Below are 56,397 nucleotides of genomic sequence, written 5' to 3'. Positions count from 1 at the left end.
AACCAGTTCTCGATGCCGCTGCCGATGAAGGGCCCGAGGTAAACCTCCGCCAGCTTCTCCGAGGCGCCGATGATCAAGCCACCGACAATCGCGCCGCTGATGGAGGTGAAGCCGCCGATGATCAGCACCGGCAAGGCCTTGAGTACCACCAGCGAGAGCGAGAACTGCACACCGAGGCGAGCGCCCCAGAGCAGCCCGGCGACCAGCCCGACAAACCCCGCCACCGCCCACACCACCACCCACACTCGTTGCAAGCGGATACCCACGGCCAACGCCGCCAGTGGGTCATCGGCCACCGCCCGCAACGACAATCCGAGCCGGGTCTTGTTGAACAACCAGGACAGCAGCAACACCAGGACCGCCGCCGTCAGCGCGGAAAAAATGTCGAACTGCGACAACAACATCCCGCCCAACTCAAGCGGTTCGTCGCTGATGCCCAGTTCCAGGCCATGCACCTGGGCGCCCCACAGCGCCTGGGCGAAGCCTTCGATGACGTAGGACAGCCCGAGGGTGGCCATGAACAGCGTGATCGGCGAACGGTTGACCAGAGGGCGCAGCACCACACGCTCCACGGCCACGGCGATCAGCAGCATCGCCGCCAGGCTGATGAGGAACGCCAGCCAGAACGGCACGCCGCGTTCCAGCAGGCTGACGAAGGTCAGCGCCGAGAACAGCACCATCGCGCCCTGGGCGAAATTGAATACCCCGGAGGCCTTGTAGATCAGCACAAAACCGATGGCCACCAAGGCGTACATCACCCCCGCCAACAACCCGCCAATCAATACTTCAAAGAAAAATTCCATCGCTGTTCCTGTTCTGCGGGCGCAACTTGCCTGCCCTCCCTGGTGGGAAGGCGTCGAATATCCAGTGTCAGTGGCGAGTGCCCAGGTAGGCCGAAATGACCTCGGGGTTCAGCCGTACTTCCTCGGGCGATCCGTCGCCGATCTTGCGACCGTAATCGAGCACCACCACATGGTCGCTGATGTCCATGACCACGCCGATATCGTGCTCGATCAACACCACGGTGGTGCCCAGTTCACGATTGATGTCGACGATGAAGCGGCTCATCTGCTGCTTCTCGGCGGCGTTCATCCCGGCCATGGGTTCGTCCAGCAGCAACAGCCGAGGCTCCGCCGCCAGCGCCCGGGCCAGCTCCACCCGTTTCTGCAAGCCGTAGGGCAACGTGCCCACCAGGGTGTCGCGCCAGGGCTGCAAATGCAGGAACGCGATAACGCGCTCGGCCGCTTCGCGCTGGCGGTCATCCTCGGCCCGAGCGCGACCGATGCGCAGCGCCTGCTCGATCCAAGTGCTGCGCCGTTTGAGGTTACGTCCGGAGAGCACGTTGTCGAGCACGCTCATGCCCTTGAACAGCGCGATGTTCTGGAATGTCCGGGCGATGCCGCGTACGGCCACGTCGTGGGGGCGCATCCGGCGCCGCTCCTGTCGATCAAAACGGATGTGCCCGTCCTGGGCCTGGTACACGCCGCTGATGACATTCAGCAGCGAACTCTTGCCGGCACCGTTGGGGCCGATCAAGGCGCAGATCTCACCGGTGGCGACACGAAAGCTGATGTCCGTGACCGCTTTGACGCCTTTGAATGACAGCGAAATATGCTCCAGCTCCAGCAAATGCTCGGTGGCCGTCTCGGTCATGGTGCGTCTCCTCTCAGGCCAATTGCGACTGGAGCCCGCTCCAGCCATCGGTGGTTTGCTGCACAAGATGCGTCGGCGCTTCCCAGTGGGCCGCATCGCCCCACTGGCGAACCCTGATACCCAATGCCTGGAAAAACGCCTGGGTTTCGGGCGGCAACGCATCGCCCACCAGCAACGGCGCGCGGGTCCTGGAAAACCCCAGCACGTCGCGCAAAGGCCGACGCACCAGCCAGTCACCCAGATGCCGTTGCAGGACGTCGGGATGGGCAGCCAACGCCCAGTCCACCAGCCCACGCGACCAACTGCCCGGCGCCGGCAAACGCTCCAGCGCATAACGGTACAAACGCTCATAGGTTTCCCGCGTCCCGGCCACCAAAGTCGGGCCAAGCTCGCGACGATCGCGATCACGGGTCGCCAGGTTCTCCGGAAAGTTCAGGCGAAAACCGGCTATCAACCAGGGCGCCAGCAGATAGCGGGTTTGTCCGCCCGAGGCGAACGCCCGCGCGGCCAATGCCTCTTCCTGCCGTCCCAGGCCTTCGCGCGTCACCAACCGCTGGCCCTCCTGCAGCAGCTCGGCGTGGCTGACGCGTTGCTCTTCAATCGACTGCCCAGCCCTGCGATAAAAGACAAAGGCCGTTTGCAGCACTCGCCCCTGCGGTGCCCGTTCATTGGTTGGCTGCTCGGCAACCAGCGCGGCGTAATCAAGCGCTTGAACGAATGGCGTCGAATCGGCCAGGCCACGCTTGTCGAGATAAACCAGCACAGGTGCAGCCACCTGCGCCGCACGCAGACGCAGCATCTCCTCCAGGCCTTCGACCAGGACGAAATCCGGCTGCAGCGTGCCGAGCAGTTGCACCTGTTCGGCCGCCACCTCCAGCGGGTCGAACAGACTCGCCACGCCACCCAGCCACTGCACGGCCAAGGCCGCAAGCAGCGCCTGCGGCCGAGGTCGGCTGATGATCGTCAGGGTCGCGCCCGCTGAAAAACCGCGGATTTGCAGGGCACTCGCCAAACGGCGCACCTCGTCGACCACTTGCGCCCAGCTCCGCTCCTGCCAGACACCCAGGTACTTATGGCGCAGCGCGACATCCGCGCCATGCCGATGCGCCTGTTGCTGCAACCACTGGGGCAAGCTGGCCGGTGCCGCGTCGAGAGTGTCGGTGAACGTGCCCATGCTGCCTCCCGCGCCTAAGCGACTGCCGCCGTTTTGGCTGGCACTTTGCGTTGCTCCAGCTCACGCACCAGCGGCAGGACCTTACGGCCGAAATACTCGACTTCTTCCTGGAAGTGCAGAAAGCCGGCGAGCACCAGATCCACACCCACGGCCTTGAGCGCGACGATGCGTTCGGCGATCTGCTGCGGTGTGCCGATCAGGTTGGTCTTGAAGCCATCGTTGTACTGCACCAGGTCCTCGAAGCTGGACTTGGCCCAGTTGCCCTCGCCTTCCGGGCTGGACTTGCCGGCCTGCTTCGCCGCATCGCCAAAGGCATTGACGGCCTCGGGATCGGCCTGGTCGATGATCTGGGCAAGGACCGCCCGCGCCTCCTCTTCGGTGTCGCGAGCAATGACGAAGGCGTTTACACCGACCTTGACCTTGTGATTGTTGGCCGCGGCTTTTGCCCGGAGGTCATCGATCTGCGCCTTGACGCCTTCCACGGTATTGCCGTTGGTGAAGTACCAGTCCGATACCCGTGCGGCCATGTCCCGCGCCGCACGCGAGCTGCCGCCCTGGAAGATCTCCGGGTGCTGCTGCAGTGGTTTTGGCTTGAGGGTGTAATCGTGGAAGCGATAGAAGTCACCGCGCAAGGTGAAGTTGTCGGTGGTCCAGATGCCCTTGAGGGCGGTGATGAACTCTTCGGAACGGCGATAGCGCTCATCGTGTTCCAACCATGGTTCGCCAATGGCGGTGAACTCGCCCTTGAACCAGCCTGACACGATGTTGACCGCCACCCGGCCGCCGGTCAGGTGATCGATGGTTGCGATCTGCTTGGCCAACACCGACGGCGTCCACGGCCCCGGCAACACTGCTGCGATGACTTTCAGGCGCGTGGTGGCGGCCAGCAAGGCATGACTGAACGCCACGGACTCATGCTGGTATTCGGCGCCGTAACCGGCGGTAAAGCGCACTTGGGACAGGGCGTAGTCGAAGCCGGCCGCTTCAGCGATCTGGGCCAGCTTGCGGTTGTAGTCGATGCCCCAGTCGGTGCGTTGCTCGATTTTGCTGACCACCAGCCCACCACTGACGTTGGGCACCCAGTAGGCAAATTTGATCGTGTCCTGGCTCATTGCATGTACTCCACGGCTCGTTTTGAAAGGAAAAATGGATCAGGCGGCACTGGCGTCGCGTCGAACGCTCGGGACCAGGCTCAGCAACGCCGACTCGACGGCGCGCTCGATACGTTCCAGCACCTGTGCGCTGGAGATCTGGTATTGGGTGAAATCGGTTTCGCTGGCATAGACCCCCACCGGCAGGCTCAGGGCCTGGAAGAAGCCGAACAGGGGCCGCAGTTGGTGATCGATGATCAAGGCATGGCGATCCGAGCCGCCCGTCGCGGCCAGCAGCACCGGTACATTCTTGAGGGCTTCGTGATGGACGAAATCGAACAGGTGCTTGAACAGGCCGGTGTACGAGGCCCGATACACCGGGCTGGCGGCGATCAGCAGATCAGCCGACTCAATGGCCTGCAGATCCTCCTGCACGGCAGCCGGCAACGCCTCGCGACGCAAGACCCCGGCGAACTGTGGGCCGACCTTGGCCAGTTCGATCAGACGCAACTCGATCGGCAGTTGCTGTCCGAGCCTGTCGACCAATGCCTGGAGCAGGACCAGCGTGCGCGACGGGTGCTGCACGCTGCCTGACACCGCCACCACTTTGAATTGCTTGCTCATCGCCTACCCCATGCCTGGAGACGCCACCTCAGCGTCTGCACAAGGTGTAGAGCAGTAACCGTGCCAGTTGGATATCTCATTAATAATCAAAGCATTACGAAGTTATCCGAATCATTTCACTGTCGCTCGACGGACAAGCTGTTGATCCACTGTTGCGTGGCGAACATCCGCTGCGTCGATATCCGTGGCAGCAACTGTTGCCGGGCACACAGTTGCGCAGCAGATTGTCCTCGGCAAGGACAGCCCCTGCGCTGATGAACGCTGTACAAGCCCCGTATTTACGGGCGTCTGGGCTCGGGCACGGACTGTGCAATAGCCGCTGGCACCGGCAGGTTTCTCCCCCTGCCCACCTATTCGTCATAAGAAGGAACCTCACCATGACCGCACAGCAACAACACCTGCCACCGATCCTGTCCACCGGCACCGACTATGAGCCCTTGGCCGAACGCTTTCGGCCGATCTTTGCACGCATCCAGGCCGGCGCCCTGGAGCGTGAGCAGACGCGCAGCTTGCCTTTTGAACAGGTGAAATGGCTGAAGGAAGCAGGCTTTGGAGCCATTCGCGTACCGGTCGAATATGGCGGCGCCGGGGCTTCGTTGCCGCAGCTGTTGCAACTGCTGATCGAACTGGCCGAAGCCGATTCCAACCTGCCCCAGGCGCTGCGCGGGCACTTTGCATTTGTCGAGGACCGTCTCAACGCCCACGCCAGCAGCCCACAAGACATCTGGTTCAAGCGCTTCGTCGAGGGTGAACTGGTGGGCAATGCCTGGACGGAAGTCGGCGCCGTGAAAATCGGCGACGTCGTTACTCGGGTTTCCCGGCAAGGCGATCAATGGGTGGTCAACGGCACCAAGTACTACAGCACCGGCAGTATCTTCGCCGACTGGATCGACGTGTATGCCCAGCGCGACGACAACGGCACCGACGTGATCGCCGCCGTGCGCGTGCACCAGCCGGGCGTCAAGCAAAGCGATGACTGGGACGGTTTTGGCCAACGCACTACCGGCAGCGGGACATCGCTGTTCGAGAATGCGTTGGTCGAGGCAGAAAATCTCATCGACTTCTCTACCCGCTTCAAATACCAGACCGCGTTTTATCAATTGGTGTTGCTGGCCGTGCTCACCGGCGCCGGCCGCGCTGCGGTCCACGACATCACCGAGCAAGTACGAAAACGCACCCGGGTCTTCAGCACCGGCAATGCCAGCGAAGTGAGCCAGGATGTGCAGGTGCAACAAGTGGTCGGCAGGGCCTCGGCCCAGGTCTATGCCGCCCAAGCGACTGCCCTGCGAGCCGCGAGCGCCTCCCAACGCGCCTACGAAAGCCGCTTCAGTCAGAACGACGCGACCGAACACGCCGCCAACATCGCCGCCGAACTGGAATCGGCCCAGGCCCAGGTGGTCATCTCCGACCTGGTGCTACGCGCCACCAGCGAGCTGTTCAATGCCCTTGGTGCCTCGGCCACCAGCACCAGCAAGGCCCTCGACCGCCACTGGCGCAACGCCCGCACCGCCGCTTCGCACAATCCGCTGATCTACAAGGAGCGCATTATTGGTGATTGGGAAATCAATGGTACGGAGCCGCCGTATGTCTGGCAGATTGGTGGGGGGTCCAAGCAGCTTTGAGTAGATGGGTTGGTGTGTATATCCGTTGCTGCGGTAACGGCTGCTTATGGTTCCGCCCTTACATTGCTCCGTGGGCCCCCCGCGAGGCGGCCTGACAGCCGACCTGACTCTTGGTAAAACCGCGTTTCTCCTGTGGGAGCGGGCTTGCTCGCGAAAGCGGTGGTTCAGCTTGCGTTGATGTTGGCTGTGCCGACGTCTTCGCGAGCAAGCTCGCTCCCACAGGTTTTTGTGTCGTGTGCAGAGGCTGTGAACACCCACAGTGCTCGCTTCAAAACAGGCCGGCTTTAAGGCCGCCTCGCTTTTGATTTTGATCTGGGGCGCCCCATTAACCACGATGGCCGAACGCAGGTATTGTGGAGTGGGCATCCCGGCATGGATGCCGGGATAGCCGCGCTGGGCCATGGATGGCCCTTCGCGGCGGCCCACGGAGCAATGCCGGAGTGAGGGCATGCCGAGCCTAAGCGAGGCACCAAGTGGTGGGGCAAGAGCGTTTTGCTTACTTTTGCGCTGTTCAAAAGTGAGCCGCCGTCAGGGCGGAACCCTAAGTCGCCGTTACCGCAGAAACGGATATACACACCAACCAATCCAAAAAACGATGAACGATCTGCCCCAACGCAAACACATGAGACCAAGCACAAAAAGGATCAACTAGCTGACGACCAAAACACACCGCATAATCCATCTACCCCCATCCACCCGAAGGGTCGCTGAAGATGACAGTTATCCATAAGGCCGCTCAGATAGGATACTCAGCAGAAGCCAGCACCTATACCCAAGGGCGCCCAGACTACCCAAGCGAAATACAGGCATGGCTCAGCAGTGCACTGGAAATCAGCCCAGGATCGACAGTCATTGAGTTAGGAGCCGGTACCGGTAAATTTACTCGCCTGCTGGGCTCAATGGCGATCAATGCCATCGCCATCGAACCGGTCGAGGCGATGCGAATCGAATTTGCCAAGCATCTGCCGAACACCAGGATTCTGGAGGGAACGGCCGAATCCATTCCCCTCGAGACAGGGACAGCGCAGGCGCTCGTATGCGCCCAAGCCTTCCACTGGTTCGCGAATGAAACCGCGCTCCAAGAGATTCACCGAGTACTCAAACCGGGCGGCCGGCTCGGCCTGATCTGGAACGTGCGTGATGAGTCAGTGGACTGGGTGGCCGACATCACTAAGATCATCACCCCCTTCGAAGGCGATACCCCACGCTTTCATACAGGAAACTGGCGACGCCCCTTCAACGGACTTTACTTCTCGGAGCCCGAACTGACCTGTTTTAGTTACACCCACGCAGGCAGCCCCGAGACGGTCATCCTGGATCGCTTTCTGTCAGTGAGCTTCATCGCAGCGCTGCCTGACGCAGAGAAAAAACAGGTAGCGGATCAACTACGGGCCTTGATTCAGACCCATCCGGCGCTGCGCGGGCGCCAACACATTGAGTTCCCTTATCAGACACACGCTTATTCATGTCGCCGCCTGGATTGAATCACGACGCCATCACCCCAGCAGGAACTCGTACCTGATGCCCTCAAAACACTGGCATCATGCCTTTTTCCTTGCACTCATGGAGTGACTGTGACGAATCTTTGTGCCGCCCCTGAGTTTGCTCCCGCCGCCACTTTACCGCCCTACCGCTTCTTTCCCCGGCTCGGGATGTTTGTACTTGCGACCCTGATAGTCTTCCTGGCAGCAGTGCCCGAAGTCCTTTTCATACCCGCAGACATGCAGGCCTACCTGACGTTCACGACCACCTCGGGTATCACCGCGCTCGTTCTCCTCGCTCTCTTCGTCCTGCAGTACCGCGCCGATGCGCGTACTCAATGGCGTGGTCATTACATAGGCAAACCCCTGCGGTGGGGCGCGCTTGGCATCGTTGGCTCCTACCTGTTTTTCGGGGTTGCCATCCTCGTGCTGGGGTTGCCGCGAGAAGTGTTCATGGCCGAGCTTCTGGACGGGCTCAACCATTGGCAGGCCACGATCAAGATCGCCTCGCTGATCGTGCTGCCACCCATCGCTGAAGAGTTATTTTTCCGCCATTACATGCTGCGACTGTTTCCCTACGAGAACAGCCGTGCCTGGACATGGATCGCGATCATCGTTACGTCAGCCATCTTCGCCGGCATGCACATCCAATACGGGAACTGGATAACCGTCGCGCTGATCTTCGCCTGTGGAGGCGTATTCGCCATTGCGAGAGTGGTCAGCGGTGGCCTGCTGGTGCCGGTGCTCCTGCACGCGCTGGCCGAAATGGTTGCACTGACCACTGACAAGTCCTTCTCGCTGATGGGGCTTTACGGTTGAGTCAGGCAAAGGCGCAATGCCACGCTATGATTTCGCAAACGTCAGCACCTCAAACAAGGGCAACCATGAACGCTCACGCAGCGTGCCTCGGACTGTTTGCCCTGACACTCCCACTCCCCTGGGAGTCCCTTCAGGCCTCGACGTGGCAGATCTGCCATCTGGAGCTGCGCATCGTCGAAGTACTGAAACAACCCTACCCGCAGCTACAGGCGCAGATCGTGAAGGCCAGGCCGAAGTCCGCCTCGGTGGAGTGCCCCGCGCAAGGCTCATCGCTCACCTTTACCCCGGAAACCCCGGACTACCAAGCCACGCTGCCCCGCCGACAATGGCCCGGCAAAGGGCAGTCGGTACGGGTGGACTACCGCTACCTGGATGGCGTCTGTAAAGGCGACGGCAACTCCTATGCGTGTCGTATCAAGCACTACCCGGTGGTGGGTCGATAATCAGGCACCTGGGGAACGTGGCATTTAGCTGATGGCCTCATCGCGAGCAGGCTCGCTCCCACAAAAGGATCTTGCGCAACCCCCTGTGGGAGCGAGCTTGCTCGCGATGACGTCGGCACAGCCAACCTCAACACAACTCAAGCCAACAGCTCAGTGATCCACCGGACCTGCCGAGCAACCTCTTGCAGCTTCTCTTCCGGCACGGCTTGCCGCGCCTTGGCGAAGCTGGTGAGGGTCTTTTGCTTCTGGCGCAGCAGGCGCTGCCACTTGGCCAGGAAGATCGGGGTGCGGGCTTGCAGCTGCAGCGGGCCGAAGTACAGCTCCTCGGCGGTGTACGTCACCGGCCCAGCGCGCTCGGCGACGATGATCTCGTAGTAGAAACGGTTTTCCTGCAGCAGTTCCTCGCAGAGGATGCGGTAGTCGTGTTCCATCAGCCATTGGCGCAGCGGTTGCTCACCGCCATTGGGTTGCATGATCAGGCGCTCCTGACCGCTCAACCGCGCTTTGCCGCTGTCCAGGATGTCGCGGATCGTCTCGCCGCCCATCCCACAGAGGCTGATCGCCGTGATCCCGTCTTCCGGCTCGATCGCCGCCAGGCCATTGGCCAGGCGCACGCTGATCTGCTGTTCCAGGCCATTCTCGCCAACGGTGCGTTCGGCGGCGCTAAACGGCGTCAGCGCCACCTCGCCAGCCACCGCCATCGCAATAGCGCCACGACGCAACAAGGCCACCGGCAGGTAAGCGTGGTCCGAGCCGATATCGGCCAGGCGCGCGCCCGCTGGCATATGCGCCGCCACGCGCTCCAGGCGCATGGACAAGGTCTGTTCGTTCAACTGCAATTCCCTGGATTAATCGTAGAACGGCTCGACCGCGGTCCGGCTGCCGACAAAAAAGCTGTCCGCAACCAACCGCAGCGGCTGCAGGTCCATGTCGCTGGTTTTGTCGGCAATCAATTGCTGAAAATGTCGATACACCGCTGCGTACTCGCCTTCCTCGGAAACAGCCTGGCCCACGCCGTCGATACTCAATAGCGCACCGCCGTTGTCCAGGCGCAGGACGCCTTCGGCGCAGCGAATCTCGATGCTCCAGAGTTCGTCATGACCATGGTCGAAGTCGAACTCCGCACGAATATCGAGGTGGCGCGCGTCGGCCATCTTGATGCTGGCGGCAATCGGCGACTGGCAGTTGTCCGGCACGCGCAACTCGGCGGACTCCACGAACAGTGGCAACGCCAGCAGATGGGTCACAATCGACAAGGCATTGATACCCGGATCGAAGACGCCCAGGCCACCGGGTTGCCAGATCCACGCCTGGCCCGGGTGCCACTTGCGCACGTCTTCCTTCCAGTCGATCTGCACGCTCTGCAAGGTGCGACTCGCCAGCCAGTCACGCGCGGCTTCGATGCCCGGCGCGTAACGCGAATGCCAGGCGAACAGGCCGCTGACGCCTTGCTCGCGGACCTGCTCCACCAGCGCCATGGCTTCTCCCAGCGTGGCGCACGGCGGTTTTTCCACCAGCACGTGTTTACCTGCCGCCAGCGCCTGTTGCACCAGGGCGAATCGACCTTGTGGCGGTGTGCAAAACGCAATGGCATCGACCTGCGGACCGTTTTCGAGCAACTCGCCCAGGGACCGGAAGTTCTCCACCCCGGCGCAAGGCTGCCCTTGCGTGGCGACAGCCACCAGTTGGAACGCAGGGTTGGCGTGGATGGCTGGAACGTGTTGATCCTGGGCAATCTTGCCGTAGCCCACCAGCCCGAGACGAATCGGTTGCATCGATGACTCCTGATTTTTGTACTTGTGATCGGGCAGCAAACTAGACGCAAATCGTCCGGCGGACAATGGGGGCCGTGCAGTCTCTATACGATTGTCCTGCGCAATTGGGCAACAGCCGTGCAGCAAAGACCTCAGCTGCGCCGCGGCTCACTGGCTGCCGTCACGACGTTGGTTACCCGACCAAAGAAAGGTTCGAGTCGCTCCCGCGGCGCATCATGCTCCACCACCAGGGTGGCGACCTCTTCGCAGGAGGCCACCTGATAGTGGGCAACGCTAGAGAGCTTCTCATTGGTCACCGCCGCAATCACCTGTCCGCTTGCCGCGACCACCGCGCGCTTGAACTCCGCGTCATCCAGGCCGAATGCCGTGACGCCATTGTCCGGATCGATGGCGCAGGCGCCGAGGACACACACGTCGAAACTGAATTGGCGCAATTGCTGGACAGCCGTCAGCCCGATCACACCACCCGCGTTTGGACTCAAGCGGCCACCCAGCAGGATGACCTCGGCGCGAGGCAGCTTCATCAACTGAACCGCAATCAGCGGCGAATTGGTGGTGAGGGTCAGCTTTAATTGCGGATCAATGGCGCAGGCCACGGCCAGGTTGGTCGACCCGGCGTCGATGAAGACGTGCTGGCCCGCGCGCAGCAGTGCAGCGGCCGCTTGGCCGAGACTGCCCTTGCGCGCCGGGTCTTTGCGTACGCGTACGTCCAACGACCCTTCGACAGCGGGCAAGAGTATCGCGCCGCCATAAACGCGCTTGCACACCCCCGCCGCTGCCAATGCGCCCAGATCACGCCGTATCGAGTGCTCGGACACATTGAATTCGCTGGCCAAGTCGGCCGCGATCACCCGGCCATACCGGGCAAGACGCTGGCTGATCAATTGCTGGCGTTCGCCGGGGAACGCTTCGTGAGGAGAAGTCATGATGCTACAACCTGCATAAACGAGCGCTAATGATCACAAACGAGCAAATAGTGCCGGTTATGCAGCGAGGCGTCAAACCCGCTTGTTCAAGCGGGCTGCCAAACGTCAGAGGTCAAGCGGCCCCAGGGACATTCGTGCCCATACCCAAGGGCAGGAAAGGTTGAATCTCATCGATTTCCTCGGCACTGAGGCGCAGCTGTGCGCCGGCAATCAGTCCATCGACCTGCCCGGGACGGCGGGCACCGACGATGGCACCGGTCACCACTGGCTTGCGCAGCACCCAGGCGATGGCCACTGCCGCCGCGCTCACCCCATGTCGTTCGCCGATACCGGCCAAGACCTCGACCAGCGCCAGGTTCGCGCTCAAGCGAGGCTCCTGGAAGTCCGCGCTTCGAGCCTTGCGCCAATCGTCATCGGGCAATTGGGCGATGCGCTCGCGCGTCATGCTCCCGGAAAGCAGTCCCGATTGAAGGGTGGAATAGGCCAGGACACCCATCCCCGCGTTCTCGCAGAATGGCAGGACGTCTTCCTCGATATCTCGCATCAGGGCGGAATAAGGCGGCTGGAGTGAGACGATCTCAGTCACCGCCTGGGCCCGTTGGAGTTGCGCGACATCGAAATTGGAGACGCCGATAGCGCGAATCTTTCCCTGTTCGCGGGCGGTGGCCAGCGCCGAAAGCGCACTCTCGATTCCTTCGCTGCTGCCATCTGCAGGAAAGGCCGGCCAGTGGATCTGATAAAGGTCGATGGTTTCGACTTGCAGCCGGCGCAAGCTTGCCTCGACCTCGGCGAGCAGCGATTGAGGCGCCAGCGAGTGCGAGATCGCTTTGGTGACCGGGTCCCAGACCAGACTGCCCTTGGTGAACACCAACGGTCGCCGTGAAGCTGGCACCCGACGCAACAGTTGCCCAACCAGTTGCTCGGCATGGCCCAAACCATAAACCGCCGCGGTATCGATCCAGTTCACACCCCGCTCGACGGCATATTCAAGGGCGCCCAGGCTGTCCGCGTCGTCCTGCGCGCCCCAACTGTATTCCCAGCCGGTGCCAGCAATGGCCCAGGTTCCCAGGCCAATGGGCGAAATCAGAAAATCCGATGATCCAAGACGATTCTTTTGCATTGCGAGTTCTCCACAGATGATGTGGGCCAGTATCCGCGAGCGATCTCATGACGATAAGATGGGTAATCGCATTTGAACTACTGAACACTATTCATGAGTCAGCACCCCGATCTTTCCGAACTCGATGCCTTTGCGGCCGTCGCTCGCCACCGCAGCTTTCGCAAGGCCGCCGACGAGCGTGGCGTTTCGGCTTCGGCATTGAGTCACGCGATGCGTGCACTGGAAGCGCGCCTGGGTGTCAGGCTGCTCAATCGAACCACGCGCAGCGTTACCCCGACCGAGGCCGGCCACCAGCTATTGGCAACGCTGGCCCCGACCCTGCAACAGGTTGCCGATGCGCTGGCGCAACTGACATCAATGCAGGAAGTGCCTGCCGGCAAGCTTCGTCTCAACGTGGCGCGTCCGGCGGCGCGTGCGGTGTTTGCGAAAGTGCTCGCGCCATTCGTGGCCAGGTATCCACGTATTCAACTGGACCTGGTCACCGATGATGGCTTGACCGACATCGTGAACGGCGGGTTTGACGCTGGCGTGCGTTTTGGCGAAAGCCTGGCCGGCGACATGATCGCCGTCCCTGTCGGCCCCCCTCAATCGTTCGTGACCGTCGCTTCACCGGCTTATCTGGCCGCAAAGGGGATCGTCCAGGCTCCACGGGACTTGCTCGACCATGCCTGTATCGCCCGACGTTTTCCCAGCGGCAAACTCTACGCCTGGGAATATCAGGCAGAAGGGCAACCGATCCGTTTGTCCGTCACCGGCCCGCTCATTCTTGAAGACGATGCGCTGATGGTCCAGGCAGCAAAAGATGGCGCCGGGATTGCCTACGTCTACGAGGAGCTGGTGCGCGATGACATCCGCAATGGGCAGCTCACGGAACTGCTTGCGCAATGGAAAGCACCACCAAGCCGGTTTTTCCTCTACTACTCCAGCCGACGCCATGTGCCACCGGCCCTGAAAGCGCTCATCGCGTTCATCCGGGCGAATGATGGGCCAACCTGAAACCGGCAGGCAAAAAAAAGCCCCGCGACCGAGGACGGTGCGGGGCAAGGGAATTGGTTGGTTGCGGCCAACCAAAGGAGCACAGTGAAAAAACGTTTACGGGCCGGTCAGATGCATTCCTGTGCGGCGCGTTCAAAACTCGAAGGCAGGAGGTTGGAGGCCAGCAAATGTCGCTCGTAGATGAACACCTTGCCGCCGCTGCCAGCCTTGTAGGCTTCCAGCACGTTATCTGCCGAGACTTTGCTCGGCACCACGATGCGGTAGCTGCGCTGGGTCTGCGAGACCAGAGGGTTCAAGGCATTGCCTTGCAATTTCGGTACGACGCATTCAGCGTATTGGGCCGGGGTCTTGCTGGTCTGCAAGGTCAAGGTCGGGTCGTTCGGTGCCGAGGCACAACCGGCCAGCAACAACGGGGAAAACGCCAGGGGAAGCACAAATAAAGGGCGCATGGGTGGGGTCCTGAAAATAAAAGTACGGGGTTGCGTGTTCGATGGCGCTGATTTTCCAATGATTGCCGGCAAAGCAGAACTTGCATTTGGTAATGGTCACTATTACTCCTAGCAATAGTTGTCCGCTTAGAAAGATTGATGAGGCCTATTCATGAGAACGTTTGATCTGATTCGCGACTCGGTCTTACCCGACTTCCGTGAGCGGGTGGCTGATTACCTGATCCAATACGAAAGCGTGCTGTTGAGCAGCACCGAACCCGACCCGGAGCTCAGGCGCGCCACGGCCAATCAACTGCGCGGTTATTTGCGCGGGTTGAACACCACTCGGGTACTGGGCATGGCGGATTGGGAGGAGCTGGATCGGCGGGTGGTGGATACGTGGCTTTAGCGCCCGGCTGGATTCATTGTGGCGAGGGAGTCGCCGACGCTGCGCTGTCGCGCAGGGAACTAGAGCGACGTCCACGAGATATCTGTTTTTGATCGTTCCCACGCTCTGCGTGGGCATGCATCCCGTGACGCTCTGCGTCACCTTCCAGAAGCGGAACGCAGAGCGTCCCGCGACATCCCCACGCAGGAGCGTGGGAACGATCGATATGTATGTTCACCTACGACGCGCCTACGACAGCTCCTACATTGTCGCATTAGCCCCCTGCTGATACTCCCGAGGCGTGCAACCGAACTCGCGGCGAAACACGGTGTGCAGGTATTGCGCCGATTTGAAGCCGCAGTTCTGGGCGATGTCGGCAATCGGCGAGTTGGTGTTTTCCAATCCGTTGGCGGCGGCGGCCAGTTTGAAGCGCAGGATTTCGTCGTGGACGCTGCAGCCCCGCTCCTTGCGAAAGTGCGATTCCAGCGATGAGCGCGACACTCCCACATAGGCCGCCACCTGGGCCGTCTTGATGCCCTGGCAGGCGTATTGGCGGATGAAGAGCAGTGCCTGCATGACATAAGGGTTGCCCAACGGTTGATGCAGGCTCGACACCTGCACATTGATCGCGTCAGGCGGGACCAGGATCTGCGTGCCGGTGGACGGCATGCCGTGCAGCATTTGATGGAGCAGGCGTGCGGCGGTGCGGCCCATGGTTTCGGTGCCCTGGATCACCGAGCTCAGCGGCACCCGCGTCAGGCTGCGGGTCAGCGGGTCGTTGTCGATGCCGATCAACGCCACCTGCTCAGGCACGGCGATCCCGGCGGTCAGGCAGGCTTGCAGCAACTGCCGGGCGCGGGCGTCGCTGACGGCGATGATGCCGATGGGTTTGGGCAGGCTTTGCAACCAGGCGATCTGCTGTTCGACGGCGCTGTCCCACAGCGGTGCGCTGGTGCCCATGCCGCGATAGACCTCGGCGTGCAGGCCATCGCGCTGCACCAGCCGGCGAAAGGCTTTTTCCCGTTCCTGGGCCCAGCGATTGGCTTGTGCCTCAGGCAGGCTGAAACAGGCAAAACGCGTCAACCCGGCCTCGATCAAGTGCTCGTAGGCCAATGTCATCAACGCATCATTGTCGGTGGCGACATAGGGAATGCCCTTCGGGTAGGCGCGTTCATCCTGATAAGAGCCGCCCACCGCCACCACCGGCAGCTTGATCCCGGCCAGCGCCTCGCCGATCAGCGGATCGTCGAAGTCGGCGATGATCCCATCGCCCTGCCAGCGTTCAATGCCTTTCAAGCGACAGAGAAAATCCTCCTCGAGGAACAAGTCCCAGGACGCGCGCGTGCTGCTCAGGTAGTTGCCGATGCCGCTGATGATGCCGCGGTCGTAGATCTTGCTGCCGTTGAACAACAGTGCAATGCGGTGAACGGGCGGGACGGTTTTCATTGGTTTAACCCTGGGCCGATGCACACAGACTAGGCGCGCAAGCAGCGAACCTCAATACTCAAAATCGAACTGCTCGTTGGTGATTTTCATAATCAGCAGCCACAGGGCCGGCGTTAGTATCGAGACACCGCCAAGAATAAAAAGGAACTCGCCCATGTCGTACTTCCCCGCTGTCGACAAGATTCGCTACGAGGGCCCCGCCAGCGACTCGCCGCTTGCCTTCCGTCACTACGACGCCAACAAACTGGTGCTCGGCAAACCCATGCGCGAGCACCTGCGCATGGCGGTCTGCTACTGGCATACCTTCGTCTGGCCGGGGTCGGATGTGTTCGGTGCCGGCACATTCAAACGCCCGTGGCAGCACGCCGGGGATCCGATGGAAGTGGCCATTGGCAAAGCCGAAGCGGCCTTCGAGTTCTTCTCCAAGCTGGGCATCGACTACTACTGCTTCCACGACACCGATGTCGCCCCGGAAGGCAGCTCGCTCAAAGAGTACCGCGAACACTTCGCCCAGATGGTCGACCACCTGGAGCGCCATCAGGAAGAGACCGGGATCAAGCTGTTGTGGGGCACCGCCAACTGTTTCAGCAACCCGCGTTTTGCCGCCGGCGCCGCCAGCAACCCGGACCCGCAAGTGTTCGCCTGCGCTGCCGCCCAGGTGTTCAGCGCCATGAACGCCACCCAGCGCCTCAAAGGCTCCAACTACGTGTTGTGGGGCGGCCGTGAAGGTTACGAAACCCTGCTCAACACCGACCTGAAGCGCGAGCGCGAACAGCTGGGCCGCTTCATGCACATGGTGGTCGAGCACAAGCACAAGATCGGCTTCAAGGGCGATCTGCTGATCGAGCCCAAGCCCCAGGAACCGACCAAGCACCAGTACGATTACGACAGCGCCACGGTGTTCGGCTTCCTGCAGCAGTTCGGCCTGGAAAACGAGATCAAGGTCAACATCGAAGCCAACCACGCGACCCTGGCCGGGCACAGCTTCCATCACGAGATCGCCACGGCTGTATCCCTGGGCATCTTCGGCAGCATCGACGCCAACCGTGGCGACCCGCAGAACGGCTGGGACACCGACCAGTTCCCCAACAGCGTCGAGGAAATGACCCTGGCCACCTATGAAATCCTCAAGGCCGGGGGCTTCGGCAATGGCGGGTTCAACTTCGATTCCAAGGTCCGGCGTCAGAGCCTGGACGAGATCGATCTGTTCCACGGCCACGTCGCTGCCATGGACGTCCTCGCCCTCGCCCTGGAACGCGCGGCGGCCATGGTGCAGAACGATCAGTTGCAACAGTTCAAGGACCAGCGCTATGCCGGCTGGCAGCAACCGTTTGGCAAAGCGGTCCTGGCCGGTGACTTCAGCCTTGAATCACTGGCCGAGCATGCCTTCACCAACGAGCTGAATCCCCAAGCCGTCAGCGGTCGACAGGAGATGCTCGAGAACGTGGTCAACCGCTTTATCTACCCCTGACAACGGGCAGTGGTCGGGGCACAGGGGCTGTTACATTCGCGCGACAAATCTGTGCCCACGGCGCGCTGCAACGCTCTACAGTTCTACCCGGTATCACGCTCATCGTCAGGCAGTGTCTTTCAAACAACAATAAAAGGACGCACCACATGAATACATTCAAACGTACCCTGCTCGCCGGCGCCCTCGCCCTGCTCTCGCTTCCGGTCATGGCCGATGCGGCCCATCCGAAAATCGGTTTTTCCATCGATGACCTGCGCCTTGAACGCTGGTCGCGCGACCGTGACTACTTCGTCGCGGCGGCGGAAAAACTCGACGCCAAGGTCTTTGTCCAGTCGGCCGATGCCAACGAGCAGAAGCAGATCTCGCAGATCGAAAACCTGATCTCCCGTGGCGTCGATGTGATCGTCATCGTGCCATTCAACGCCACCGTGCTGACCAACGCCGTCGCCGAAGCCAAGAAGGCCGGGATCAAGGTTGTGTCCTACGACCGACTGATCCTCAACGCCGATATCGACGCCTACATTTCCTTCGATAACGAAAAGGTCGGCGAGATGCAGGCCAGCGGCGTGCTGAAGGCCGCGCCCAAGGGCAACTACTTCCTGCTCGGTGGCGCCCCGACGGACAACAACGCCAAGGTCCTGCGCGAAGGCCAGATGAAGGTGCTGCAACCGGCCATCGACAAGGGCGACATCAAGATCGTCGGCCAGCAGTGGGTGAAGGAATGGAACCCCACTGAAGCTTTGAGCATCGTGGAAAACGCCCTGACCCGGAACAACAACAAGATCGATGGCATCGTCGCCTCCAACGACGCCACCGCCGGCGGCGCCATCCAGGCCCTGGCCGCCCAGAAAATGGCCGGCAAGGTGCCGATCTCGGGCCAGGACGCTGACCTGGCAGCGGTCAAGCGCGTGATCGATGGCACCCAGACCATGACCGTCTACAAGCCACTGAAGCTGATCGCCTCCGAAGCCGCCAAGCTCTCGGTGCAACTGGCGCGCAACGAGAAGCCGACCTTCAGCTCGCAATACGACAATGGCAGCAAGAAAGTCGACACCATCCTGCTCACCCCCACGCCGTTGACCAAGGACAACATCGACCTGCTGGAAAAGGACGGGTTCTACACCAAGGCGCAGATCGCCGGGCAGTGATCTGACCAGGCAATCAAGCAGAAAACCTGTGGGAGCGAGCTTGCTCGCGATGACGGCAGCACATCCAACATTGATGCAAGCTGAACCACCGCTATCGCGAGCAAGCTCGCTCCCACAAGGTCACATGGCTTGACTGCCTGCCCCACTGCTGATGTGTGAGCCCTTTTTCATGAGTCCTTGCCATGTCCGACTACCTGCTGCAAATGAACGGCATCGTCAAAACCTTTGGTGGTGTCAAAGCCCTGAACGGCATCGACATCAAGGTCAGGCCGGGTGAGTGTGTCGGCCTGTGCGGTGAGAACGGCGCCGGCAAATCCACGCTGATGAAGGTGCTGTCGGCGGTCTATCCCTACGGCACATGGGAAGGCGAGATTATTTGGGACGGCCAGCCGCTCAAGGCGCAGTCCATCAGCGAAACCGAAGCCGCCGGCATCGTCATCATTCACCAGGAGCAGACCCTGGTCCCCGATCTGTCGGTGGCCGAAAACATCTTCATGGGCCACGAACTCACGCTGCCCGGCGGACGCATGAACTACCCGGCGATGATCCACCGCGCCGAAGCCCTGATGCGTGAACTCAAAGTGCCGGACATGAACGTCTCGCTGCCGGTTTCACAGTACGGCGGTGGCTACCAGCAACTGGTGGAAATCGCCAAGGCGCTGAACAAGCAGGCTCGGCTGTTGATCCTCGATGAGCCCTCCTCGGCCCTGACCCGCTCGGAAATCGAGGTGCTGCTGGACATCATCCGCGACCTCAAGGCCAAGGGCGTCGCCTGCGTCTACATCTCCCACAAGCTCGATGAAGTGGCCGCCGTGTGCGACACCATCTCGGTGATCCGCGATGGCAAACACATCGCCACCACCGCGATGGCGGACATGAGCATCCCGAAGATCATCACCCAGATGGTCGGACGGGAAATGAGCAACCTCTACCCCACCGAACCCCACGACATCGGCGAGGTGATTTTCGAGGCGCGCCACATCACCTGCTACGACGTCGACAACCCCAGGCGCAAACGGGTCGACGACATTTCGTTCGTCCTCAAGCGCGGGGAAATCCTCGGCATCGCCGGGCTGGTCGGCGCCGGCCGCACGGAACTGGTGTCAGCGCTGTTCGGCGCCTACCCCGGCCGCTACGAAGGTGAAGTCTGGCTGGGCGGCCAACCCATCGACACGCGCACGCCGCTCAAGTCGATCCGTGCCGGCCTGTGCATGGTCCCCGAAGATCGCAAGCGCCAAGGCATCATCCCCGACCTGGGCGTGGGCCAGAACATCACCCTGGCGGTGCTGGACAATTATTCGAAACTGACCCGCATCGACGCCGAAGCCGAACTGGGCAGCATCGACAAGGAAATCGCGCGCATGCACCTCAAGACCGCGAGCCCGTTCTTGCCGATCACCAGCCTCTCCGGCGGCAACCAGCAAAAAGCCGTGCTGGCGAAAATGCTCCTGACCAAACCCCGTGTACTGATTCTCGATGAGCCGACCCGCGGCGTGGACGTCGGCGCCAAGTACGAGATCTACAAGCTGATGGGCGCGCTGGCGGCCGAAGGCGTGTCGATCATCATGGTGTCCTCGGAGCTGGCCGAAGTCTTGGGGGTTTCCGACCGCGTCCTGGTGATCGGCGAAGGCCAGTTGCGCGGCGACTTCATCAACCACGAACTGACCCAGGAACAGGTGCTCGCCGCCGCGCTCAGCCATCCCGATGGCCATAACAATAATGATCGGAAGTCCGCGTAGATGAATCAGGTCAAACAGCTGTTTTCCCGCTACAAAATGCTCGCGCTGGTGATCGCCGTGGCGCTGATCTGGCTGTTCTTCAGTTGGCAGACCGACGGCGGATTCTTGACCCCGCGCAACCTCTCCAACCTGCTGCGGCAAATGTCCATCACCGGGATCCTTGCCTGCGGCATGGTGCTGGTGATCATCAGTGGCGAAATCGATTTGTCGGTGGGTTCGTTGCTTGGGCTATTGGGTGGCCTGGCGGCGATTCTCGATGTGGTCTATCACATCCCGCTGCTGGCGAACCTGAGCCTGGTGGCCCTGTGCGGCTTGGTGATCGGCTTGGGCAACGGCTACATGACCGCCTACCTGCGGATCCCGTCGTTCATTGTTGGCCTGGGTGGCATGCTTGCTTTTCGCGGCGTCCTGCTGGGGGTGACTGGCGGTACCACCATTGCCCCGGTGTCACCGGAACTGGTCTACGTTGGCCAGGGTTACTTGCCGCACACGGTCGGGACCGGGCTCGGCATCCTGTTGTTCGCCCTGACGCTGTTCCTGACCTGGAAACAGCGGCGCAACCGTGCCCTCCATGGCCTCGCGGCCCACTCCCTGGTGCGTGACGTATTGCGCGTGGTGGTGATCGGCGCGGTGCTGGCCGGGTTCGTCTATACCCTCAACAGCTACGACGGCATCCCGGTGCCGGTGCTGCTCCTGCTGATCCTGCTGGGCGTATTCAGCTATGTCACCAGCCAGACCGTGTTCGGTCGACGTGTCTATTCGGTGGGCAGCAACATGGAAGCCACGCGCCTGTCCGGCATCAACGTACAGGCCGTGAAGCTGTGGATCTTCGGCATCATGGGCGTGATGTGCGCCCTCGCCGGCGTGGTCAACACCGCACGCCTGGCCGCCGGTTCACCCTCGGCCGGCAACATGGGCGAACTCGACGCCATCGCCGCCTGCTTCATCGGCGGCACCTCCATGCGCGGCGGTTCCGGCACGGTCTACGGCGCCCTCCTCGGCGCGCTGGTGATCACCAGCCTGGACAACGGCATGTCCATGCTCGACGTCGACAGCTACTGGCAGATGATCGTCAAAGGCAGCATTCTGGTGCTGGCGGTGTGGGTGGATGTGAGTACGCGGACGGGACGGCGTTGAGCTGTACTCGTCACTTGCTGGCAGACGCCATCAGCACGCCGAAACCCAGGAAGGTGATGCCCGACAATTTGCCGACGATCCTGGCGCCCTGGCTCGACGAGAGCCAGCCCCTGGCGCCATTGGCCATCAGCGCATAACCGCAATGCACCAGCACCACAAGCACGCTATAGGACGACACCAGCAAGAAGAACTGGCTGTAGTAATCGCCCTCCGGCTTGATGAATTGAGGGAACACGGCCAGGAAGAAAAACCCGGCCTTGGGGTTGAGCAACTGGATCGACAGCGCCTCGCCGAATCGCCGCCACGGGCGCGTGGACGTGACCGTGAGTTCGGGCACGAAGCGTTGGGTGCGCCACATCTTGATGCCCAGGTACAACAAGTACAGCGCGCCGATGTATTTCAACAGCGTGAAGGCCGTCGCCGAGGCGGCCAGGATCAACCCCAAGCTGCTGGCGCAGATACCCGCCACGATAAACGCGCCCGACGCGATCCCGAAGATGCCCGGCAGCGCGCCGCGCCAGCCATGGCGCAAGGCATTGGAAATCGTCAGCACCACACCGGGGCCCGGGCTGAGCACCGTCAGGGTCGCCAGGATCAGAAAAAGTCCGTAACCGGCCATGCATCACTCCACATTGAAGGCGAATTGCTGTGGCCTTCAGGGTGGCGTGGCACCGGGACGCTGACAAACGCTTTAATTGCAGCGCATATGTGACTAAATTAGACACATGATCGCCAACCTCCCCCCGTTGAACGCCGTCCGCGCCTTCGCCGCTGCCGCTCGCCACCAGAGTTTCAGCCGCGCCGCCGAAGAACTGCACGTCAGCCACAGCGCCGTCAGCCGCCACGTAAAGCTGCTTGAAGAGCGCTTGGGTGTGTTGCTGTTCGAACGTCGAACCCGCCAGTCCTTGCTCACGCCGGCCGGCCAGGCTTTCTACGAACAGGTCAGCGAGGCGCTGACCCAGATCGCCAACGCCGCCACCGCACTGACACGCAGTGCTGCCCAGCGCAAAGTGACCATCAACGTGCGCCCCTCCTTCGCGGTGCGTTGGCTGATCCCGCGACTGCCCGACTTCATGGCGCTCCATCCAGACATCAAGCCCGACGTCGTCACCAGCACCCGGCCTCCCGATCCGTTACGGGAAACGTTCGACGTGGTCATCCGTCGCGGGCACGCCGGCTGGTCGCCCCATGTACAGCCCACGGTGTTGCTGGAAGACGACCTGCTGCTGGTCGCCGCACCGTCGTTGCTGCAAAGCGTGCCATTGGAAAACGTCCACGACCTGGCCCGGCACACCTTATTGTCGGGCAGGACGCGCAGCAGCGATTGGCAAGACTGGGCGGAACACGCAGGGATCGAGCCATTGAACAACTTGCCGACCCTGCAATTCGATCACATGCACCTCGTGCTGCAGGCCGCCGTCGATGGGCTGGGCGTGGCGTTGTGTCCGGCTTCGCTGCTGGGCAGGGATTTGTCCAACGGGCGCCTGACCTGTCCACTGCCGTCGTTGCGCCTGCCGCTAGTCCGCTATTACTACGGGGTGTCCAGGGATGCGGTGGCTGAGACGCAGGTTTTTGTTGATTGGTTGCTAACCCATTGTGGGAGCGAGCTTGCTCGCGATGGCGCCCTGTCAGCCGACATCAATGTTGACTGATCGAATGCCATCGCGAGCAAGCTCGCTCCCACAGGGGAATTGCGTTAGCCGGGAGATGCCTTATGCGCTTTGGAGCGCGGCCAACGGCGCTCCGAAAATCTCGTAGGAATTTACCTCTGTGGCGAGGGGATTTATCCCCGCTGGGCTGCGAAGCGGCCCCAAACCAGGCACCTCTTTTCGCCAGGTACTCCGCAGGTACCGGTTTTGCGACTGCTGCGCAGCCGAGCGGGAGCAAGCTCCCTCGCCACAGGTGGAGCGTGCGTCCTACAGGTCGGTTGTGGGTGCCGGGATCGACTTCTATAGTTGGGTCGTCGCTGGCTTTGGCCGGTGGCTGGGTTTCGCAGCCCTCGATGAAAAAGATCTAATACCGTCAAATGAAATTCAGGCAAACTTGCCCGCGTTCATTTTATGGCGGTTGTGCGCGGGAGACTTTCGGGTCTGCCGAGTTTTTGGATTCTTTCCTCGGTCTGCGAACCCTCGCGCAACTGCCACCCATTTGATTCGCAGCAAAAAGGTGGCATTTCTTCTTTCTTAAAAGGAATTCAACCTCATGACAACTCACTCATCCAGCCGCTTCACCCCTCTCACCCAAACCGCCACCACCCATCCCGTCCTGCTGATCGACACCCAAGCCCCACTCCCCGAACTCCACGCTTGCGCCAGCGAACGCCTGCACGCCACGCTCGATTACCTGACCTTGGTGGCGTGCAGCAGCCTGCGTGATTCGGCATCGAGCGACATCAACACCATCACCAACGTCGCCCGGATCCTGGTGCAGGATGTGGCGGATGTGTTTGGCGTGATCGAACAGCGCGGACTGGAAGGCTAGCCAGCCTCTGTGGCGAGGGAGCTTGCTCCCGCTGGGTTGCGAAGCAACCCCAAAACCAGTCACCGCAGTGCAACAGGTAAACCGCACCAGCCGGTTTTACGACTGCTGCGCAGCCGAGCGGGAGCAAGCTCCCTCGCCACAGTGCCCCCTGTCCCTGGGTCCAAACAGAGGCCACATACATCTGCGCAAGCAAGTCTTGCCAAGCTGGATTGCCTGCAGGTACTGTCAGGCCATGAATTTTTCTCAGATCGCCTCGACCACCACAACCACGACCGCCAAGGCGGGTCGTGAGGTGTCGTGAGCCAATAACACACGTATCTCAAAGGCCCGCCAGCGATGGTAAGGGCCTTTTCTTTTGCCCTTGCGTCGCTGGCCCACACGCAAGGAAAGCACCATGCACGCTCTGTTGATTCTCGATATGCAAATTGGGTTGTTTCACGGCCCGGATAAACCCTGGGCCGGCGAAGCGTTGCTGGACACGTTGAATGGCTTGCTGCTCAAGGCCAGGAGGGCTGGGGCACCGATTTTCCTGGCTCGCCACGTAGGCCCGCCTGGCTCGCCCATCGAGCCTGCAAGCCCGCTGACGCAACTGGTGCAGGCACTGCAGTTGGAGGGTGATGAAGTCATCTTCGAAAAAAACCGCCCCAACGCCTTCACCCAGACGGGCCTGGCAGAGCGGCTAAAGGCTTGCGCTGCTGAAGGCCTGGTCATCACCGGTATGAAAACCCAGTATTGTATCGACAGCACCTGCCGAGCCGCTCGGGACCTGGGGTTCGACGCGGTCCTGATCGCCGACGGTCATACCTGTTCCGACACGCCTGAATTGAAGGCAGAAATGATCGTCGCCCATCACAACGCAACCCTGGCAGGCGCCTTCTGTCGTGTCGTTCGCGCTGAGGACTGGTGCTTCTAAACCCCATCAGAAGATCGGCTCACGTCGGGCCGGTCTTATCCAACAAGCGGAGCTCACTGCATGGACCCGTTGCAACCTTCAGAATGTACCGGCATGGAGGACATCCGACGCGAAATCGATGCCCTCGACCAAGCGGTCATCACGTTGCTGGGCAAGCGCTATCAATACGTGCTTGCGGCCTCTAAATTCAAGACCTCGGCGGCCTCGGTGCAGGCACCGGAGCGTTTCAAGGCCATGCTGGCGACACGACGTGTGTGGGCCGAGGCCGAAGGCTTGAACCCGGATGCCATCGAGAAGATGTACAGCGACCTGGTGCATCACTTCATTGCCGAAGAAATGAAGCGCTGGACGGCGAATCAGTCCCACAACTGAACCGCGGTCGGCAATGGCTCCCATCCTCCGCAGGATCAGAAGCAGTCACCGATAACGGTTGTGCGCCTTTGTCCACTGTTGCCCTCGGAAAATAACCAAAAGCCCATTAAGAGATCGACCAGGGCAAAGGTAAATCAAAGCCTTGGTTGTACTGCGCTTCGCTCCGTTTCGCCAGCGTCAAGAATTCGAAATTTGACACTACAAAGCCATCACCTATCGTTCCTCCCGAGACCGCACCCAGGGACCGGGTGGCCCGGACACCCTTTGAAGGGCGGTCGTCACTGTCATTACCCTCAAGGAGCAACAACATGTCTGGAGCGACCCAAACCATTGATGTGCTCGTCAACGTTGACGCCGATTACCTGCTCGCCCACCCCAATGACGTAGGCGGTGCGATTGCCATGCTGGTGACCCGCAGCGCCATCGACAGCCACGCCAACATCTCCAGCGGCGAAGGCGAAGGCGGTAACGAGTTGTGGTTCGACGTAAAACCTGGCGACATCATTCGCTGGCGCGCCACCACGCTGTCGCGCAACTTCGACCGCATCGCATTGATCAAAAACGTCGTGATCGGCGACCCTCATCAGGGCGGTGATTACAAGGGCACCATCTCGACCCCGCAATCTTTCAATATCCCCGGCATTCCAGTGCCCTATCTGGACAACGGTGCCCCCGGAGGCATTGCCAAGACCGATGTGACCTATACCGTCTGGCAGTCCACTGCGCTGAGCCCGGGAAAGCTCTGGTACCAAATCGTCTTCGTTCTGCTGGACCGTAACCTGAACCAGATCGGCCCGAACAACACATGGGATCCCTACATCACCGTCAATAATCAATAACTGAAATGCACACAGCCCCGGTCGGTTCCCTTCGTCGTTGACGAGGGCGCCGGCCGGGGCTGTGTGCAGGTTCTACAGCATTTCCTTCCTAAGCCGCTTTTTCAAACTCCATCAATGCCTCCAACACCAACGGGTGCAGGACAGCGGCGGGATGTTTCGTTTGCCAGGCCATCAAGTCGCGATACATGGTCGGCGTCCAGAAGCTCTTGATGTGCTGGTACACGCCCCGCACCGCCACCGCGTGATCCGGCTCGCTGGCGAAGTACTGGGCGATCTGGTTGGCCATCTTGATCAGGCTGTCAGAACTCATCGACGCACCTCGGCTTTCTCGGCATGGCGACGTTCCCTGAGCAAGCGGCTTTGTTCATCACTGAAGGCCTGGTAGCGCTTCTGCCATTCCGAAGGCTGGCTGACCCGCACGATCTCGACCGCCGTCACCTTGTATTCCGGGCAGTTGGTGGCCCAGTCGGAGTTGTCGGTGGTGATCACGTTGGCGCCCGATTCAGGGAAGTGGAACGTGGTGTAGACCACGCCCGGTGCCACCCGCTCGGTCACCTTCGCGCGCAGTACCGTCTGCCCGGCACGACTGCCGATACCCACCCAGTCTTCGTCGACGATCCCGCGGTTCTCGGCGTCGGTTGGGTGAATCTCCAACCGGTCCTCCTCGTGCCAGGCCACGTTGTCGGTGCGTCGGGTCTGGGCGCCGACGTTGTACTGGCTGAGGATGCGTCCGGTGGTCAGCAGCAGCGGGTAGCGGCCGTTGACCTTCTCATCGGTGGGCACGTAGCCGGTGAGCATGAAACGGCCCTTGCCGCGCACGAACTGGTCGATGTGCATGGTCGGCGTACCGTCCGGTGCGGCATCGTTACAAGGCCATTGCAGGCTGCCGTGACGATCCAGTTCGGCGTAGCTGACACGGGTGAAAGTCGGCGTCAGGCGGGCGATTTCATCCATGATTTCCGAAGGATGGTTGTAGTGCATCTTGTAGCCCAGGGCGTCGGCCAGGGCGATGGTGGCTTCCCAGTCGGCCTTGCCGGCCAACGGGTCCATCACCTTGCGAACGCGGGAGATGCGGCGTTCGGCGTTGGTGAAGGTACCGTCCTTCTCCAGGAACGAGCTGCCCGGCAGGAACACGTGGGCGAACTTGGCCGTCTCGTTGAGGAAGATGTCCTGGACGATCACGCATTCCAAAGCGGACAGCGCGGCCGTCACATGCTGGGTGTTGGGGTCGCTCTGGGCGATGTCCTCACCTTGGCAATAAAGGGCCTTGAAGGTGCCATCCAGGGCCGCCTCGAACATGTTCGGGATACGCAGGCCCGGATCGGGTTGCAGGGTGACGTTCCACGCCTGTTCGAACTGGGCGCGTACCGCTTCGTTGGAAATATGCCGATAGCCCGGCAGTTCGTGGGGGAACGAGCCCATGTCGCAGGAGCCCTGGACGTTGTTCTGTCCACGCAGCGGGTTCACCCCGACACCTTCGCGACCGATGTTGCCGGTGGCCATGGCCAGGTTGGCGATGCCCATGACCGAGGTGCTGCCCTGGCTGTGCTCGGTGACACCGAGGCCGTAGTAGATGGCCGCGTTGCCGCCGGTGGCGTAGAGCCGTGCGGCGGCGCGGATCTGCTCGGCAGGCACGCCACACACCGGGCCCAGCACCTCGGGGGAGTTTTCCGGCAGGCTGACGAAATCGCGCCAGCGAGCGAAGTCCGCCGCCTCGCAGCGTGCCTCGACAAAAGGCTGGTCAATCAAGCCTTCGGTGGCAATCACATGGCCCAACGCGTTGAGCATTGCCACGTTGGTGCCCGGACGCAGTTGCAAGTGCAGCTCGGCACGGGCGTGAGGCGAATCCACCAGGTCGATGCGCCGTGGGTCGATGACGATCAGCCGTGCGCCCTGGCGCAGGCGGCGCTTGAGCTGGGAGCCGAACACCGGGTGCGCGTCAGTCGGGTTGGCGCCCATCACCAGGATGACGTCGGCTTTCATCACCGAGTCGAAGTTCTGGGTGCCGGCGGACTCGCCCAAGGTCTGCTTGAGGCCGTAACCGGTAGGCGAATGGCAGACGCGGGCACAGGTGTCGACGTTGTTGTTGCCGAACGCGGTGCGCACCAGTTTCTGCACCAGGTAGGTTTCTTCGTTGGTGCAGCGGCTGGAGGTGATGCCGCCGATGGAGTCGCGCCCATACTTGAGCTGGATCCGGCGCAACTCGCTGGCGGCGTAAGTGACCGCCTCGTCCCAACTGACTTCCTGCCACGGGTCGTCGATGTGCTTGCGGATCATCGGCTTGGTGATGCGGTCCGGGTGCGTGGCGTAGCCCCAGGCGAAGCGGCCCTTGACGCAGGAGTGACCGTGGTTGGCCTGGCCGTTCTTGTCCGGGACCATGCGCACCAGTTGTTCGCCTTTCATCTCGGCGCGGAACGAGCAACCCACGCCGCAGTAGGCGCAAGTGGTAATGACGCTGCGCTCCGGCTGGCCGATCTCCACGACGCTCTTGTCGATCAGGGTCGCCGTCGGGCACGCCTGCACGCAGGCGCCGCAGGAAACGCATTCGGAATCGAGGAAGTGGTCACCGCCGGCCGCCGCCACTCGAGAGTCAAAACCGCGTCCGGTGATCGTCAGGGCGAAGGTGCCCTGGATTTCCTCGCAGGCACGCACGCAGCGGTTGCAGACGATGCACTTGCTCGGGTCGTACTCGAAATACGGGTTGGAAACGTCCTTGGCTTCATCCAGGTGATTGGCGCCTTCGTAGCCATAGCGCACTTCACGCAGGCCCACCTGCCCCGCCACGGTCTGCAATTCGCAGTTGCCATTGGCCGAGCATGTCAGGCAGTCCAGCGGGTGATCGGAAATGTACAGCTCCATCACGTTGCGTCGCAGCGTGGCGAGCTTGGAGGTTTGCGTGCGAACAACCATACCTTCGGTTACCGGCGTGGTACAGGACGCGGGATAGCCGCGCATGCCGTCGATTTCCACCAGGCACATGCGGCAGGAGCCGAAGGCTTCCAGGCTGTCGGTGGCGCAGAGTTTGGGAATGGTGGTGCCGAGCAAGGCCGCGGCACGCATGACCGAGGTGCCGGAGGCGACGCTGATTTCGCGCCCGTCGATGGTCAGGCTGACCTGCACGTCGCTTTCGCGCGCCGGGGTGCCCAGGTCGATATCGCTGCAGGGATCGAAGATAGTGATCATTGGTCGGCCTCCGTGGTCGCCAGACCGAAGTCGGCGGGGAAATACTTGAGGGCACTGGCGACGGGGTAGGACGTCATCCCACCGAGGGCACAGAGCGAACCGTATTGCAGGGTGTCGCACAGGTCCTGCAACAGCAGGGCCTGTTCCTGGCGAGCACCGGCTTCGGTGCTGGCGATCAAGCGATCCACCACTTCCACCCCACGGGTGGAGCCGATCCGGCACGGCGTGCACTTGCCGCAGGATTCCTCGGCGCAGAACTGCAAGGCGAACCGGGCCATCTGGGCCATGTCCAGGCTGTCGTCGGCGACCACCACGCCACCGTGACCGAGCATCGCGCCCATGGCGGCGAACGCTTCGTAGTCCAGCGGCGTATCGAATTGCGCAGGCGGCACCCAGGCGCCCAATGGCCCGCCCACTTGCGCGGCCTTCAGGGGCCGACCGCTGGCAGTGCCGCCGCCGTAGCCTTCCACCAGTTCACGCAGGCTCAGGCCGAAGGCGCGCTCCACCAGGCCGCCGTGACGGACGTTGCCGGCCAGTTGGAACGGCATCGTGCCCAGGGAACGGCCCATGCCGAAGTCGCGATAGAACTGCGCGCCTTTCTCCAGGATGATCGGCACCGAGGCCAGGGTCACCACGTTGTGCACCAGCGTCGGCAGCCCGAACAGGCCTTGAATCGCCGGCAGTGGCGGTTTGGCACGAACCGTGCCGCGCTTGCCCTCGAGGGATTCCAGCAGTGCGGTTTCTTCGCCGCAGATATAGGCGCCGGCCCCGACACGAACCTCAATGTCGAAGGCGCAGCCGCTACCGCTCACGTTCGCGCCCAGATAGCCGGCGTCGCGAGCGATGCGCAGCGCTTCGTTCAGCGTACTGATGGCGGCCGGGTATTCCGAACGCACGTAGATGTAGCCCATCGTCGCGCCTACGGCGATGCCGGCGATGATCATGCCTTCGACCAGCAGGAAAGGGTCGCCTTCCATCAACATGCGGTCGGCGAAGGTGCCGGAGTCGCCCTCATCGGCGTTACACACCACATACTTCTGCGCCCCCACGGCATCACGCACCGTGCGCCACTTGATGCCCGCCGGAAACGCCGCGCCGCCCCGACCGCGCAGGCCGGAATCCAGCACGCTGGCGACCACGTCTGCGCCATCCATCTGGATGGACCGGGCCAGACCCAGGAAGCCGCCCCGGGCACGGTAGTCGTCCAGGGACAGCGGTTGCGTGATGCCGGCGCGCGCGAACAGCAGACGCTGCTGGCTCTTGAGATAGGGAATGTCCTCCACCGGGCCCAGGGCCAGCGGATGGCTGCCGGGATCGCCTGCCAGCGCATCCAGCAGCCCCGGCACATCGGCCGGTGTGACAGGGCCAAAGCCCAGGCGGACGCCGGCGCTTTCAAGCTCTACCAGCGGTTCCAGCCAATAGAGACCACGGGAACTGGTGCGCAACACCGTCAATGACAGCTGTCGGCGCTCAGCCTCACGGGCCAACGCATCGGCCACCTTGTCCGCACCCACGGCACGGGCCACCGAATCGCGGGGGATACAGAGCGTCAGCATGCGCCCTCCTCCATGCAGTCATTGACCAACTGACGCAGACGCTCGGGCGTGATCCGCGCATGCAACTCCCCATCCAGCTCCAGGGCCGGCGAGCAGACGCAGGCACCCAGGCAATAGACTGGCCGCAGGCTGATGCTCCCATCGGCGCTGGTGCCGTGATCGTCCAGCGCCAATTGCTCGCGCAGCTGCGCAGCCAGGGTCTCGGCGCCCATGCTCTTGCAGGACTCGGCCCGGCACAGGCGCAGGGTATGGCGCGCGGGTGGCGTGGTACGGAAGTCATGGTAGAAGCTGATGACCCCGCGCACTTCAGCCTGGCTGAGGTTGAGGGCGTGGGCGATCTCCGGGACGGCGCTGTCGGGGACATACCCGCAGCCTGCCTGGATGGCATGGAGAATAGGCAGCAAGGCACCGGGGGTGTCCTTTTCGCGCGCAAGCACGCTGTGGATCAACGGCAGGTGAAGCGTCTCATCAGGCATAAACGTACCTCGGCATCTCGAACGACACCGCCGCATAGCGGCAGCCGTCCGGAGTCTTGGCTGCGGCGTCCGGTCCACGTCACGGTCGCGTGGCACATCCGATCGCCATTCTCGCTCTCCGGCCAGGTGTCTTTGGCGCACCTGGTCCGGGGCATCCTCACAGCTTGCCACTCCCGGGGGTTGGCGATTGCACATGGACGACGAAACGTGTTCTGAAAGCGACTAGACGTGAAAAGTTGTCCTACGCCGCGGGAAGTCAAATACACAAGTGATTGTAGGCGACGCGCAGCGATCGGTGGCTATTGGCCGTTTTCCTGACTGCCAGCGTGGCGAGTGCTTTGCTGGATCACAACACAAGGTTACAAACACAATATATATGTATCGTTTTCACAGCGTAGTACCGAGAGATCATTAAGGGAGTTTAAAACCTAAAAACCGCAAGGACGCCCAATGTCCCCCAAAATACTCGCCTCATACTCTCTGTCACTCTCACTGCTTGCCACCAGTTTTAACACAACAGCAGAGGAATATTATTGGCATATTCAACCGGAAGCTTGGAATTGGCACGGACCACAGAAAAATCATCTATCCCCAGAACTAGCCTGTCGTTTTTTGCACGAAAACACTGACTACGAAATGTATGAATACGGCTCTGCCACTCCCACTTCAAAGGAAAACCAATGGACCTGTAACCTTTTCTATGGCAACGTCCCCGATGACAATCTAGCCATATCGATATACAGGTATCGCAACTCATGCGAAGGCGGGAAAACTTTTAATAAATTTACCGAACAATGCGAAGCCCAAGGGGTGGACAATAGCTGCCCTTCAAGCCTCACGGGAAATCCGATAAATTTCGCAACAGGCTATAAAATACAACTCGAAAATGACTACTCTGTTTCGAACTCACATTCAGCTTTAAATCCACTCGAATTTTCAAAGTCCTACAGAAGCGCCGATGGAGCATGGCGACATGGTTATTCATCCTGGCTAAGCTTCGAAGAGAACCTGATCACGCTTGTTCATCATAATGGAAATCTCTCCTATTTCGAAAAGGAAGGTGCGTCGTATAAGGGTAAGCCACCAGAAACAGGCAAGCTCACCCGCCTGTCCAACCGCTGGAGCTATCATGCCTCCAACAACCAGGTGCTTGAGTTTGACAGCGACGGAAGGCTCATAGCGCTTATCAAATCAGGGATCGCATTAAACATCACATACTTAAATACCGTTGCAACTGTCACTGATGGCTTTGGCAACACCTTAACGTTTACCGAGGACGTAAAGAAGCAACCTCTTACCGTCACAGCGGACAACGTAAACATTAGCTACATCTATAATGATTACAAACAACTTACTTCAATGACCAAAAACTATCCAAACCACACTGAAAACAAACAATACCTCTATCAAGACCCCAACGACAGCAGACTGCTGACCGGTATTATCGATGAACGCGGGGTGCGTTACGCCACATGGACCTATGATGAACAAGGACGCGCCATTTCAGGTGAGCACGCTGCTGGAGCTGAAAAAGTCCTGGTCAGCTACAACAGCGATGGATCGTCCACGGTCACTAACGCGTTGGGCAAGCAGACGCACTATCAATTTGAATTGATTCAAAACATCAAACGCATCAAATCCATTACAGGGTTTCCATCGACCAACTGTCCCGATAGCAACTCAAGTTTCACTTACGACACCCGCGGTCTGCTGACAACAAAAACAGACAACAACGGCAATATAACCACCTACCTCTACAACGACCGAGGCCTGGAAACCTCTCGCACGGAAGCGAGCGGCACTTCTCAAGCGAGAACGACCACCACCGAATGGCACCCGACGCTGTATTCCCTAGTGCGCATCAACGAACCGGATCGCTCCATTCACTACACCTACGACACTCAAGGGCGCCAACTCAGTAAAACAATCATTTCACGTTAATTCAGAAGGATCTGAATATGAACACATTGACATGCAAGGTTGCTCTGCTCGCCCTCGCTATGGGCGGAACCATTACCACCCTTCCTCTTTGCCAAGCTGCCGAACGTGGCTGGTCGTTCACCTACAATACCCAGGGGCAGCTGGAGTCGTCAGATGGGCCCCGAACAGATGTAAGTGACATTACCCGCTATGAATACGATACCAAAGGACACCTGGCACGCATTATCAACGCGCTCGGTCACACCACCACATTTTCCAACTTTGACACCGCCGGCAGCCCTAAGACAGTTGTCGATGCCAATGGTGTTATTACAAACCTGACCTATGCACCACAAGGCTGGCTGAGGTCGTTGAGTACCGCTACCGGCACTGTTCGCCTTGAGCACAATGCCGTGGGCGACATCACCAAGATCATTCGTGCAGACAATAGCTGGTCGACTTACACATGGGACGACGCAAGGCGGCTCATCCGATTGACCAATAACGCAGAGGAACAGATCGAATTTGATCTCGACCCGATGGGGAACCGGGCTGCAGTACGGATCAAGGACAAGACCGGTAAGCTGACCAAACAACATCAATGGGTGTATGACGAACTGGGTCGCTTGCTGCGCTCAGTGGGTGCGGCCGGCCAGACAAGCCGGACACTGTACGACCTCAACGATAATCCGATCGCGCTCACCACCCCCCGCAATCACAGCCATCAACGGGCCTTTGACTCACTGAACCGTTTGGTGACGAATACTGACCCGCTTAATGGCATCACTCAACTTGAGTACGACGTTCAAGATAACCTCACGCAAGTCCGCGACCCACGTGGTGTAACCACTCAATATCAATACGACGGCCTGGGAAACCTGACGCGAGTGAACAGCCCTGACAGCGGAGCCACTCACTACCAGCACGATGCCGCAGGCAACGTAACGCAACAGGTGGACGCGCGTGGTGTGGTCACGACTTTTACCTACGACGCGCTCAATCGCCTGACCGCCCGCCGCTATCCGACGAACCCGGCACTGGACGTTCAGTTCCACTACGATTCGATTGCCGCCGGTAACAAAGGCATCGGCCGACTGACAGCCGTGGAGGACGTCAACGGGGTGCTGAATTACACCTACGACGCCCAAGGCAACGTTACAGCCCAGCGGCAGACAGCGCCCGCAAACACAGCGACTCAGCCAGAACGAATAGGTTACGGATACGATGCAGCCAATCGATTGAGCAGGATCGATTATCCAACAGGTTTCAGCGTCGTCTACTCGCGCAACATCGCCGGAGAGATCAGCCAAGTGCAGGTCCGGCGCGGCACGGGGCAGCCGACCGCGTTCGCCAGCAACATCACGTATCAACCTTTCGGTCCGCTTAAAAACCTGACCTGGGCCAACGGGACTACGCTTCAACGTACCTACGATCTGGACTACCGACTTACCGCTCAAACCGTTGCAGGCCAGAGCAACGCCTATACCTACGACGGCCAGGGAAACATGACTCAAATGCAACGCGACTCAGTCGACAACCATGGCTACAGCTATGACCCGCTGGATCGCCTGATTGGAGAATCTACTGCTTTCAAACGGATGACTTACGTTTATGACCCCGCGGGTAACCGCACCCGAAAAGCGCTCAGCACGTTGATTGACGGCGAGTTGCGTGTCACCGCTGGCACGTCTTATCAGTATGGGGCGAGCAACAATCGGTTGACGCAGGCAGGCACCCACTCGGTAGACTTCGACGCGGCAGGCAACCTGACCGCAGACCGCGCCAATCGTCAGTTTTACTACGACGAGCAGAATCGCCTGAGCAAAGTGAAAATCAAGGGTGCTGTCAAGGCTCGGTTCCGCTACAACGCTTTCGGCCAACGAACCAAAAAAATCACCTCTCAAGGCACTACAACATTTATCTACGGGTTGAGTGGCGAACTTCTTGGCGAGCACGTATTCGATAACCAAGACAAGAAGCTGAGAAGTCAGTTTTATATCTGGCTCGACGGGGTGCCCTTGGGCGGGATCAGTGTGAGCTACGGTGCAACGGGCGCGCCTGCAAACAGCGCCGCGTTCTACCTCCATAGCGACCACCTCAACACACCGCGAATCGCAACGAACGCGGCGCGAACCAAGGTATGGGAGTGGGTTTCCGATGCATTTGGTACAAAGCAAGCCAGCGGACAACTGGAAATCAACCTGCGATTTCCCGGTCAGTACTACGATGTCGAAACTGGACTCCACTACAACTATTTTCGTGATTACGACCCGAAAACTGGACGCTATATGCAGAGCGATCCGATTGGGCTCAATGGTGGCCTTAATACCTATGGGTACGTAGAGGGGAACCCAATTTCCAAGTTCGATTTCTGGGGGCTGCAATCAGCATTCCCAAGAGTCGGCGGTATGAGTGCGGATCAACTTTCTAACTACGGGAAAGCGCAATCTACTATGAGTTCACCCACAGTTCAGGCTGCACAAGCAAGGGGAGCCTCAACATGGCAGAATCTTTATGCACCAGATTATGTCTCTGCCGAGGCAAGTGTTTATATGATGACATGCAGCGTGACTTACACCAGATATGGTGACGGATTTTGTGGCTGCGGTATTACACGCGGATACCCGAGCAGTGGGTTTGGCATAAATGCATCAGCTGGTTTTCTTCTATCCCCGCTCATGCCATCAAAACCTCAGCTGAATGACTATTTGACTGGCCATGGAGCATCGGCTAGCTATTACTACGGTTTTGGCGGTGCTTTTGCTGGAAACGCTGCCGGCGCAGCAGTAAATGTCGGAGTTTGGATTGGTGGTGGTGCGGCAACTCCTGGGGCAGTTAACAGCCAGATAAACAAATAATGAAGCACAAAGCAAACCACCTCATCCTGTCGGCCAAGGCCATTCTTGCCTTGATTATCCTATCCACTATTTTTTACTGGACTACAAGTCAAAGAGAGCAAAAAAATAGCTACGTGGGGATTTCAGTCCTTATTCGTGAAGTTGAGAAAGTACGCCCTCCTAGTGGTGCTGTACTCATAAACGAATGGAGCAATCACAAGATGAGCACAGCAATAGTTTCAAAACGATATAAGACCGCGCTGACTCAAAGCCAAATTTTCGATTATTACAAATCAGGTCTCGAGTCAACTGGATGGAGTCGTATAGATGGTAGTGGTCTCATCAGTGAGTACTGCAAGGGGGTATTGCGTGCAGGGGTTGAGTTCAACCCCGACATAGGCTTCTACACATTCTCTATAACTTGGCGGCAGCGGATTGCAGCCAAATGCGGCACTTAATTTAATGTAAAAACCAGCAACCTGCGACAAGAATGTAGCTTTGCGATGCTCATTGCATCGAAACAGCTTTGCGCTCCCCCTTCAAGCCAAACGGACTAAACGACAGACATTAAACAAATGAAAACCATTACTTCTCATACTAATTACTCGAACAGATTGAAATAGTTAAATGTTTGGATGGCGGCGGCCGTTGGAACCATGAAAAAAGCGGGTGCGAGCACAAATAAAAAATGGAATTAACATTTTAAACATGACGACTTATTTGTACGCTACTAAACGTTACGGTTTGCGCCAAGCCGTAACATTCCTTCAATAGCTAGTGTGAACTGCCCCTCCGCCAGAACAAAGTGTGGCCGTGACTGGAAAGATAATATTCCGAGCGGAGAAATCGTATGGACACATACGCAGCCAAGGGCAACAATCCTCCTGAAACCGCCCCCAAAACTGCATGACATTTCTTAACAATGGAATCTTAAGGACAGAGACTAGCTCTGAAGGTGCATACTATTAATACCATTCTTAAACTGTCGAAAACATCAGCAGCACTGATTGCTCTGGTGACTGTGGTTTTTGCTACCATTGGACTCAGATACCAAGAGCCCGTGAACATTGAACGGGCTTGCGAGGACTCTCCACCCCTGCTAATAAACAACTTCAATAGCTGCAGCTTTGTTGATCAGACTTTGAACCTCCTTGAAATAGAAGGCTACAAGCCTGTAATTCTAGAAAATTCAGAAAAAAACAGTGGTTTTTTGCGAAAAAAATTCTCTTTAAAAATATTTGAAGTACACAACTACAAAATAGATAACAGCACCGGCCCTGCGCAATTCAGCTTTATAAATGGACGACTATTTGCCATTTCCTACTTTCCGAAAGCATCAGACACGGTATTCGAAAGGCATCCAGCAAGTAAATCCGAGACGCTGACTGTAAAACACCTGACCAACCACCAAGGATTGAAATACATATCATGGTCAAACAATCACCTTGAAACCTATATCACTTGGTGGATATCGAGATTCTCATAAGGGCTAGCATGTGAATTGCTGAGCGTTACGGCTTGCCCCAAGCCGTAACGTTTTTTAGAGGTATTTTGAGCGCCCGATTTCGATTCCGAACATGCTGACCAGAATACCCACACCGAAATGAACCCCGTGAAGAAAATCCGACATGGACGACGAAACGTGTTCTGAAGCGACTTTTTGAAAGCCTTACCCGTGAATCAACGTTTGCCTGAACTAGTAGACATGCGTTGGATCCGCTTATTTGAACCGTCGCTCGCCCTTAATCGGCTTGGCGCAACGCATTGGCGACCAATGTAAACGCAGGCGAGGGTTGCCGCCGGCTGGGATAGTACAAATAGTAGCCTGAAAACGGCGGACACCAATCTTCCAGCACGCGCACCAGCCGGCCTTCTTGCAGGTACGGTTCAAACTCTTCTTCTGGCAGGTACGCAACGCCCAGCCCGGCCACTGCCGCCTGGACGATATGCGTCGACGTGTTGAAAATCAGCTGGCCGTCAACTCGCACGTTCACCTGTTTGCCTCGCCGCTCGAAATCCCAGACATAGAGCCCGCCTGATGTCTGCATGCGCTGGTTGATACAGCGATGGGTCATCAGGTCGCGCGGACTCCTGGGAATGGCGTGGGTAGCGAAATACGCTTGCGAAGCGACGGCAGCCATCCGCAACGGAGGGCCTATCGGAACGGCAACCATGTCTTTGTCGATGGTATCGCCCAGGCGCACGCCGGCATCAAAACGATCCGCCACGATGTCTCGAAAGCCGTAACACACGTCAAATTCAACGTTTACATCCGGGTAGTCGTGCAGCAACTCGGTAAGTTTGGGGAGCAAGGTCGTGCGCAAGACATGATCGCCGCAGGTGATGCGTACGGTGCCCGCGGGCTTGTCGCGCATCTCCGTCAGCATATCCAGCTCCGCTTCTATTTCATCGAAGCGATTGCCTATCGCGTGCAGCAGCCGCTCGCCCGCGATGGTCGGCGAAACGCTGCGGGTAGTCCGCGTCAGTAACCGGATCTGCAAGCGTGCTTCCAGGCCATTGATGGCCTGGCTCAGTGCAGATTGTGTGACACCCAATGCCCCGGCAGCGCGCGTGAAGCTGCCTTCGCGCGCGACCGTGACGAAAGACAGCAGGTCATTGAGATTTCTTTTGATCATGGTGAGACGCATCTAAACCAATTGATTAGCCTTGCTTATAGCCTTGTTAAGCATTCATTAGCTAGTCGCGTGACTGTCCGTCGCTCACCATGCTCCCCATGAACAGGAATGAAAACAGAACTGCGATGAGGGCAACCTGGCCTGGCTTGCTGGCTTCGATGCTCGTGCTTGGCAGCTACTCGACAATGAATGAAGCCGCATCGGCATCTTCGCTAACGGAGAACACGGGCATGTGGATGACCGTCGGGGAACAACGCTTCGCCATCACCCTGTCCGACAACACAGCTGCCCGCGCGCTTGTCGCGTTATTGCCACTGACGTTGGACATGAATGATCTCAACCGCAATGAAAAGTACGCCACCCTCCCCCGAGCACTACCTACCCAAGCGAGCAAGCCGGGAACGATCCACAACGGCGATCTGATGCTGTACGGCCCGGACACCCTGGTCGTCTTCTATACGAACTTCGATTCAACCTACGCATACACACGCTTGGGACGTGTGAACGACCCCGCAAGACTGGCTCAGGTGCTGGGCCGGCGGGGTGTGCAAGTGACGTTTTCCCAGAATTGACTACTCCGCATCGATAGGATTTCCAATGAAAAAGATCATCGTTTTATTAACCCTTCTTGTCAGTTCGCTCTCAGCAATAGGAGCCGATATGTCCAACGGCGCAGATAACTTCTATACCAGCGACGACGTGACCGTACAGAAGGTCAATTTCAAGAACCAATATCAAATGAACGTGGCAGGCAACCTGTTCATCCCGAAAAAACTCAATGGCAAGAGCAGAAGTCCGGCGATTGTCGTGGGCCACCCGATGGGCGCAGTGAAGGAACAGAGCGCTAATCTTTACGCCACGAAAATGGCCGAAAGAGGCTTCGTGACCCTTTCCCTGGACTTGTCGTTCTGGGGCGAAAGCGAGGGGCGGCCGCGCAATGCAGTCTCGCCGGATATCTACGCCGAGGACTTCAGCGCCGCGGTGGACTTTCTCAGCGCCCAGCCTTTTGTCGACAGGGAGCGCATTGGCGCAATCGGCATTTGCGGCAGCGGCAGCTTCGTGATCAGTGCAGCCAAGATTGACCCGCGCATGAAAGCCATCGCTACCGTGAGCATGTATGACATGGGCGGCGTCAATCGCAATGGATTGAAGCACTCCCAAACGCTTGAACAGCGCCGGGCTATCATCGCCCAAGCCACTCAGCAGCGTAGCGTGGAGTTCGCGGGCGGTGAAACGCTTTACACCAGCGGTACGGTGCACCAGTTGGACGACAATACTCATCCTATCCAACGTGAGTTCTATGACTTCTACCGCACCCCGCGCGGTGAGTTCACGCCATCGAGCTCGTCAAAAGACCTGACCACGCACCCAACGTTGACCAGCAACATCAAGTTCATGAACTTCTACCCGCTCAATGACATCGAGACCATCTCGCCTCATCCGATGTTGTTCATTGCTGGCGCCGATGCACACTCCAGGGAGTTCAGCGAGGAGGCTTACAAGCTCGCCGGTCAGCCCAAGGAACTTGTCATCATACCGGGAGCAGGCCATGTCGATCTTTATGATCGGGTCGACCTCATTCCGTTCGATAAGCTGACGAGCTTCTTCCAGACTAATCTGAGGTGACAAGGGGGCTGGGTTATTCCCCTCGCCCTCCGTCTCCCGCAGGTTATCCTGGGAGAACAGCCTAGTGCGTGTGATAGCAGGCGTTGTCCTTTGAGCGGTTTATCACACGCAGGGGCGGTTTGTGCTGCAAATCGCTTTGCGGATGGTTCGTTGGATTCCCAAACAAGACTGCCATCTCGCCACAAGAAACAAAAATCATCGCTATGCTACCCACAGATAGATGAGTCGGGTAACGCCCCTTCTATGCGTATATCAAGGAGGATTTGATGATGCGGGAAGCAACCACTGGACTCGAAAAACAGATTGAGATCGCGACAAAACTACTCTCTCTGTCGGCAAAAATCGGATTACTGATTGGCGGCACATGCATCGTCAGTTATTTATTGAGCAACGGTCATTTCCCACAAGGCGTATCCGTTGGAGACAGTTTGCTATTTCTGGTCACGGCGTTTTGCTTTGGGCTGGTTTGTGTTTTCTTTTCAGTCTCCGTCACGGCTGTAGGGATATTACTTTCGCCGTTGTTCATACCGGTGCTTAGAAGCTTCGTCTGGCTACATGGAAAAATCACCGACAAAAAACCCATACTGGAATTCAAACGACCCAAAATAACCTTCCTCTCGGTGTTTTTTGGAATATGCGGCGCAGTGACCATTTACTTCCTCACCCACAAAAGCCCTTTGGAACATATTCAGCTCATCCTTCTGCCTATTTTTCAGTACATCGTTTATTCAGCCTATCTGGAACAAAACAAGAAAATAAAAGCAGCGCAGCCATCGGCACCCGAAATTGTTGATCCCGAGCAGCATGACCAGGATCCGCACGCCGAAATGAAACCCTTGAAAAAAACCCGCGCCGTGATCGTCAGCGTCATCCTCCTGACGCCCCTTCTCATGGGGGGCGTGACTTCAGACTTGCTGCAAGCGGCCATGAGCTTCGCGCAAATACGTATAGAAAGGGCAACGATTCTGGTGAAACCGCCTTACGCCAACCTGTTGCCAACCCCCAAGGACTCACCGCTGGAGGACTACAAAAGATTTGAAAATGCGACGGTGATTTTCCGAGGAGTTGGCATCTCGACGCTCATTGAAATGCACTCCGAGGGAACGGCGATCCGGTTGGAGATCCCGAATGACTCGATCATTGTCGAGCGCCGTGTGAAGCCCATTGCCAAAGTCAGGAAAAATCCTGAGAAAACGGAAAGCTGATACCATCCGCACATTGACACGCTGAGCAGAACGACATGAATCGCCGCAAGAAAATAAACCAGTTATTGAAGGCTAACGCCAAGAAAGCCAGTGCCAAGCTGGCTCCCAAAAACAAGAATCAATACATCAGCAAAGCCGACCGATTGAAACTGGAAGCCGAATCCAGTGACGCCCCCATCACACCCACGCAAAGCTGATCCACATCACCGCCCCCTCTGAAGCGCTGCGCCAGAACCGCCACGCCTCGCTGCTTATCTCAAGGGATCCTGCAGGGCAACGACGGCCAATGACGCAGTCCAGACCACCGAAACCCCGTAATTGAGCCGCTGGTACAGGCCGAACAAGTGGCCGTCGGCCAATGCCGTCGCCATCAGCACAACGGTCACGATGGCCAGGACTACGCAAATCGCCGAGAACATGGCGAACCTGGGCGACGACAGCAGAGACCTGCCAAGGAAAGCCCACAGCGCTCCCGCCAGAGTGAGCGAGATGAACATCACCAGCCCCGCAAGATTGTGGCTCTGCTGCGAGACCGACGGTTGAACCGGCGCACAACCTTGGTCGCAGGAAAAATAGCCGGTCGCGAAACTTGCCAAACCATGGACGAAAATCAGTACCGCGCTAAGCAAGGCCATCCGCGATGCCTTGAACCGTCTCGCAACGCCTATTGCGAAAAGCACGAACATCACACCCAGCGGAAAATTGTTCACCCAAGCAGAGAAGCTGTGGGTTGGCGCTCCAATGGCGCCTAGTTGGCTCATGGCTTGATCCAGATGGCTGTAGCCTGGATAGGCCCGCGCAGTCAGTGTGACTCCCAAAAACAGCCAGAATGGAATCAATATTCCGCAGCCTAACAAAGCGCGATCAATGGTTTTCATGCGGTGACACTCCCTGTCGTTGTGATGTGCATTTGTGGGGTGATGTGAATCTGGCATTGATTCAAGCATTCACCCACTCACTCAAGGACAGGGCGCAGGAAACTACGCTCATAGCTCACAATGAATCGTTGTTCCGTCGCCTGGGTGATCAATTCAACACACTCCGGATCCTGTTCGGCTTTCCTTCGATAGTTTTCGTAGTCGGCCAGGCTGGGGAAGCTGAACAGGCAGTAGGCGATATTGTTGGCGCCTTCGGCGGGTAGAAAGTAGCCGTGATGCTCTCCCCCCATTCGGGTCACCACTTCAATCCATTGGCGCGAGTAGCTCTCGAAAGCTGAGATCTGGTAGGGGTCAATGACATACCTGACATGGCAAGTAATCATGGGCTCAATCCTTTGAAAATTGGAAAAGCGGATTCTACACAGGATACCTTCCAGGTTTTTCAATGGGTTGAACATCAGGGTGAGGAATTTTAAGGAAATGGGCATTCTTGATCGCTTGTTCGGCGGCCGCTTTACGCGGCCGCCACCGGAGGAAACGACTCTCAGCGACGCGGCGATCATGCGGGAGCTGCATCCCTATCGATCCGAGCTCAAGGCATTTGCTCAAGCCATACTGGCGCAAGCACACCTTCCTGACCCCGATGGAGCCCACCTAATGGTTGCTCCCCTTTATCCTTTTACCAACCGAGTGTAGGCATACCAAACTGACGCCCTCGCCACATATCTTACCTTTCGTCAAAGTTGCATGCGGAAGACTCTGGCTTCTCGTGGATTTCCATATGTCGTGGACAATCGATCAAGGAAGCGTTGGGCGGACGCGGCATCCGTTGCCTTGTACTCGCCACAGTTGGGATCGAAGATATGGTAGTCATAATTAAAAAAACCACCCGACATATAGACGCCAATAGCATGTTGACCTTTTGATTGTCCCGATTGGGTGACGAAGATGATGGCGTAGCAATGCTTGGTCTCAAAGCCCGTGGCAAGGTTGCTCCAGATGACGGTAGTGGGTTGGCTGACGTTGCTGCAGCCGAACTTTGATAGCACCTGCCGGGGAATCGTATCGCCCCGCACCTTTAACTCTGCATCTGTTTCTATGGCCGCATCGATCAACGGTTGGCGCTCCATGACATCTACTCGCTCCCTCATGATTTTTGCCACCTCGACCATCATCTCGAGCCCTTGGGTGGCGGTTCCCATCCGCGTCAGTCGAGCGAAGGAAACACGTTGCTCTTGGGCAATGGTTTGATAGGTATCCTTCTGGAAGAAGTTTCCGAAGCGTTTTTCGGCAGAGCTGTTCGGATTGCTCCATTTGTCCTTGGAGTCAGATAGCATCAGCTGACACCACTTACCCACTAAGGACACGCACAAGCCCTCGAGGTCGTGGATCCCGAGTTTCAACCGATAATCACGCTGCTTAAATAAATAGGATCTGCTAAATGGCATTTGTGCTCTCCCTGCTTTACCAATGGTGCATAGCCCACCGGAGCAAGCGTAGCAGCGAACGCGCAGGGCAAGCAGGTGCTGAAGTGGCCTTGATAGCTTCTGAACAAAGAGGCGTCATCGCTGGGTAGCGTTATCCCGCTGAACGAAGCGAGCAACGCAACAGTCGGAGCAACAGGACCCTCGGCAAAGAAACCTGGCTCATGCCCCTACGATCTGCTGCCCTCGCCACATTGCTCACTTTCGCTGCAGGCACAGCAACGGCGGCGCCTGAACCGCTGCGCCTGGAAAGCCTGAAACGCTGCGGCGACCTGCTGGAAACCCAGCACCAGGACTGGTGCCTGACCGTACGCGGGTTGGGTGAGGCAACACCGCAGTTGAACCTGGGCGCACAGGTCATACCCGCAGACACTCTCCAGCGCGAAGGGAAAAACCTGCGCGTGCGCCTGGACAGCGCCAATTACCAGAGCGGCCCGCTCTGGCTGCAGGACGGCCCGCGCGCCAGCAATGCCGCCTGGCTGACCCTGCGCAACAGTCACGTACTGGCCGCCGGGCCGGACGAAGTGGCGAACAACATGGATGGCCTGACCACCTACGTCGACCTGGTCAGTGTGCTGATCGAGGAAGACCGTGACGGCCGCCAGGAAGCCGAGCGCCTGGCCCGCAAGTACGGGGCAACGGTGGTCGGCAGCATCGCGCCGCTGAACCTGTACCAACTTCGCCTGCCGGCCAAGGACTTGGTGCAGCGTGACGCCCTGGTGCTGCGCCTGGGCAGCGAGACCAGCGTGGACGCCGTGGTGATCGAGGAGTCCTCGGCCGAAGAAACCGAGCAAGCCGCAGCCCATTCTGAAGAACCGAAGAAGCCAGCCCTGGACTCCGATGAGTGGGCCGCGAACCGCTTTCTCGACGCGGTGAACTACTATCAGCGCCGCCTCCCCGGGCGACAGCCGCCCATCCAACCGCAACCGGTGCGTATCGGCCTGATCGAGCGTGATGTGGATTTCGACACGACGGATTTCGCCGACCACCTCGGCGCCTGCTCACCGCCGCGTACCTGCGTCTACGCCCGCGATGCAGACAAACCGGACAACCATGGCACGACCGTCGCCGGCATTCTCGCCGCGCGCTGGGACGACAGCGGCAACACTGGTTTCCTCCGCGGGCTGGACAAGGCCAGCGGTGGCTTCGAGGTCATCGTCGAACGTAATTCCGATGCCGGGATCACCGCCAATATCGCCGCCTCGGTCAATCTCGTGGAGGACGGTGTACGCGTACTCAACTGGAGCTGGGGCATCCACCGCGTCGGCGCCAAAGACGTCAAAGGCGATGACGTCGATTCGCTGCTGCGCTCGGGCATCGCCATGGGCGGGTACGAGGAGTTGCTGGAGGAGTTCTTCCTCTGGCTGCGCAAGGAACATCCCGACGTGATCGTGGTGAACTCCGCTGGCAATGGCGCTTCGTTCTCGGGCAGCGATGAATACCGCCTGCCCTCCTCCTTCATCACCGAACAATTGCTGGTGGTCGGCGGGCACCAGCGCAGCGAGCACACCGGGGTCGCCGTCGACGACCCAGCCTACGCGGTCAAACGCAGTTCTTCGAACATCGACATGCGCGTCGACATCACCGCCGCCGCATGCGCGCATGCCTCGACGGCCAACGCCGGCCAGCAAGGCGCAGTGCATTGCGGCACGTCCTACGCCACGCCCATGGTCGCGGGACTGCTGGCGGCGATGCTCTCCATCAATCCGCAACTCCACCCCGAACAACTGCGCATGCTGCTACGCCGCAGCGCCATGACCATCGGCGACAACCACGACTTCGAACAGATGGACGCCGAGGACCTCACTGCGCCCATCCTGCCGTCGGAGCGCCGCTATCAGCTCAACGACAAAGACGTCGGTCGCTCGGCGCGACTGGACATGCAAAAGGCCCTGGACCTGGCCGCACAAAGCCGCGACCGCGTGCGTTGAAAGTCAAGGTCACGTCTCACTCAAGACGATGCCCGCCTTGCGCGGGCAAAACCAGCCATGCATCAGCCCCGCCTGGTAGAACTGTACCGGCGCCTCGAACCCAGCGGTCTCGATGAGACCGGCGACCTGCTGCGTCGGCAGGATAGCCACGTCTCGGGCGTAGGCGGCACGAGCTCTCACCAGCATTTCCGGCTGTACGCCTGCAGAGGACATCAGCGTCATCCAGTTGCGCAGTAGTGCCTCATAGGCAGGTGATTCGGTGTCAGCGGCGAGGTCGGCGTTTGCCAGTATTCCACCCGGCTTGAGCCGGCGGGCGATCTCGTGGAAGAACGCTATACGGGCTTGTGGCTCGAGCAAAAACTGAGACACCAGAAAGCAGGTGGCACCGTCGTGGTCAGGCTCGGCAGGCAGCGCGTCGAGGTAACCTTGGTGAAAGCTGCAACGCGAGAGGAAGCCTTCTTGTACCGCTTTCTGCCGGCAGATATCGAGCATGGCGTCCGAGGGGTCAACGGCGGTGAAATGCCAGCCGGGGTTCTGCTTGGCCAGGTGGGCCAGTTCCGCACCGGTGCCCACGCCGACACAGAGTATCCGGGCATGTTCCGGTAAGTCAGCGAACACCGCGTCGAGCAGGGTGTACAGGGCGTCACGAATGGGCGCCATTCCCGCCCATTGCTTATCGTAGCCAGCGGCCTGCTGGTCGAATAAGGCCTTGAGTTCTTCATTGCGCATGGAGAGCACCTTCCTTTGCGTCGTGATGGGATGTAACCACGATGATGTGGCGACGCTTTCAGTATCCCAGGGCTGTCAAGCCCCACCGGTTGTTCGGTAGGTGGATTGCACGAGCCCCGAAGGAAAGCTGCGGCTGGATATCAGTTTCAAAGCCACATCCCGCTCAAGCCCGCCGAACAACGGCCGCCCCGAGCCGATCAACACGGGAACGGTGGTGATCACCATATCGGTGAGCAACCCATCGCGCAGGAACGACTGCACCACCTGTCCACCATCCACATAGACGCGCTGCACGCCTTGATTCTCCAGCTCCGCCATCAAATCCTTGGGGGCCAGATTGGAGAAACGCACCTTGCCCTTCAACGCCTCAGGCACCGGCGAATCGGCTAACTGTTCGGACAGCACTATCACGGGCCGGTCGTAGAACCAGGTGTCGAAGGTCCGCACCTTTTCATAGCTCCCGCGCCCCATCACGATCACGTCCTTGTCGGCGATGAAGGCTGAATAACCGTGGTCCTCGGAGGGGTCGTCGCGCTGTAGAAGCCAGTCGATGTCACCATCGGGTCGGGAGATGAAGCCATCCAGGCTCGTGGCGATGAAGACGTGGGCGGTGGGCATTTTGGGGGTTCCTTGTTGTTTTGCTTGAGCACCAATGCAAGACCATCAACGCCGATTATGGAAATGAAAGTAGCGGCCGCATTCGCGAACGCCACCTTCATCACGTATCAGTCAGGCGTTCTTAGCGCGTGCCTCCATGGGCCTTTTCGGCGTTGAAACCATCGAAGTTATCGAAGACACCCATGAAGCCGGGAACGGTCAACGCTCGCGCCCAGTCGCGCTGGAGTTCGCAGTACATCTGCACGCGGCTGATGAGCTTCGCGCCCGCCTGTTCCATTCGGCGCAACGCCGCCTCGTGCGCGGCCAGTGACGTGCCGCCGACCGCATCGACCGGCACATAGACGTCATAACCTTCCTGAATCGCGTCGAGGACCGGGAACGTCAGGCATGCTTCGGTCCAGAGCGCAGTCATGATGAGCTTCCTGCGGCCGATCGCTTTGACCGCCTGCTTGAACTCTGTGTCTTCCCAGCTGTTGATCGAGGTGCGGTCATAGGTTGGCAGATGGCCGAGCACGTCCTGCAGCTCCTGGATCGGCGGCTTGTTGCGGCCGGTCGCGACGTTGACGGTCGAGTGAATAATCGGAAGATTGTAATTGACCGCCGCCTTGGCGACGCTCGTTATGTTGAAGACGAGCTCGTCACGGGACATCGAGCGAATCGAGGAGACCTGGATCGGCTGGTAGTCGATGATGATCAATGCCGAGTTCTCGGGGGACAGGAGTTGGTCGGTCTGCGGGTTGCGGATATTCTCGCTTGCCATTGGGCAAATCCTTTTATGGGTAATCCACGCTCGTGGGAGAAATGATTTTCCGGGAGACATGCACCAGCGGCGACGTTGCCCGGAAGCAGCATTGTGCTGTTCCCCTATTCGGTGCAGTAGTAGCATTGCGCGGCGAGCTGTGTCGCAGAAAGAGGAACGCTGAAATGGACATTGAAGAGCTGCAGACCTTCGTCGAAGTGGCTGATGCGGGGGGCATTTCACCTGCTGCGCTTCGGCTTGGCGTGTCCAAATCGATCGTCAGTCGCAGACTCGTTCGGCTTGAAACGGAACTTGGCGTCCAGCTGCTTGCACGATCCACACGCGGGGCGGCGCTCACAGAAGCCGGGGCTACGTTCCGCGACTACGCCGCCAGAGTCTGCGCCGAGATCGACATAGCCAAGGAAACGATCCTCCCCGCCGGAGCCCTTCGTGGCCGTTTGCGAGTCGCCGTACCACTCTCTTTCGGCCCGACGCATTTCGCGCCCGTGCTCGCGGAAATGGCACGACGCCACCCCCAGCTTCATATCCAGACCTGCTACAGCGATCGTTTCGTTGACCTCATCACGGAGGGTTACGATTGTGCGATACGGGTTGGCTACCTTCAGGACTCCAACTTGATCGCAAGGCGCATCGGCCCGACTTACACGCAGCTCGTCGCGAGTCCGGACTATGTGAAAGCGCATGGGTCACCTGAGTCGCCCGAGGAACTCGCCGCCCATGAGGCCCTCATGCAAGGCACCGAAGCCTGGCAATTCATGGATGGCGACAAGATCATCACGGTCCGTCCGCGGGGGCGCTTCAAGGCCGACAACGGCATCGCTCTAGTCGCCGCTGCAACTGCAGGACTCGGGATCGCGTACCTGCCCGATTGCCTTACCCACGAACACATCATTTCGGGGGCACTCGTACCGATCATGCCGCGTCATCCACCGCCCCCGGCAGGTGCCTATATCATCCGCCCGCCAGGCCAGCATCCCGCACGCAAGATACGGGTCCTCACCGAACTCCTGATCGAGTACTTCGGCGACTCTCCACACCTTGCGGCGCTGCCGCCGGTCTGAGGCATGACAGCGACCACAATGCTCGTCGTGACTCGACTCATCGAACAACCCGGTTCGTTGCATCAATGAGGTCTGCCTGGCCTCCGGCAAGCGAGGGCGCTGAAGCAGCCACCATGTCGTGTGGAAAGCCAAGGGGGATTGCGCTGGCAGCGTCCAGCTGTGCCAGTTGATCCGCCGTCAAGTGAACGTCTGCTGACGCCAGGTTATCGGCCATCTGCTCCGGCGTGCGTGGACCGATGATGGGCAGTGTTCCCTTGGCCAGCACCCAGGCGATCGCGATCTGGCCCGGTGTGTGGCCGGTTTCTTCGGCGATCGCTAACACGGCATCCACCGTCGAGGTCTTGCGCTCGCTGTTCTCGTCATGGATGACGGCCCCCAAACCCTGCGCACGACCAGTTTCCCCTTTACGGTATTTACCGGTCAGCAGACCGCCTCCCAGCGGCGACCATCCGACTGTTCCCAGATTGAATGCCGCCGCCATGGGCAGAAGTTCACGTTCGGCCGAGCGCTCGACCAGGCTGTGCTCCAATTGCACCCCCGAGATAGCCGACCAACCACGAAGCTCGGCCAAGGTGGCTGCCGTTGCCACACGCCAAGCCGGGAAGTTGGACAGTCCGCTATAGAGCACTTTGCCAGAGCGGATCAGGTCGTCCAGCCCCCGGACAATCTCGTCGATAGGCGTTACGCCATCAGGCATATGCACCCACAAAAGATCAATGTGATCCGTCTTGAGCCGCTTGAGGCTGGCTTCCACCGAGCTGAGCATGGCTTTGCGGCTATTGCCGGAGCGCAGGACGCCGGCACCGGGTGAGTCACCGAGCGAGAATTTGGTCGCCAGCACCACTTCATCGCGCTCGGTGGCCATGAAATCGCCGAGAATTGATTCCGATTGGCCAAATTGATACTGATCGGCCGTATCGATGAAATTGCCCCCCGCTGCACGGTAACCGTCGTAGATTTTACGGGCCTCGTCCAGGTCGGATCCGTAGCCCCATCCTTTACCGAAGTTGCCAGTGCCCAGCGCGAGCGAAGAAACCCGCAGGCCGGTATTTCCAAAAATGCGATAACGCATGGCGACCTCCTCATCAGGCGCGTCGCAAAGTCGACGCGCCGGTCCGGTGACGGGTTCTCAGGACCTCACGAACGCCAGAAGGTCAGCATTGAGCCTTTCCTTATGGGTATCGGTAATACCATGGGGTGCCCCCTCGTAGACGATCAGCTTACTGTCCTTGATCAGCTCGGCCGAAGCTCGGCCCGCTGCATCGATAGGCACGATCTGATCATCGTCACCGTGAATGATCAGCGTTGGCACGTCGAACTTCTTGAGGTCCTCGGTGAAGTCGGTTTCCGAGAATGCCTTGATGCTGTCGTAGGTGTTCTTGTGGCCACCCAGCATGCCTTGCATCCACCAAGCGTCGATCACCCCTTGTGACGGTTTAGCGCCTGGGCGGTTGTAGCCAAAGAACGGACCGCTGGGGATATCGATGAACAACTGCGAACGGTTGGCCAGGAGCCCGGCACGGATGTCATCGAAGACCTTGACAGGCAGCCCTCCGGGGTTGGCTTCGGTCTTGACCATCAACGGTGGCACGGCGGAAATGAGACCGGCCTTTTTCACGCGCCTGGTACCATGACGACCAATGTACCTCGCCACTTCGCCGCCCCCCGTAGAGAACCCGAACAGCGTGGCGTCCCTCACATCCAAGTGGTCGAGCAACTGCGCTAGGTCGTCGGCGTAGTGGTCCATGTCATTGCCGTCCCAGGGTTGGCTGGAGCGGCCATGGCCACGGCGGTCATGGGCGATGCAACGAAAGCCGTTGGCGGCCAAGTGATACATCTGCGATTCCCAACTGTCCGCGTCCAGTGGCCAGCCATGGCTGAACACCACAACCGGCCCCTTGCCCCAATCCTTGAAATAGATTTCCACGCCATCTTTGGTAGTGAAGGTGCTCATGGTTTTGTGCACTCCATGGTGGTTTTGAGGGGCATTGGTTTCAGACGCCTGAGCAGCCCCTTGACTGCAGCCGATGATCCCTGCGCAAAAGCGCAAGAGCTACGTAAAAACGGCAATTTGGAGATGAAGTTTCACTGATCTATGCAATCGGTGTGTTTGCCTGTTTTACGTAGTGCGGTGCAGGGATTCCAGCGACACTTCTACAACCTGAGCCGAGTTGAATGGCAAGTTGAAATGGAAAAAGCTCACGTCACGAGTAGACAATCCCCTTCCAGGACAAAACCGCAAGGCGCGTGGCAAGGTGCAAAACACCAGGCAAACGTCGCCAGGGTGCTGACGCTGCTGAAAGCCCATGAAGAGCGACCGATTCGTCTGTCGGAACTGTGTCGCCATGCCGGTATCAGTGAGCGCACCCTGCGCTCCATTTTCAAGGAAGTATTCGGCATGGGACCCAATCGCTACCTGCATGTTCGTCGCCTGCATCTGGTCCGGGCCGCGTTGTCGATCGCCAGTGCCCACACCGAGTCGGTCAGCGCCATAGCCTTGCGCTTCGGCTTTTCCGACGGCGGCCGAATGGCGTCCGATTACCACACGCTGTTCGGCGAATACCCCAGCCAGACCCTTATGCGGATGCCACCTTGAACAGTGCCTAGCGATGCGCAAGTGCTTTCACGGACCTCAGGGATTGTGCCGGGAGCATCCCGAAATGCTGACGATATTGACCGGCGAGTCGGCCAAAGTCCCAGACACCAAAGCGTGAACAAATACTGGTAATCGTGTCGCCAGGCCCTGCGTGGCGAATCGCGAAACGAATGGCGTGTAGTCGACGCACCATCAGATAGCGATGCGGGCTCATGCCCAGGTACTCATTGAAGACATTGCGTACCGTACGTTCGGAGGCACAGGTCGCATGACAAATGTCTTCGGTGTACACCGGCTGGATGTCCAGCACCTCGAGCAACTCCAGGGCCCGCTGGAGTATTTCCCTGTGGTCTCGACTGTGCCGGGCCCCGGCGTGTAATGGATCGATTGGCAGCAACAGGCGGAATACCACATCCATCACCTCCATGCGCGCGTCATGCTCGGCGCTCTCGGTATGCAGCACTTCGGGTGTATGGGTTTCGATGTGGAACAGACGGCGCGCCAGCCAGATCAGCGGAGCGATATTGCGATGGGCGTTGCTGACCATGTTGCGATGGAGCACGGAAAAGTCGAACTCGTCATCGCGGACCGCCGCCCAGCGCAGCACCAGTTCGCAGGACATGGCGACGGTCAGCCAACTGGCGGGACGTTTCGCATCGATGTGGAACATGGCGTTAGGCACCATCCAGCCGACTCGTCGTCGGTTGAACGCATGACCATCGACCACCGTGGTGTCGTGCCCTGTCAGGGGCACGAAAATATTGAAATAACCTGGCAGACCAACGCCGGTGTACACCGTTGCGGCGCCTTCGCGACCACTCATCAGCGCCACACCGTTCAAGTCGACAACGTTGAGTTGCCAGTCGCGCTGTTGCCTGGCGTGAAGGACATAGCGCCCCTGCACGCCATACAGGGCCTCTTCGAATTCATCGAATTCAGAACACACCAATTGGACCATTGAATGAACCTCAATGCCTTGGCAGCCTCCTTGCCAGATCGGAACTGGCAATCAGCATAGCTCACGAACTCGACGGCAAATGGACGACTGCCGCCGCCCATCAGCGATCAGCATGCCAGGTATTCGTCCGTGGAAATGACAGGTGCATAACCAAAAGCGAGCGTGTCCATGAAGGCTGCGTGCACTTGAGCAGCGGGCACCGGTCCACGCGCGCTGGTTCTTGAAGGGTGCGTGGATCTCGCTTGACCACATGCCGAAGGAAAGCGGCGGCAGGCCCACCTAGCGGCAACACAGGCACCCACTGACCACCGGCTGATCAGGGTCGTTTTCGAGAAATGTGACCACGACTTCCATGCCCGTCCGGGGCGGCCCAATTTCACAACACCAATCGACGCCCCCCTTCAGCCAACAACGACTCTTGTCGTCAAATCGATCTTCGCGGTCCCAGGGGAACTTGACCTTGATCCTTCCAAAGCGCCGATCACTCTGGATCCCCTCGTCTTCTAAAGCGACGACTACAGCAGCCTGCTTGCTTGGCACCTGAGGTTTCTTGTGAGCCAACGGCGGACGATAGGGCACATTCCATGGAAGAACGATAAAGCGGTTGCGGTAACCCTGATGGAAGTCATCCTCGCTGTCAGTGCTGCCACCGGCGACGTCCTCACTCAATACCTGTGGTTGCCGGCCTTCGTGGATGACCTGAGTCAGTAGCCATGGAGCGTTCCACTCCTGGCGCGGATGGCCTGAGATTTCCAGCACATGGCCACTGAGTAACCGAGTCTGGTCACTCTGCCCCTCAGCTTGCCGATAGGCCGCATGGCGGCGCTCCATAGTCCGAAAACGTATCTGCTTGCCGTGCTCATGACCGGTGAAACGCTCCGGCCGGTGATCTTTTTCAATGTCCTGCTGTTGCTCCACATCATAGTTGCGATGCGAGATACGACTGGTTAGCTGTCCCAGGCGCAGGTTGATGCGCTTGATCAGTGGCTCGTTGGTCACCCTGTCGCACGCTTGTCCATAAGCAGTCGGGTACTCCATCCTGGGGAAAACCGCCTGATCATCACCAAAGACCAGCACATGGCCTTGAGCACTGTGTTGGAAGTGAAAGTGGATACCCTCCTCCTCGCACAAACGCTGAATGAAGTGCAAATCTGTTTCGTCGTACTGGGTACAGCAGTCACGCTCGGGGTAGGTCGACCCCAGATGAAACCGATAGGCGTCGCCCAGAATGCCGTGTTCTTCCAGTATCAAGGCGACGATTTTCGGCACCGAGAACTGTTGATAGATCCTCCGGTTGATGCGGTGGCGCAAGTAGGACAGGTGCGGTACGAGGGCCAGGCTGTAGTGCGTCAGACGCTGGCCATGACTGCTTTGAGCGATGTGATAGACCCGCCCATGAATGCCGTTGCCCTTCGTGTCCAAAGCCAGAAAAGCCTCTGTGTCGAAGAGCGCGTCCAGATCCAGGTCAGACCGCTCGCTAACAAACGCCACGTTGAAGAGATAAGGCCTGCTGATTGCCTCTTCTCCGGTGAATGCGAGCACTTGAAAATCGTGCTCACAACCGTCGATTGTCAAACTGAAGTGCGTTTGATTGGCTGGGCTGAACATCCGCTGTTCTCTTTTTAAAACCTGCTGCTCGCCCCACGCCCATGTATGAAATAAAGGCTTGCATCGAGCAGCAGGCGACAAATCAAGTCAGATCACACACCACTCTTCACTTTGGTCCAGATCCGCGTGCGAATCCGCTCCAACTTCAATGGCAGTGGCTCAAGTGGAATAAGTGTTGCGACCGTTTTTTTGTCTGGATAAATCCAGGGATTGTCTCGCAGCTTCTGCTCGACAAACTCAGCGGCATCTTTATTGGCGTTTGGGTATAGCGTGTGGTTTGAGGTCTTGGCAATAACTTCTGGTCGCATCATATAATTAATGAACGCCATACCTTCTTTGGGATGGGGAGCATCTTTTAACAGGACCAGATTCTCCGACCAGGACAGCGCTCCTTCGCGAGGAAGGCTGTAGGCAATCTTGCGCCCCGTGCTGGCCTTCTCGTTGCTGGCCTGTGCAGCAAGGGCACCATTAGCCCATCCCACAACTGCACAGATATTACCGTCAGCCAGGTCGGCGTCAATTCTGGAGGAGTCGAAATAGAGGACATAAGGGCGGATTCTCAACAGCAAGGCTTGGGCTTTCAGGTAATCATCCGGGTTCTTGCTGTTGCTAGGGAGTCCCAGATAGTTCAAAGCAATCGAAATGATCTCGCTGGGAGAGTCAAGCATTGCCACACCACATGACTGGAGCTTACTAATGTTTTCTTCTTTGAAAATCAGGTCCCAACTATTCACCGGAGCATTATCACCCAGCGCGCCCCTGACTTTGTCAACGTCATAGCCAATGCCGGTAGTGCCCCATAAATAGGGCACAGCATAGCGATTACCAGGGTCATTGACCGCGAGTTGGGACAAGATATCGGGATCGATATGTGAAAAGTTACTCAGCTGATTACGATCCAACGGCTGAAGGACTCCCGCCTGGATCAGGCTGGGCAACACATTGGAGGTCGCCACAACCACATCATACCCGGTGCGTCCAGCCATGACCTTGCTCTGCATGATTTCGGCACTGTCGAACGCATCCATATGCACGCTCGTACCAGTTTCCTGTTCAAACTCCTTTGGCGTCTCCGGCGCAAGCAACCCGAACCAGTTATACAGATACATCCCGGGCTCTACAGCCGCTACTGATGTGCTTATCCCGGCACAGAGAAGCGAGGACGAAAAAATGGTTCGCAAATGTGACTTTCTCATGCAACATCCTTGTCAAGACGATATGCCCTCATGGCTATCGTAAACCCTGGCAGCGAATATACCGGGTGCTACCGAATAGTAAATACCTACGAATACTTACCCTTGACCTGCCAATCCCTAACCCTAAAGGGGTAGAAAATGCCGTTTGACCTTCACAGCCTGGCTTGGCATCGATCGATTGGAAAGCTGATCATGCAGTTGAACCGTCCAGACTTCTGGAGTTCACTTGTTCGCACGTTAAATGAGTACGTGCAAATCGATAATTGGGTTGTATTGATTTTCAGCGATCAACACGTACAGGTCGTCAGTCTTCCTGAGGTAGCAGACGCGGAAGAAGTCGACGCATTCACTCATCGTTACGTGAAGGGGCTTTATCTACTTGATCCATTTTATATAGCTAATCGAGAAAACCCACAGAGCGGCTTCTTTCACCTATTGGATATTGCACCCGAGTACTTTCTTGAAACCGAGTACTACCACAAGTATTTTGCACAATACATCTCCATGGATGAGGCACAGTACAATGTCCAGCTCGACACCAATAGAACATTGTGCATTTCCATTGGCAGCAAAGTCCGCTTTAGCCAGGAACAAATAACCATGCTTGACATCATCAAACCGTGGGTAACCGCATTGATGCATCAGCGCATGGTTTTTGAAACTGACGTAGATAAAACCCTGACTGAGCCGCCTCTGTGGCCGGAAACGGTCAATCAGCTTGGCACACAAATAACAGCACGCGAGAGTGACGTACTCCGTTTATTACTCAGCGGCTTCTCCAATAAAGAAATAGCCGGAAAGCTGTCCCTCTCGGCGGAGACCATAAAAGTTCACCGCCGCAATATTTACGCAAAACTAAACATCAAGTCGCAATCTGAGCTGTTTGCTCGATTTTTCATGCCAAAACAAAATGTTCCCGCTACCCATTGAAGTCAGGGCAGCGGGCTGATTTGCGCGGTCATGCGCCTGCAAGCATCAAGTCCAGATTCTGCACCGCCGCGCCAGCGGCGCCCTTCCCAAGATTGTCAAACACCGCAGCCAGCAAAACCTGCC

Annotated in this window: 55 protein-coding genes (2 of these 55 cut by a window edge); 26 read left to right on the top strand and 29 right to left on the bottom strand. The window is 58.8% G+C overall.

Translation table 11 applies throughout. The annotated features are described in order from the left end of the window. The 5 genes from Q7F16_RS02245 to msuE form a co-directional block, all read right to left on the bottom strand. A protein-coding gene (locus Q7F16_RS02245) for a branched-chain amino acid ABC transporter permease (protein WP_046062317.1) crosses the window boundary here: on the bottom strand, nt 1-803 show its 5' portion. The gene continues 79 nt to the left of window position 1, outside the view; 803 of the gene's 882 nt are visible here — the first part of the coding sequence; the start codon lies at nt 801-803; the stop codon falls past the left edge of the window. 67 nt (nt 804-870) lie between these two features. After that, complete coding sequence (locus tag Q7F16_RS02240; RefSeq protein ID WP_409555532.1) at nt 871-1,653, bottom strand: ABC transporter ATP-binding protein; 783 nt, start codon at nt 1,651-1,653, stop codon at nt 871-873. 13 nt (nt 1,654-1,666) lie between these two features. Beyond that, nucleotides 1,667-2,827: an AMP-binding protein gene (locus Q7F16_RS02235; RefSeq protein ID WP_409555531.1), complete on the bottom strand. Its 1,161-nt coding sequence runs from the start codon at nt 2,825-2,827 to the stop codon at nt 1,667-1,669. Nucleotides 2,828-2,841: 14 nt separating this feature from the next. Next, nucleotides 2,842-3,939, bottom strand: a complete 1,098-nt coding sequence (gene sfnG / locus Q7F16_RS02230; protein ID WP_046062314.1) for a dimethylsulfone monooxygenase SfnG — start codon at nt 3,937-3,939, stop codon at nt 2,842-2,844. A 39-nt stretch (nt 3,940-3,978) separates the two neighbouring features. Continuing rightward, nucleotides 3,979-4,542, bottom strand: a complete 564-nt coding sequence (gene msuE, locus Q7F16_RS02225; protein WP_409555530.1) for an FMN reductase — start codon at nt 4,540-4,542, stop codon at nt 3,979-3,981. Between the two features lie 377 nt (nt 4,543-4,919). Between msuE and Q7F16_RS02220 the strand changes: the two genes are divergently transcribed. The 4 genes from Q7F16_RS02220 (at nt 4,920) to Q7F16_RS02205 (ending at nt 8,907) form a co-directional block, all read left to right on the top strand. Continuing rightward, on the top strand, nt 4,920-6,164 hold the full coding sequence (locus Q7F16_RS02220) for an acyl-CoA dehydrogenase family protein (RefSeq protein WP_409555529.1): 1,245 nt from the start codon (nt 4,920-4,922) through the stop codon (nt 6,162-6,164). A 713-nt stretch (nt 6,165-6,877) separates the two neighbouring features. Beyond that, nucleotides 6,878-7,648, top strand: a complete 771-nt coding sequence (locus Q7F16_RS02215; RefSeq protein WP_409555528.1) for a class I SAM-dependent methyltransferase — start codon at nt 6,878-6,880, stop codon at nt 7,646-7,648. Between the two features lie 90 nt (nt 7,649-7,738). Then, a complete protein-coding gene (locus tag Q7F16_RS02210; RefSeq protein ID WP_046062310.1) occupies nt 7,739-8,464 on the top strand; it encodes a CPBP family intramembrane glutamic endopeptidase in 726 nt (241 codons plus the stop codon). 65 nt (nt 8,465-8,529) lie between these two features. Then, nucleotides 8,530-8,907: a hypothetical protein gene (locus Q7F16_RS02205; RefSeq protein ID WP_046062309.1), complete on the top strand. Its 378-nt coding sequence runs from the start codon at nt 8,530-8,532 to the stop codon at nt 8,905-8,907. A 137-nt stretch (nt 8,908-9,044) separates the two neighbouring features. On the opposite strand, the gene Q7F16_RS02200 is transcribed toward Q7F16_RS02205, so the two are convergent. From Q7F16_RS02200 to Q7F16_RS02185, 4 genes are all read right to left on the bottom strand, one after another. Beyond that, complete coding sequence (locus Q7F16_RS02200; RefSeq protein WP_409555527.1) at nt 9,045-9,740, bottom strand: tRNA (adenine(22)-N(1))-methyltransferase; 696 nt, start codon at nt 9,738-9,740, stop codon at nt 9,045-9,047. A 15-nt stretch (nt 9,741-9,755) separates the two neighbouring features. Then, nucleotides 9,756-10,682, bottom strand: a complete 927-nt coding sequence (locus tag Q7F16_RS02195) for a Gfo/Idh/MocA family protein (RefSeq protein WP_079303891.1) — start codon at nt 10,680-10,682, stop codon at nt 9,756-9,758. A gap of 131 nt (nt 10,683-10,813) precedes the next feature. After that, nucleotides 10,814-11,608 carry a DeoR/GlpR family DNA-binding transcription regulator gene (locus Q7F16_RS02190; protein ID WP_046062306.1) on the bottom strand — a complete coding sequence of 265 codons (795 nt, stop codon included), beginning with the start codon at nt 11,606-11,608 and terminating at the stop codon, nt 10,814-10,816. A gap of 112 nt (nt 11,609-11,720) precedes the next feature. Further along, entirely contained in the window at nt 11,721-12,728 is a 1,008-nt protein-coding gene (locus Q7F16_RS02185; protein ID WP_046062305.1) for an aldo/keto reductase, read from the bottom strand. A gap of 93 nt (nt 12,729-12,821) precedes the next feature. Here Q7F16_RS02185 and Q7F16_RS02180 point away from each other — a divergent pair, with 93 nt between their 5' ends. Next, nucleotides 12,822-13,724 carry a LysR family transcriptional regulator gene (locus Q7F16_RS02180; protein WP_046062304.1) on the top strand — a complete coding sequence of 301 codons (903 nt, stop codon included), beginning with the start codon at nt 12,822-12,824 and terminating at the stop codon, nt 13,722-13,724. Nucleotides 13,725-13,831: 107 nt separating this feature from the next. Here the strand turns inward: Q7F16_RS02180 and Q7F16_RS02175 are convergent, their stop codons facing one another. Further along, entirely contained in the window at nt 13,832-14,173 is a 342-nt protein-coding gene (locus tag Q7F16_RS02175; protein ID WP_409555526.1) for a hypothetical protein, read from the bottom strand. A 151-nt stretch (nt 14,174-14,324) separates the two neighbouring features. Between Q7F16_RS02175 and Q7F16_RS02170 the strand changes: the two genes are divergently transcribed. Continuing rightward, entirely contained in the window at nt 14,325-14,561 is a 237-nt protein-coding gene (locus tag Q7F16_RS02170) for a hypothetical protein (RefSeq protein ID WP_014338619.1), read from the top strand. Between the two features lie 240 nt (nt 14,562-14,801). On the opposite strand, the gene Q7F16_RS02165 is transcribed toward Q7F16_RS02170, so the two are convergent. Continuing rightward, complete coding sequence (locus Q7F16_RS02165) at nt 14,802-15,986, bottom strand: XylR family transcriptional regulator (protein ID WP_409555525.1); 1,185 nt, start codon at nt 15,984-15,986, stop codon at nt 14,802-14,804. A 154-nt stretch (nt 15,987-16,140) separates the two neighbouring features. Between Q7F16_RS02165 and xylA the strand changes: the two genes are divergently transcribed. The 4 genes from xylA to Q7F16_RS02145 all read left to right on the top strand — a co-directional run bounded on the left by xylA (nt 16,141) and on the right by Q7F16_RS02145 (nt 21,481). Next, nucleotides 16,141-17,457, top strand: coding sequence for a xylose isomerase (gene xylA, locus Q7F16_RS02160; protein WP_409555524.1), 1,317 nt, complete (start codon nt 16,141-16,143; stop codon nt 17,455-17,457). A gap of 146 nt (nt 17,458-17,603) precedes the next feature. Continuing rightward, a complete protein-coding gene (gene xylF / locus Q7F16_RS02155) occupies nt 17,604-18,605 on the top strand; it encodes a D-xylose ABC transporter substrate-binding protein (protein ID WP_013693217.1) in 1,002 nt (333 codons plus the stop codon). Nucleotides 18,606-18,787: 182 nt separating this feature from the next. Beyond that, nucleotides 18,788-20,344 carry a D-xylose ABC transporter ATP-binding protein gene (gene xylG, locus Q7F16_RS02150; protein WP_409555523.1) on the top strand — a complete coding sequence of 519 codons (1,557 nt, stop codon included), beginning with the start codon at nt 18,788-18,790 and terminating at the stop codon, nt 20,342-20,344. Beyond that, the gene (locus Q7F16_RS02145) at nt 20,345-21,481 is read left to right on the top strand and encodes a sugar ABC transporter permease (protein WP_018612820.1); all 1,137 of its coding nucleotides are present in this window, start codon (nt 20,345-20,347) and stop codon (nt 21,479-21,481) included. A gap of 10 nt (nt 21,482-21,491) precedes the next feature. Here the strand turns inward: Q7F16_RS02145 and Q7F16_RS02140 are convergent, their stop codons facing one another. After that, nucleotides 21,492-22,100, bottom strand: coding sequence for a LysE family translocator (locus tag Q7F16_RS02140; RefSeq protein ID WP_046062296.1), 609 nt, complete (start codon nt 22,098-22,100; stop codon nt 21,492-21,494). A gap of 106 nt (nt 22,101-22,206) precedes the next feature. Between Q7F16_RS02140 and gcvA the strand changes: the two genes are divergently transcribed. From gcvA to Q7F16_RS02115, 5 genes are all read left to right on the top strand, one after another. After that, on the top strand, nt 22,207-23,133 hold the full coding sequence (gcvA, locus tag Q7F16_RS02135) for a transcriptional regulator GcvA (RefSeq protein WP_409555522.1): 927 nt from the start codon (nt 22,207-22,209) through the stop codon (nt 23,131-23,133). Nucleotides 23,134-23,683: 550 nt separating this feature from the next. Further along, nucleotides 23,684-23,962: a hypothetical protein gene (locus Q7F16_RS02130; RefSeq protein ID WP_053162554.1), complete on the top strand. Its 279-nt coding sequence runs from the start codon at nt 23,684-23,686 to the stop codon at nt 23,960-23,962. 394 nt (nt 23,963-24,356) lie between these two features. Beyond that, a complete protein-coding gene (locus Q7F16_RS02125; protein WP_409555521.1) occupies nt 24,357-24,875 on the top strand; it encodes an isochorismatase family protein in 519 nt (172 codons plus the stop codon). Nucleotides 24,876-24,935: 60 nt separating this feature from the next. Further along, on the top strand, nt 24,936-25,247 hold the full coding sequence (locus tag Q7F16_RS02120; protein WP_046062292.1) for an isochorismate lyase: 312 nt from the start codon (nt 24,936-24,938) through the stop codon (nt 25,245-25,247). A gap of 308 nt (nt 25,248-25,555) precedes the next feature. Further along, nucleotides 25,556-26,086 carry an AidA/PixA family protein gene (locus Q7F16_RS02115; RefSeq protein ID WP_018602248.1) on the top strand — a complete coding sequence of 177 codons (531 nt, stop codon included), beginning with the start codon at nt 25,556-25,558 and terminating at the stop codon, nt 26,084-26,086. An 88-nt stretch (nt 26,087-26,174) separates the two neighbouring features. Here the strand turns inward: Q7F16_RS02115 and Q7F16_RS02110 are convergent, their stop codons facing one another. From Q7F16_RS02110 to Q7F16_RS02095, 4 genes are read right to left on the bottom strand one after another with little or no spacing between them, the layout of a single operon-like run. Then, a complete protein-coding gene (locus Q7F16_RS02110; RefSeq protein WP_409555520.1) occupies nt 26,175-26,396 on the bottom strand; it encodes a formate dehydrogenase subunit delta in 222 nt (73 codons plus the stop codon). Then, the gene (fdhF, locus tag Q7F16_RS02105) at nt 26,393-29,269 is read right to left on the bottom strand and encodes a formate dehydrogenase subunit alpha (protein ID WP_409555519.1); all 2,877 of its coding nucleotides are present in this window, start codon (nt 29,267-29,269) and stop codon (nt 26,393-26,395) included. Before fdhF ends, Q7F16_RS02110 begins: the two co-directional genes overlap by 4 nt. After that, nucleotides 29,266-30,825, bottom strand: a complete 1,560-nt coding sequence (locus Q7F16_RS02100) for a formate dehydrogenase beta subunit (protein WP_409555518.1) — start codon at nt 30,823-30,825, stop codon at nt 29,266-29,268. Before Q7F16_RS02100 ends, fdhF begins: the two co-directional genes overlap by 4 nt. Beyond that, on the bottom strand, nt 30,819-31,301 hold the full coding sequence (locus Q7F16_RS02095; protein ID WP_003201284.1) for a formate dehydrogenase subunit gamma: 483 nt from the start codon (nt 31,299-31,301) through the stop codon (nt 30,819-30,821). The genes Q7F16_RS02100 and Q7F16_RS02095 overlap by 7 nt, the downstream gene beginning before the upstream one ends. A 450-nt stretch (nt 31,302-31,751) precedes the next feature. Between Q7F16_RS02095 and Q7F16_RS02090 the strand changes: the two genes are divergently transcribed. The 3 genes from Q7F16_RS02090 to Q7F16_RS02080 are packed head-to-tail and all read left to right on the top strand — an operon-like array spanning nt 31,752 to nt 36,516. Further along, nucleotides 31,752-33,242 carry a DUF6531 domain-containing protein gene (locus Q7F16_RS02090; protein WP_409555517.1) on the top strand — a complete coding sequence of 497 codons (1,491 nt, stop codon included), beginning with the start codon at nt 31,752-31,754 and terminating at the stop codon, nt 33,240-33,242. 17 nt (nt 33,243-33,259) lie between these two features. Then, complete coding sequence (locus Q7F16_RS02085) at nt 33,260-36,079, top strand: RHS repeat-associated core domain-containing protein (protein ID WP_409555516.1); 2,820 nt, start codon at nt 33,260-33,262, stop codon at nt 36,077-36,079. Then, nucleotides 36,079-36,516 carry a hypothetical protein gene (locus tag Q7F16_RS02080; protein WP_152667492.1) on the top strand — a complete coding sequence of 146 codons (438 nt, stop codon included), beginning with the start codon at nt 36,079-36,081 and terminating at the stop codon, nt 36,514-36,516. Before Q7F16_RS02085 ends, Q7F16_RS02080 begins: the two co-directional genes overlap by 1 nt. Nucleotides 36,517-37,800: 1,284 nt before the next feature. On the opposite strand, the gene Q7F16_RS02075 is transcribed toward Q7F16_RS02080, so the two are convergent. Continuing rightward, on the bottom strand, nt 37,801-38,694 hold the full coding sequence (locus Q7F16_RS02075) for a LysR family transcriptional regulator (protein ID WP_046062287.1): 894 nt from the start codon (nt 38,692-38,694) through the stop codon (nt 37,801-37,803). 125 nt (nt 38,695-38,819) lie between these two features. Between Q7F16_RS02075 and Q7F16_RS02070 the strand changes: the two genes are divergently transcribed. From Q7F16_RS02070 to Q7F16_RS02055, 4 genes are all read left to right on the top strand, one after another. Next, on the top strand, nt 38,820-39,266 hold the full coding sequence (locus tag Q7F16_RS02070; RefSeq protein ID WP_046062286.1) for a cyclophilin-like fold protein: 447 nt from the start codon (nt 38,820-38,822) through the stop codon (nt 39,264-39,266). A 25-nt stretch (nt 39,267-39,291) separates the two neighbouring features. Further along, nucleotides 39,292-40,320, top strand: coding sequence for an alpha/beta hydrolase (locus Q7F16_RS02065; RefSeq protein WP_046062285.1), 1,029 nt, complete (start codon nt 39,292-39,294; stop codon nt 40,318-40,320). A 266-nt stretch (nt 40,321-40,586) separates the two neighbouring features. After that, the gene (locus tag Q7F16_RS02060; protein WP_046062284.1) at nt 40,587-41,525 is read left to right on the top strand and encodes a hypothetical protein; all 939 of its coding nucleotides are present in this window, start codon (nt 40,587-40,589) and stop codon (nt 41,523-41,525) included. 35 nt (nt 41,526-41,560) lie between these two features. Then, nucleotides 41,561-41,722 carry a DUF2986 domain-containing protein gene (locus tag Q7F16_RS02055; protein WP_014338599.1) on the top strand — a complete coding sequence of 54 codons (162 nt, stop codon included), beginning with the start codon at nt 41,561-41,563 and terminating at the stop codon, nt 41,720-41,722. A gap of 54 nt (nt 41,723-41,776) precedes the next feature. Here the strand turns inward: Q7F16_RS02055 and Q7F16_RS02050 are convergent, their stop codons facing one another. The 3 genes from Q7F16_RS02050 to Q7F16_RS02040 all read right to left on the bottom strand — a co-directional run bounded on the left by Q7F16_RS02050 (nt 41,777) and on the right by Q7F16_RS02040 (nt 43,851). After that, the gene (locus tag Q7F16_RS02050; RefSeq protein ID WP_046062283.1) at nt 41,777-42,403 is read right to left on the bottom strand and encodes a DUF998 domain-containing protein; all 627 of its coding nucleotides are present in this window, start codon (nt 42,401-42,403) and stop codon (nt 41,777-41,779) included. A 77-nt stretch (nt 42,404-42,480) separates the two neighbouring features. Further along, nucleotides 42,481-42,786 carry an NIPSNAP family protein gene (locus Q7F16_RS02045; RefSeq protein ID WP_046062282.1) on the bottom strand — a complete coding sequence of 102 codons (306 nt, stop codon included), beginning with the start codon at nt 42,784-42,786 and terminating at the stop codon, nt 42,481-42,483. 354 nt (nt 42,787-43,140) lie between these two features. Continuing rightward, on the bottom strand, nt 43,141-43,851 hold the full coding sequence (locus Q7F16_RS02040; RefSeq protein WP_046062281.1) for a hypothetical protein: 711 nt from the start codon (nt 43,849-43,851) through the stop codon (nt 43,141-43,143). Between the two features lie 200 nt (nt 43,852-44,051). Between Q7F16_RS02040 and Q7F16_RS02035 the strand changes: the two genes are divergently transcribed. Continuing rightward, complete coding sequence (locus Q7F16_RS02035) at nt 44,052-45,818, top strand: S8/S53 family peptidase (RefSeq protein ID WP_409555515.1); 1,767 nt, start codon at nt 44,052-44,054, stop codon at nt 45,816-45,818. Nucleotides 45,819-45,827: 9 nt separating this feature from the next. Here the strand turns inward: Q7F16_RS02035 and Q7F16_RS02030 are convergent, their stop codons facing one another. From Q7F16_RS02030 to Q7F16_RS02020, 3 genes are all read right to left on the bottom strand, one after another. After that, nucleotides 45,828-46,547, bottom strand: coding sequence for a class I SAM-dependent methyltransferase (locus Q7F16_RS02030; RefSeq protein WP_409555514.1), 720 nt, complete (start codon nt 46,545-46,547; stop codon nt 45,828-45,830). A 75-nt stretch (nt 46,548-46,622) separates the two neighbouring features. Beyond that, entirely contained in the window at nt 46,623-47,165 is a 543-nt protein-coding gene (locus Q7F16_RS02025) for a dihydrofolate reductase family protein (RefSeq protein WP_409555513.1), read from the bottom strand. A 121-nt stretch (nt 47,166-47,286) separates the two neighbouring features. Next, nucleotides 47,287-47,925, bottom strand: a complete 639-nt coding sequence (locus Q7F16_RS02020) for a hydrolase (protein ID WP_046062277.1) — start codon at nt 47,923-47,925, stop codon at nt 47,287-47,289. A gap of 164 nt (nt 47,926-48,089) precedes the next feature. Here Q7F16_RS02020 and Q7F16_RS02015 point away from each other — a divergent pair, with 164 nt between their 5' ends. Further along, nucleotides 48,090-48,986 (top strand): LysR family transcriptional regulator, encoded by an 897-nt coding sequence (locus tag Q7F16_RS02015; protein WP_041475961.1) that lies wholly within the window; start codon nt 48,090-48,092, stop codon nt 48,984-48,986. 37 nt (nt 48,987-49,023) lie between these two features. Here Q7F16_RS02015 and Q7F16_RS02010 read toward each other — a convergent pair whose 3' ends face one another. After that, nucleotides 49,024-50,058 (bottom strand): aldo/keto reductase, encoded by a 1,035-nt coding sequence (locus tag Q7F16_RS02010; protein ID WP_409555512.1) that lies wholly within the window; start codon nt 50,056-50,058, stop codon nt 49,024-49,026. Nucleotides 50,059-50,115: 57 nt separating this feature from the next. Beyond that, nucleotides 50,116-50,940, bottom strand: a complete 825-nt coding sequence (locus Q7F16_RS02005; RefSeq protein ID WP_367860540.1) for an alpha/beta fold hydrolase — start codon at nt 50,938-50,940, stop codon at nt 50,116-50,118. A gap of 330 nt (nt 50,941-51,270) precedes the next feature. On the opposite strand from Q7F16_RS02005, the gene Q7F16_RS02000 reads away from it, so the two are divergent. Further along, nucleotides 51,271-51,582 (top strand): helix-turn-helix transcriptional regulator, encoded by a 312-nt coding sequence (locus Q7F16_RS02000; RefSeq protein WP_409555511.1) that lies wholly within the window; start codon nt 51,271-51,273, stop codon nt 51,580-51,582. Between the two features lie 7 nt (nt 51,583-51,589). Here Q7F16_RS02000 and Q7F16_RS01995 read toward each other — a convergent pair whose 3' ends face one another. The 3 genes from Q7F16_RS01995 to Q7F16_RS01985 form a co-directional block, all read right to left on the bottom strand. Then, nucleotides 51,590-52,528 (bottom strand): AraC family transcriptional regulator, encoded by a 939-nt coding sequence (locus Q7F16_RS01995; protein ID WP_235868312.1) that lies wholly within the window; start codon nt 52,526-52,528, stop codon nt 51,590-51,592. Nucleotides 52,529-52,819: 291 nt separating this feature from the next. Further along, nucleotides 52,820-54,148, bottom strand: coding sequence for a type VI secretion system tip protein TssI/VgrG (tssI, locus tag Q7F16_RS01990; RefSeq protein WP_409555510.1), 1,329 nt, complete (start codon nt 54,146-54,148; stop codon nt 52,820-52,822). Between the two features lie 92 nt (nt 54,149-54,240). After that, a complete protein-coding gene (locus Q7F16_RS01985) occupies nt 54,241-55,344 on the bottom strand; it encodes a polyamine ABC transporter substrate-binding protein (RefSeq protein WP_409555509.1) in 1,104 nt (367 codons plus the stop codon). Between the two features lie 138 nt (nt 55,345-55,482). On the opposite strand from Q7F16_RS01985, the gene Q7F16_RS01980 reads away from it, so the two are divergent. Then, the gene (locus Q7F16_RS01980; RefSeq protein ID WP_046062270.1) at nt 55,483-56,274 is read left to right on the top strand and encodes a response regulator transcription factor; all 792 of its coding nucleotides are present in this window, start codon (nt 55,483-55,485) and stop codon (nt 56,272-56,274) included. 28 nt (nt 56,275-56,302) lie between these two features. On the opposite strand, the gene argC is transcribed toward Q7F16_RS01980, so the two are convergent. After that, nucleotides 56,303-56,397 carry the 3' portion of an N-acetyl-gamma-glutamyl-phosphate reductase gene (gene argC, locus Q7F16_RS01975; protein ID WP_409555508.1) on the bottom strand. 835 nt of this gene lie beyond the right edge of the window, so 95 of the gene's 930 nt are visible here — the last part of the coding sequence; the start codon falls outside the window, past its right edge; it ends in the stop codon at nt 56,303-56,305.

Origin of the sequence: Pseudomonas sp. Lb2C2 (genome assembly GCF_052112205.1) — a bacterium.
Classification (GTDB): domain Bacteria; phylum Pseudomonadota; class Gammaproteobacteria; order Pseudomonadales; family Pseudomonadaceae; genus Aquipseudomonas; species Aquipseudomonas kilonensis.
This window is presented reverse-complemented; position numbering and strand designations above follow the sequence as displayed.

Bases quoted from the DNA above. Each gene is read 5' to 3' on its own strand.
- Q7F16_RS02035 (WP_409555515.1), top strand. From the start codon at position 44,052: ATGCCCCTACGATCTGCTGCCCTCGCCACATTGCTCACTTTCGCTGCA.
- Q7F16_RS02045 (WP_046062282.1), bottom strand. From the start codon at position 42,786: ATGATTACTTGCCATGTCAGGTATGTCATTGACCCCTACCAGATCTCA.
- Q7F16_RS02005 (WP_367860540.1), bottom strand. From the start codon at position 50,940: ATGAGCACCTTCACTACCAAAGATGGCGTGGAAATCTATTTCAAGGAT.
- Q7F16_RS02020 (WP_046062277.1), bottom strand. From the start codon at position 47,925: ATGGCAAGCGAGAATATCCGCAACCCGCAGACCGACCAACTCCTGTCC.
- sfnG (WP_046062314.1), bottom strand. From the start codon at position 3,939: ATGAGCCAGGACACGATCAAATTTGCCTACTGGGTGCCCAACGTCAGT.
- Q7F16_RS02185 (WP_046062305.1), bottom strand. From the start codon at position 12,728: ATGCAAAAGAATCGTCTTGGATCATCGGATTTTCTGATTTCGCCCATT.
- Q7F16_RS02120 (WP_046062292.1), top strand. From the start codon at position 24,936: ATGGACCCGTTGCAACCTTCAGAATGTACCGGCATGGAGGACATCCGA.
- Q7F16_RS02010 (WP_409555512.1), bottom strand. From the start codon at position 50,058: ATGCGTTATCGCATTTTTGGAAATACCGGCCTGCGGGTTTCTTCGCTC.
- Q7F16_RS02040 (WP_046062281.1), bottom strand. From the start codon at position 43,851: ATGCCATTTAGCAGATCCTATTTATTTAAGCAGCGTGATTATCGGTTG.
- xylF (WP_013693217.1), top strand. From the start codon at position 17,604: ATGAATACATTCAAACGTACCCTGCTCGCCGGCGCCCTCGCCCTGCTC.
- Q7F16_RS02170 (WP_014338619.1), top strand. From the start codon at position 14,325: ATGAGAACGTTTGATCTGATTCGCGACTCGGTCTTACCCGACTTCCGT.
- xylG (WP_409555523.1), top strand. From the start codon at position 18,788: ATGTCCGACTACCTGCTGCAAATGAACGGCATCGTCAAAACCTTTGGT.
- Q7F16_RS02050 (WP_046062283.1), bottom strand. From the start codon at position 42,403: ATGAAAACCATTGATCGCGCTTTGTTAGGCTGCGGAATATTGATTCCA.
- Q7F16_RS01985 (WP_409555509.1), bottom strand. From the start codon at position 55,344: ATGAGAAAGTCACATTTGCGAACCATTTTTTCGTCCTCGCTTCTCTGT.
- Q7F16_RS02125 (WP_409555521.1), top strand. From the start codon at position 24,357: ATGCACGCTCTGTTGATTCTCGATATGCAAATTGGGTTGTTTCACGGC.
- Q7F16_RS02065 (WP_046062285.1), top strand. From the start codon at position 39,292: ATGAAAAAGATCATCGTTTTATTAACCCTTCTTGTCAGTTCGCTCTCA.
- tssI (WP_409555510.1), bottom strand. From the start codon at position 54,148: ATGTTCAGCCCAGCCAATCAAACGCACTTCAGTTTGACAATCGACGGT.
- Q7F16_RS02220 (WP_409555529.1), top strand. From the start codon at position 4,920: ATGACCGCACAGCAACAACACCTGCCACCGATCCTGTCCACCGGCACC.
- Q7F16_RS02190 (WP_046062306.1), bottom strand. From the start codon at position 11,608: ATGACTTCTCCTCACGAAGCGTTCCCCGGCGAACGCCAGCAATTGATC.
- Q7F16_RS02175 (WP_409555526.1), bottom strand. From the start codon at position 14,173: ATGCGCCCTTTATTTGTGCTTCCCCTGGCGTTTTCCCCGTTGTTGCTG.
- Q7F16_RS02060 (WP_046062284.1), top strand. From the start codon at position 40,587: ATGATGCGGGAAGCAACCACTGGACTCGAAAAACAGATTGAGATCGCG.
- fdhF (WP_409555519.1), bottom strand. From the start codon at position 29,269: ATGATCACTATCTTCGATCCCTGCAGCGATATCGACCTGGGCACCCCG.
- xylA (WP_409555524.1), top strand. From the start codon at position 16,141: ATGTCGTACTTCCCCGCTGTCGACAAGATTCGCTACGAGGGCCCCGCC.
- Q7F16_RS02080 (WP_152667492.1), top strand. From the start codon at position 36,079: ATGAAGCACAAAGCAAACCACCTCATCCTGTCGGCCAAGGCCATTCTT.
- Q7F16_RS02240 (WP_409555532.1), bottom strand. From the start codon at position 1,653: ATGACCGAGACGGCCACCGAGCATTTGCTGGAGCTGGAGCATATTTCG.
- Q7F16_RS02100 (WP_409555518.1), bottom strand. From the start codon at position 30,825: ATGCTGACGCTCTGTATCCCCCGCGATTCGGTGGCCCGTGCCGTGGGT.
- Q7F16_RS02030 (WP_409555514.1), bottom strand. From the start codon at position 46,547: ATGCGCAATGAAGAACTCAAGGCCTTATTCGACCAGCAGGCCGCTGGC.
- Q7F16_RS02140 (WP_046062296.1), bottom strand. From the start codon at position 22,100: ATGGCCGGTTACGGACTTTTTCTGATCCTGGCGACCCTGACGGTGCTC.
- Q7F16_RS02055 (WP_014338599.1), top strand. From the start codon at position 41,561: ATGAATCGCCGCAAGAAAATAAACCAGTTATTGAAGGCTAACGCCAAG.
- Q7F16_RS02090 (WP_409555517.1), top strand. From the start codon at position 31,752: ATGTCCCCCAAAATACTCGCCTCATACTCTCTGTCACTCTCACTGCTT.
- Q7F16_RS02095 (WP_003201284.1), bottom strand. From the start codon at position 31,301: ATGCCTGATGAGACGCTTCACCTGCCGTTGATCCACAGCGTGCTTGCG.
- Q7F16_RS02075 (WP_046062287.1), bottom strand. From the start codon at position 38,694: ATGATCAAAAGAAATCTCAATGACCTGCTGTCTTTCGTCACGGTCGCG.
- msuE (WP_409555530.1), bottom strand. From the start codon at position 4,542: ATGAGCAAGCAATTCAAAGTGGTGGCGGTGTCAGGCAGCGTGCAGCAC.
- Q7F16_RS02130 (WP_053162554.1), top strand. From the start codon at position 23,684: ATGACAACTCACTCATCCAGCCGCTTCACCCCTCTCACCCAAACCGCC.
- Q7F16_RS02165 (WP_409555525.1), bottom strand. From the start codon at position 15,986: ATGAAAACCGTCCCGCCCGTTCACCGCATTGCACTGTTGTTCAACGGC.
- Q7F16_RS02115 (WP_018602248.1), top strand. From the start codon at position 25,556: ATGTCTGGAGCGACCCAAACCATTGATGTGCTCGTCAACGTTGACGCC.
- Q7F16_RS02145 (WP_018612820.1), top strand. From the start codon at position 20,345: ATGAATCAGGTCAAACAGCTGTTTTCCCGCTACAAAATGCTCGCGCTG.
- Q7F16_RS02085 (WP_409555516.1), top strand. From the start codon at position 33,260: ATGAACACATTGACATGCAAGGTTGCTCTGCTCGCCCTCGCTATGGGC.
- Q7F16_RS02025 (WP_409555513.1), bottom strand. From the start codon at position 47,165: ATGCCCACCGCCCACGTCTTCATCGCCACGAGCCTGGATGGCTTCATC.
- Q7F16_RS02110 (WP_409555520.1), bottom strand. From the start codon at position 26,396: ATGAGTTCTGACAGCCTGATCAAGATGGCCAACCAGATCGCCCAGTAC.
- Q7F16_RS02215 (WP_409555528.1), top strand. From the start codon at position 6,878: ATGACAGTTATCCATAAGGCCGCTCAGATAGGATACTCAGCAGAAGCC.
- Q7F16_RS02180 (WP_046062304.1), top strand. From the start codon at position 12,822: ATGAGTCAGCACCCCGATCTTTCCGAACTCGATGCCTTTGCGGCCGTC.
- Q7F16_RS02015 (WP_041475961.1), top strand. From the start codon at position 48,090: ATGGACATTGAAGAGCTGCAGACCTTCGTCGAAGTGGCTGATGCGGGG.
- Q7F16_RS02195 (WP_079303891.1), bottom strand. From the start codon at position 10,682: ATGCAACCGATTCGTCTCGGGCTGGTGGGCTACGGCAAGATTGCCCAG.
- gcvA (WP_409555522.1), top strand. From the start codon at position 22,207: ATGATCGCCAACCTCCCCCCGTTGAACGCCGTCCGCGCCTTCGCCGCT.
- Q7F16_RS01980 (WP_046062270.1), top strand. From the start codon at position 55,483: ATGCCGTTTGACCTTCACAGCCTGGCTTGGCATCGATCGATTGGAAAG.
- Q7F16_RS02235 (WP_409555531.1), bottom strand. From the start codon at position 2,827: ATGGGCACGTTCACCGACACTCTCGACGCGGCACCGGCCAGCTTGCCC.
- Q7F16_RS02070 (WP_046062286.1), top strand. From the start codon at position 38,820: ATGAGGGCAACCTGGCCTGGCTTGCTGGCTTCGATGCTCGTGCTTGGC.
- Q7F16_RS02205 (WP_046062309.1), top strand. From the start codon at position 8,530: ATGAACGCTCACGCAGCGTGCCTCGGACTGTTTGCCCTGACACTCCCA.